The organism is Halorussus salinisoli, assembly GCA_005239435.1.
GTDB classification, from domain to species: Archaea; Halobacteriota; Halobacteria; order Halobacteriales; family Haladaptataceae; genus Halorussus; species Halorussus salinisoli.
In genome coordinates, this window is the sequence record SZNP01000004.1 from 115,343 (window position 1) to 173,013 (window position 57,671).

The following is a 57,671-nucleotide window of genomic DNA, read 5'->3' on the forward strand; positions in this document are numbered from 1 at the left end:
GTCGGCGACCTGTCGCGATTCCGGCGTGACGACCTCGAACGTCTCCCCGGCGTCGACCGCGAACGCACTCCCGCTCTTCGGTGGGATTCGATGGGTCTCCACGAGTGGGCCGACGGTCGCCTGAGTGAAAAATCACCGCCCGACGGTCGCGGATGACACAGTCAGCATGTGGTTTCTGTTAGCTTCTGGATATTTCACCAGCACCGAGATTTCGGATTCTAAGCGGTGTAATGCTACTATCCAGGTCCGAAGGCCGCGATATCGGCTCCGACTGTCGCCAGCGCGTCGGCGGGGTTCGGGTCGCTGTCGGCCAGATGCGTGTACTGGTGTTCCGGGATGCTCGCCAGTGCCGCCGTGACGGCCTCGCTATATGTCTCGACGCCCGGTTCCGTCGGGTCATCGCCACCCCAGACGTCTCGGATGACCGTCATCGAATCGATGCGCACTTCCAGCCTGCGTGGCTCGTAGCGAGCCAACAGTTCGGAGAGCCTCTCCCAGAGACCGGGCGGTAGGATGGACGCCGGAAGCCAGTCGAATCGTTAGCCTGATTCGCGGATGAACGCAAGGACCTCCTCGCTAACCTGGTCAGGGGCGGTAGATATCCCAGCGTGTCCTTGTCCCTCGAGCGTAGTGATTCGGCTGTCCGGAAGCGCAACATCGATTGCTCCAACCGTCACATGGAAGCGTGCGGGGCTCTCACTGCCGGACAACAACAACGTCGGGATGTCTACGTCCGCGAATCGTGCGGGATCGAACTCGTACTCGGTCTCTGCTCGGATCTCACGAAATACGGCATGGGCTGAATCCACTGTATCCTGCCAATCCGGTGCCGCCCGCATCTCCTCGATTGCCGCTGGCGGGAGTTCGGCAACTTCTCGGAGAAAGAACACGATCATCTGCTCGCACTCACCAGCGTCATGCAGGGCCTTCATTTCGGGGAGCTTCGCTTCGTGGATGGATTCGCGGTCTCTGTACGAAAAGATGGGGGGTCCGTACAGAATGAGTTGGCGGAGGTTGTCAGTCCAGAGGGCCGCCTCAAGCGAAATGAACGCCCCGAAGGAATGCCCGAACAGCACCACTGGCTCGTCGATCGACTCGACGACTGCCGCCACGTCCTCGAACTCCCGTTCCAGCGCGTACTCGTCGGCGTCGCCGCTTGCACCATAGCCACGGCGATCCATGGCGTAGACCGTGTGGTGTTCTTCAAGGGCAGGGCGCACGAAGTCCCAGACGGTATGATCGCCTGCAGTTCCATGGACCAACACGAGCGGGGGTCCGGTGCCAGACCGGGCGAATGCAATCTCTGTGCCGTCAGCTGATGTGACGTCTCCATCTCCTTCCCTTCGTCCTCTTCATCCTCCTTTGTACTACAGTCAGGATCCTCTGGCGCCTCATCAGACTCCGTGAAGTGGTCTGCGCGTGCGGGTCCGCTGGCTAACGTTCCCCCAACGACGAACATGCCTGTTACGACGCCCCCGTGCTTCACCACGTCGCGGCGCTTAAGTCTAGTTTCGGTGCTGTTGACCCAGGACATGATACTTGCTAACACCTAGCAAAGCTTCGGTGGCGACTTGTATTATGTTTCGGTATGAACAGAGTTTCACCCCGTGAACATCCCAGCCCGCAGACAGCACCTGTATCGTGATATCCCGTAGTGATACATGTACAGATATACTAAGTAGGTGATCCGGTCGAAAACGTCTGAAATAATCGGCGGCTCCGTGCTGACTTCATCCTCTCTATTCAGCACACTGTTTCTAACAGCCCTTCGACAAGTTGAGTCGGGGATTTGCTGAATACAGAGGATGTATGCAGCAAGCCTGAGAATTGGACTCTTTACCTCATGCGAATGCCTGGTGGACTAGGACGACACCCCATGTGTTCCAGAAGACGTGGATAGCCATCGCTAGCACCGTGACCGCGAGCAGTTGTCCGAAGAATCGGTAACCCTCTAGACTGTCAGCTTCCCGGAAGATGAGTGCGGCGATGAGAACTGCGTTCAACGCATGCATCCACGGTGCCACGACGAACCCGGGAGAGATGGACGCGCCTTTTACGACGATATACAGGACGCGTTCGAACACACCGAGTGATAGGCCGCCGATGAAGGCGAACCAGTAGGGGCGTGACTGGAGGTAGTTGAGCGGGACATCGTATCGCTGATGGATGTAGACGACCGCAATCGCCGGGACCAGTTTCGTCGTGACCGGTTCGGTAAACCCTGCGATGACCTGGTGTGGAACCTCCACTTGCAGGATAGAGACGTAGAATCGAATCCCGTAATCACCGAGCGCCAGAGAGGCGGCGAAGAAGATACCGACGGACAGGTAGGTATCTAACTTATTAGATGACTCATTTTTAGTCCCCATTTGCGGGGGTTTTATTTTCTTCCTATATCAGTTTCCCGGACATTCTCCTATCTTTTGCAGAGCCAGAGATCGCCGTACAAGGGTCAGGGTAGCAGTTCTTCCAGCGAGAAGCAGTCGCGGAAGGTCCGCAACATGACTTGGTCTGACTCGATACCCTCATCGACGATGCAGTCTCAAAACCAGTCCCGTACCGACTTGCTTCGGCACACTGTGATCACCGCATCGAACTCTCTGCGTCACTCTGAATGTTCCGTAGGATGCATTGCTTAGCCCTTGCTCGCGTATCCACATCCCAGACAGAAGATCGCGTGTCAGATTCGCGCCCGGTATTCAGCACGGAGTTTATACCCGCCACCAGATAGGTCAAGACCTACCGTAATCAATTCACGCTCTATATTGCGTATCCTCAAGAGACCTTTCTCAGCCACGCGTGTTTGGGGAGATATTATCTGGCGACGTCGTCAGAAGGGGTAACAGTCTGATCCGAACCAATCTCAGAGAAATAGACCGCCAGTAGACCGCCAGTAGCAAGTTTACCCATAGCTAATCGACCAATGCTTACAAACCAATCCTGTGGTGAATCTTACCTTACCGTGGATGCCGGTCGGCTAGAGCTGCCCCCTTGGTCACCTCCCTCCGCTGACGACACCGTCAGCTAAGGAGTGATTCTGCGCGACCGCTTCGTTCCGTGCGTCTCTCCGTTGCTCCTCCCAGTCTCCAGGACGCCATAGCCGACGTTCTCCGTTTTTGTAACGAATCTCGGCAACACCGTAAGTCCAGTAGGAGAGTCGTTCGAAGACACGCTCGACGGTCTTGCTCTCGACACGTGTCTCCTCCTGGTCCCAGGTGTTCAGAGTCCGTTTGACGTCAGCACTCTTGATGTGTGACCTGCTGGAGTTCAAGGATGAATTACAGAGGTACGTTGACCAGATGCCGTTCCAGAGCATCTCGTGTTACGAAATGGTGCTTGCGTTCACGTTCGAGATTCGGATGGCGGACGTGATTTTCCATTTCACAAGGTATTCAGTAATTTGATATGGTGGTTAGCGCAAATCTGACTATGACTGCTGCCAGCGACTCTATTGAAGATGTACTTAGCTCGTTTGTCCACCCACGGCTCATCGCTGAGAACACGGACTGGAAACGCGCTACAGTTCGTAAGCATGTTCTCGCACTCTCTTCGAACGTGGGTTCCTCGAGTATTACGACGAGTCCGGGTCTATCTACCAACTCTCAGAAAAAGGACGAGCCTTCCTTGCTGGCGACCTCAACACGAACGAGTTAGAGGGCGACGAGTTGGGCAAGGGCTATTAATCGATCTAAGATGTGATTTGAGACTATTGCAGACCATCCTCTCTTTAGTAGCTTTCCGCTTCTAGTACCGAAGAAATTATATAAATACATCGCAATTTTGTCTCTTAATGAGTAGCATTACTCAAGTCCGCATAGAAAATTTCAAATCAATTATTGATACTGGTTGGGTAGATATTCATCCTCAGGCAACGGTCCTTGTAGGAGCTAATGAAGCGGGTAAGTCTAATTTTTTGGAGGCATTGAACCGATTTACTCTCGGGGAGCAAATTGGAGATGGTGACCTAAGCGAGTACTTGCTACAGCGTGATAGCGATGAACAAATACCAGATGGACGTATTTCGATTCGATTCGAAAACGCTCAGATCCGCGTTCAGACGAATATTGATCATCGCTTTTCTGGAAACGTTGCCAGTGAGGTTAGTGGTACTATTTACAAACTGAAAGACGGGAGATATGAATTCCAGCCAGAAAATAATACTACACCTCTTTCTGAATATCAATCTAACCGGAGGAAAATCGTTGATAGAATGGCTGCAAAGTGGGGGCGAGAAAAAGGGGAACAGTGGCGAGCTCATACCCATCATCATCCAATGGAATTTCGCGAAGCTGTTGAGAATGAGAAGATTGAAACAGCACGTGCCGTATTAATTAGCGGCTTAGAAGATGCTCGAGAGTCAATTCGAGAATCAGAAGAAGTGAAAGAAGGTGATGAGGAGCAACTATATCAGGAGATAAATAATGACCTTAGACGACTCCAAAGAGCCAAACCGATTGGAGAACTAATAGCAGATGAAGTGTTTAATCCTGTTTTTTACAAAGACTTTGAGGATATTCCAGACAGAGTACCCTACGAACAACTAGAGGAACCTGATGATGACGGGAAGTATGAAAAACTAATGAAGAATATTGGACTAACATTGAATGAATTACGAGACCGCCCCTCTCCAAAACGGCGTGAAACCATAAATTCAGGAACAGAAAGCTTCGCCGAAAAATTCAACAGATTTTGGCCAGGTGAGGATGTTTCGTTTGATTTGGATCTAGTTGGAGATGACATTGAGTTACTTGTCTCCGGGTCAAATGGTAGAGAGCAATTTGTATCCCAACGTAGTGAAGGATTCCAGCACTTCTTATCATTTATGATTGAGTATGTGCAGAATCGAGGAGGAAGCGGAAATATAATCCTCATTGACGATCCAGACCTTCACCTTCATCCTAAGGCTCAGAAAAAATTCCGTAAAGCACTCTTCAATATGGCAAATGGTAGAAATATAATATATTCGACTCATTCGCCATATATGATTGAGAAAACCAATTTGAATAGCGTCAGAGTTGTGGAAAATAAAAGAGGAGATGAAGAAGGGGAGGAAGTAGAAGGGACTACGATAACTAAAATAGGGGGTGCTGACTCGCCAGCAGATGATAGTCTTTCATCTGTTCGAACAGCACTAGGCGCAAGATTTTCAGATTCATTATTTGTGGGCAAAAAAACAATTCTTGTGGAAGGCTACGACGATAGACTTTATCTTAGAGGAATGTCCGATCTCTTAGGACAACACGACCGTGTGACGATTGATGGAGAAGCTACAATTGTGGATTGTGGCGGTGCATCGAAAGTGGATTACCTATCACGAATTGTGGATTCAGAAGAATATAACTATTCTGTCATATTAGACGGCGATGATGCCGGACAAGATGCAGCGGATGACCTCACCGATAGCGAGGTTAGTGATGATCACATTCATCTCGTGAGTGACGTGATGGACGATACGGAGGGAAGCAGTGTCACTATCGAGGATCTACTCTCGGTAGAATTATTCTGTGAGATAGCGGCTGAAATTCACGACGATGATGGAATTACTACGGAAGAGTTTGAGGACGCCTACGAACCTCCGAACGACGGCATCGTGAAAGAGCTCGATAACCGGATTAAAAAAGCACGAGGCTGGACACGAGAATCTGCCGACTCTGACGATGACAACGAGAAAGGTACTCCCGATTTACTACGGAAAACCGAAATCGCCAGTAACATTCAGCAGTTAGCGACAAGTGAGGAGGGTAAAGAGAAGTTCGATGAAGAGACGCTGAACCGGTTTGAGTCACTTATTGAGGCCATCAACACGTCGCTAGAGTCGTCAGACGATAGTGAAGAAACGAGCGACAGTGAAGAGGAGGCTGAGGCAGTTGCCGCTGACGACTAGGGAGGAAGCATCTCCCTAGCGAGACTGGTTCGTGTTGGACTGGACTAGTAATGGTTGATGTCCCAGACTATCGACTATCACAGTATTAGAAACACTTTTAGACTGATAATTACACTACCTGATTAATGCCGAACCGTACGACGGAGTATATTCAGACTCGCGTTGAAGGACTTACGGAGTATTCAGAAGAGATTCGGGATATAGAGCCAAGTGAAGTCAATAGCTTCGATAGTTGGTCTGCGCTGAAATTGATTCTTCATTCAGCAGCGGTGAACATGTATACGACGATCATTCCGGAGTATAAAGGTGATTTCTACTATATTGACGCTCTATCTGGATCAGGTGTTTCTGAATACGACAACGGACAATGCTTTGTCGGTTCACCTATCGTAGCGGCCAAAGTTGCTTCAGAACCGTTCTCAAAAATGTATTTCATCGATCAGGATGAGGATTATTGCCATGCACTTAAGAGTAGGGCTACCGACACAGTGACAGTCGAACCCACGACCGATCAGACAGTGGTGAACACCCTAGTTGACAGACTCAAACGAATCGCCGCTGATGGCACCATTACACGCTCGGAACTGGAAGGTTTAGTCAGCGATGTGTCGGACAGGCTTCTCGCTTTGCTGAAACCGATTAGCGCCGACGGCGATATCTCCAGCGCAGAAATCAAACAACTCGCCGAGGAGATCGCTGAAAATCGATCCTGAAAGTCTCTAATTTCTCATATCAGGCTAAGTATTTCCGTTCAGAATTCCGTACCTGCCTTCAGTACCGTTTCGAATACGTTCGGCTAATTGTTTGGTGGTATTTTGGAGGTGTGTCCTTAGACACACCCTCTAACGCAGAACCAGAAGCTTGTCTTCTGGGTTCTGCGGTATGATGGTAAACAGTCACTCGGATAGAAGTGCTTCATACACCATTCGGTTCAACGAGTAAGGTCAGAAAGGGCCGGTAAAAAGGAAAACGAGGGACAAACGTTGTCGTCGGACAGTGTTGCCACTCAACGGTCGTGCGCTATCTGGTAGCACGCTGTCTCTCCTGTTTAGCCCAGGCGTCCCAATCGACCGATTCAATCTTGACGTTCTCCCAGCGACGTGCTTCTTCTGCGACCGCCGTCGCCGACGTGCGGGCGTTGAGTTGAGCTGTTAGGTCACGAATCCGCTCGCGAGTCTCATCGGCGAATTCAACCATGGCGTGAATCCCTGCGACGGTCTCGCCAAAGACCTCGCGATAGGCATTGACGCCCGACTGTAGCACCTCGCGAAGTTCCTGCCTGTCGTCGGAGTTGTACCGGATTTTCAGAAGCTTGCGGCAGTCGTCGGCTTCGCGGAACGTGACATTGTAGTCGCGTTTCCATCGGCTCCACGGGCCACGGTCGCGTTCGTTCGCAAGATCGGCGATCTCCATAGCAGTATTGCCTATGGTGTCTTTGAACTCGTGTTCGGCGGCGTGAATCCGGCGCAACATCTTATCCCGCATGGCCTTGCTCGCAATCTCAATCTCGCCGTATGTGTGGCGAATGAAGCCCTCCAGCCGACTAATCGATTCGCGGATGGTTCGGTAGGTGTAGCCGGTCTCCTCGGCGGCCTCTGTGGGGCTGATGGTGCCGCCGTCAGTTATCAGTGCTTCCACCAGGGTTTCGTCGGCTTGGGTCATGTTGTACCACAGGCTGTTACCGCCACCGCAGTTGAGCGAATCGCCGAACAGACGACGAACATCCAAGTGGGACTTCATTGGCTGATCCGGGCAGCCGAAGTCCACGAGCTCGAAGCGGTCCTTACCGCAGCGACCATCCTCCCGCTTCGCCACGACGCCCTTCGGCGGTACTGGCGGTCTACGTTGGCGGAATTTTCGCGGCATCACCATATCGTGCTGAAAGCCATCGAGCAGGTGACCGCCGAAACGGCCCCGGCCAATACCGGCACGGTATACGACCGGTACGCCACGCTGTGTCGGTGCCGTGGTTGGCAGCCGCTGACCGTCCGGCGAATCAGCGATTTTCTAGACCACCTCGAATGCCTCGGCCTCATCCAGGTGGACTATTTTCGCGGTGGCGAGCAGGGCAAGACACGGTCGATTCGGCTGACCCCGTTAGAGGACCTCTGAGAGTATTCTAATCCGTTTCTTATTTGTCGGGACTTCAGCAAATGGTATGCCAAAATATACGTCCTCTATAATCTACTGTACGGGGTGCAAATCCAAGTAGCGGGAAAATGGATTATTTGGTGAATAATTCCTGTGAGAAGTCCGAGAATCGCTCGGCGCCGGTTTCTGTCACTCGGAATGTTTCACTGAGTTCAAATCCGAAGTCATCGAACCAGATGCCGGGGATCATGTGAAAGACCATATTGGGTTCAAGAGCTGTCGTATCACCTGGGCGGAGACTCACGGTATGTTCCCCCCAGTCTGGCGGGTAGCCAAGTCCCATCGAATACCCGATTCGGGACTCCTTCTCAAGATCGTACTTTGCAATGGTCGTGCGCCACGCCTCTTCTACCTCCTCTGCTGTTACGCCAGGCTCAGCGGCATCAAGTGCCGCATTGAGGCCTTCAATGACGATCTCCGCAGTTTCATGAACCTCTTGGGGCGGGTCGCCGACAAATGCCGTCCGTGCAAGCGGGGAATGATAGCGGTGACGACAGCCAGCCAATTCAAGGATAACGGGATCACCGTCTGCGAAAGGCCGGTCGGACCATGTCAGATGTGGCGTTCCAGTATGGTCACCTGACGGCATGAGCGGAACAATTGCGGGATAATCGCCTCCGTATGCCTCTGTTCCAGCGATGAGTGTCTCGTAAATGTCGGCCGCCACTTCCGATTCTGGGACGCCTTCCTCGATGGCGTCAAGTCCGGTTTGCATCGCTGCTTCGGAGATATTCGTCGCTTCACGAATAAGGTCGATCTCACGGTCCGTTTTGATCAAACGAACTTGATTTACAAGGAGATCGGCATCGACAAATTCTGCTTCCGGAAGGTGTTGTTGCAGTCGTTCATAGGCTTTTGCAGTGAAGAAGTACGCATCTTTCTCCACCCCTACACGTTGGTCACCATATCCGAGTTCCTTCACCACCTTCGCAACGAAATCCATCGGATGTTTATCGTACGGGGAGTGCACGTGGTCGTCGCTATAGGCCCGAATGTTTTCTTCGGACAGCCATGTAGTCGCGCGAGCACCGTTGGCGTCTTGTCCCCGGCCAATCCAGACGGGTTCGTCTCCATCGCGGGTGATGACGACCATCTGATGGACGTAGAACGACCAGCCATCATAGCCCGTCAGGTAGTTCATGTTCGCTGGATCTTCGATCAAGAGAGCGTCAATCTCTTCGTCTCGCATTCGGTCACGTGTTGCTTCGACACGTCGCTCGTATTCTTTCTGTTCGAAGGGTAACATCTGGTTGTCCATGCGTGACAATCACACTCTTCTTCTTCTCTTGGTTTATAATTTATGAACCCACCATATACAGTAACTGTATATAAGTTAGGACGAGATCTTGTTTACCACTTCGCGTTGGCTGAGAACCGCTCGCAAGAGAAAACCAGAGGGGAGAAAACTCTTGGTGAAGGTCTCCATTCATCCTTCTACGTTTATTCGGGTGAAAAGCCGCCAACCAACCCAAATCAACGGTAGAAGATAGCGGCAAAGATGGTAACAGAAATCGTTTATGACACACACAAAAAGCTTAATGGCTATAGTGCATTGCATACACATAGCATGGGTTCCCCAGAACAGCCCATAGAGAACCGCGGCCACACAGCAGAGGGATCAATGTCAAAAATCATACAACAATTAGAGGACTCACCAGCGGGCAAATACGGTCTGCTTGGACCGTCTTTGCTCATCATTGGTCTGTTCCTCGTTGTCCCATCCCTTCTCCTCTTACGACTTAGCGTCTCACCATTTGCTGGGGGAAGTATTGGGGCAGGGTTTACCCTGGAACATTATGTCCGGACCCTCACGGAGTACCAATCAACGATTTTCCGGACAGTAAAGATTGCGCTGATAGTGACGGTAATCGACTTCCTCATCGGTTATCCACTTGCGTACGCTGCCGTAAGAGGTGGAAAGTGGCAAGGACGGCTAATCGTTGTTGCAACACTTGCTCCATTGAGTGTTGATGTCGTAGTACGAACATTCGGATGGTTTCTCTTACTCCAAGATGGTGGGCTTGTTCCGCTGATCCTTTCATTTGTGTTCCCGGAGGATGCGATTCCCTCACTGATGTATAATGAATTAGGAATCATTATCGGACTTACTCATGTCCTCCTCCCATTCATGGTGTTCCCACTGATCAATATCCTCCATACAATCCCGCCTTCCCTCGAGGAAGCGGGGAGGGACTTAGGTGCCAGCCAGGTCGGAGTTTTCCGGAAGGTGTTACTCCCACTTTCCTTGCCCGGAATTGCTGCTGGAACGCTGATGGTGTTCTCGATCGCCATGGCTTCGTACGTCACCCCTTCCTTGCTTGGAGGGACCAATCGGGTAATGGCGACGACGATCACCAATACGTTCCTAAACTCGGCCAATTGGCCCTTTGGTTCGGCGATGGCTGTCTTCCTGTTGCTGGTTGGATTGTTGGTTATCTTCGGCTACCAGTGGTCGTTGAACAAGATCGATTCTTCGTCGGGAGGGCTCTGACATGCTGAGCCAGATATCTGAGTACCGGTCAAAGCAGTCAAATATCCATCTTTTATCGAACGTTACCAGTTTGGCGTATCAAGCGTTGGTCTACACGTTTATTATCTTCCTCTTGCTTCCACTGGCGATTATCCCCCTCATTTCAATCGGGCAGAATCGATATGCAGTCCACCTCCCCCAGGAATTCACGCTTCGATGGTATCAGCAACTGCCTCGGGTGTTTGCTAACTTCTCGTTTTGGGAAGCAGTCACAACGAGCCTTACTATCGCAGTCTTGACTGCGACCATCTCGACGATTATTGGCGGACTTGCTGCCTTTGGCATCGTTCGGCATGAGTTCAAATATTCGACTACACTTCAGACGATATTGATCTCGCCGTTGGTCTTCCCCTGGCTATTGATTGGGTTAGGAATTCTCCTGCTCGTCTCGCGGATTCCGTTCATAGAAACCTCTTTTTGGGTGCTTCTTATTGGGCACATCACGTTCTCGATTCCCTATGGAATTCGGACTATCGGGTCTAGTCTCGAAAACTATGATAAATCGATAGATGAGGCTGCACGCGACCTTGGCGCGACGAAGTTGGAAACAATCCGGAAAGTCACGCTACCGCTCATTAAGCCCGGCATCGTCAGTAGCATGGTGATAATATTCATCCTGTCTTTCAATATGTTCATCATCACCCTGTTCCTGAAGGGAGCCGGCACAAAGACCGTTCCAATATTGATTTTCAATCTGCTTCGCATTGTCTCGCCCGCTGTAATCGCAGCCATCGCTACTGTCCTCATGGTGGGGCAACTTGGCTTGGTTCTTTTTACGGAGGTCTTCGTAGGCATTAGTGATTACCTTTAGAGGCGCGAAACCCTGTTTATTTTCCTTCTGAAGCTCAGCGATTTATAGCCTGCTGTAAACAAAGTCTGTTCTTATTATAGTCAAAAGCTGGTTAGAATTTCTTCGTGTTAACAGATTTTGTGTACACAGGGTACGAAATCCAGCGAAAACTTTAAGTCCTGACACGGGGTTGTTAGATATGCGCTACCATGTCAGAGAACGACACGCAGACGATGGCAGACCGCCGGAAGGTCCTCACCGGAGTTGGCGTGACCGCTCTTGGAGGACTAGCAGGGTGCACCGGCGGTAACAGTAGTACCAATAATCAGGATACGACGACAGAAGAGCCGCTAAACCTCGATTTTGGCGGGATGTCGTTGAATGTTACAATCAACACTGGAAAATTCGCCCAGTCTTTCCAGCGATGGGTCATCCCGCGTGTGGAAGAAAAATATAACCTCAACATTAACGCGGAGACGATGTGGACGTCACAGCAGACGTCCAAGGTCCTTGCAAATCGGAAAAACCCTCCCGCCGCAGTGATGATGGGCCGTGAGGGTATTCATCGACTTGCGAAAGAGGACATGTTGGTACCACTAAGTGACCATACTGACGTGGTCACTAATTATAGTGAAGTCCATGACCAGTTCAAGTGGGACGATGGCCACGGTGTTGCTTATGAAATAGGCGAAGTTGATCCACTTGTTGTATTAGGTGACGGCCCGTTCGATTCCGCGCCGAAAAGTTGGGACGCGATGTTCAAGCAAAGCAACAAGATCGCGCTTACCCCCTTCGCCTGGTCTTCCGGACCGCAGGTCCTCATGATGGCCGCTGCAATCGCCTCGGATGCAGAATTCGGTTCAATTTCGAAGAAATCGCAGATAGATGCCGGTTTCCAATACCTCGAGGAAAACGTTGCACCGAAAACTACGGCGATATGGAAGAATGCCCAGCAACTCAAGCAGCTTGTCGCAAGCAAATCGGCAGACGCATTCGTGCCATGGTTCGACTATATCAATGCCCACTGGCTGAGGAAGAAAGAATATGAAATGATGCGGCGTCCGAAGCCCGCTGGCATTCCGTATGCTCAGTCGGTGGCAGTTACGAAAAACAATTCAAAGAAAAAGCAGAAAGCAGCGCTAGCGTACATCAACGAAGCGTTAGCAGCTGACTTCCAAACGAAGGCATCGCGATTCTTGGTCCAAGGCGTCACCAACAAAAACGCTGAACTGGCCCCGATTGCGAAGAAGATCGACGTTCCGACGGCGGAAACATTCAGCGGCCTCACTTATCAGAACTTCGAGTTCATGTGGGCCAACCGGAGCAAGTGGGAAAAGCGGTGGGCATCGATTTTCAAGTAACCAATCATCACCTCCCATCAGACAATGACTTCAATAATAGAATTAAAGGACGTTACGAAACGATTCGGTGATGTCCGTGCCGTTGACGACGTCTCATTGGACGTGACCGAAGGCGAGTTCCTTGCTGTCCTTGGGCCTTCTGGAGCAGGGAAAACGACAATTCTGCGGATGATCGCCGGGTTCGAAACTCCTACCGATGGGCGAATACTCCTCGATGGCCAAGATATCACTAACTCACCACCTCATAACCGAGAGACCGCGACGGTCTTCCAGAACTACGCGCTCTTTCCGCATTTGACCGTCCGAGAAAATATCGAGTTTGGGTTAAAGCGAAATGGGTTTTCAGGCGACGAAATAGGCCCGAAAATTAAAGAAGTGCTTGAAAAGGTTGACCTCCCGGGATATGAGGAACGCAAACCGGCAAATCTCTCTGGAGGCCAGCAGCAGCGTGTCGCGACGGCACGGGCTCTGGCAATCGAGCCAAAAGTGTTGCTCATGGACGAACCGCTGGGGGCACTAGACAAGAAGCTTCGGGACCAACTTGAAGTTGAAATTATTGAACTTCAAGAGGAGTTGGGTATCACGACGCTCTACGTCACGCATAATCAAGAAGAAGCGCTGACGATGGCTGATCGGGTTGCCGTGATGAATGACGGTGCAATCGAGCAGATCTCCAGTCCGACAGAGATCTACAATAAACCGGAAACAGACTTCGTCGCGAACTTCATCGGCGATGCCAATGCACTCACGGACAATGCTGAGATAGAGGACGAACTCCGTCTCGAGCAAAATCCAGAGACTGCAGCAGAGGGTACCCCACAGGATGTCAATCCCTATGTTCGCCCGGAAAAGATGCGTCTTGAGGGTCCAGAATACACTGGCCCAGAAGTGACTATTCCTGGGACTGTAAACCAAACTATCTTCACTGGGTCGACGACCACCTATTACGTTTCGGCGATGGGGGACGAGCTCATGGTGGAGCAGCAAAACGAAAGTGCTGGATCCGAAGTTGAATTTGAGCCCGGCGATACAGTCACGCTGGTGTGGGATCAACAAGACATGACGCTGGTCAAGGCTAAAGAGGGAGGCCATTAAATTATGACCGTCGATTGGGTCGATACTGATTTATCGGTCGAAACAGTCGACGTTCACAGTGCCGGACAACCGGTGCGAATCGTCACCAGTGGCCTTGACCACGTCGTGCTTGACGGAGACACTGTCCAAGCTAAACGAGATGAATTTGCAGATTCGTACGATCAAATCCGTCAATTCCTGAATACTGAACCACGTGGGCATGATAATCTGGTAACGGTGATTCCGGTTGAACCGGAACACGATGATGCGGATGCTGGGGCATTCTTCGCGGATAATACGAGCTATCTTGAGATGTGCGGAGATGGGACCATCGGACTCATCACCGGGTTTATTGAATCTGGGCGTCTCCCTGCGAAAGAAGCGTTTAAGCTAGAAACGCCGATTGGACTTGCCGAGATTGAAGTGGAATATACCGAGAACTCGAATGTCAAACGGGTGGATATCCAGGGGATTCCAGCGTACCACCATTCAACGGAGACTGTTGAACTTACCGAAGAATCAGAAACGAATCCTATCTCTGTATCTATTGCCTATGCTGGTCATTTCTACGCATTGGTTAACATCGATGATACCAATCTCGAGTTTCATGGCCGTGAGACCGATTTTGAACGAATTGCTGACTATGGAATGGAACTCCGGCAAACTATCGGTACAGTCCAAGAGAAATTAGCCGGAGAGGAGAAGGAAATCGCCGTGACCATGTTCTATCAGGAACATGAGGACCGGGCCGATCAGAACGTCATTGTCTATGGTGACCGAGCGATCGGGCGAGCACCGTGTGGAACAGGCACGAGTGCAAAGATGGCGATGATGTATGAGGACGGCAACCTTTCTCTTGACGAGCCCTATCCACACGAAAGCATACTTGGCACGCAATACAGAGGCCGACTCCTTGACGTATCCCATGATTCGGGATTTCCCGTTTTATCAACTGAGGTTGGAGGGACAGCACATATCACAGGACAACACACCTTCCTTCGTGATGCTGCTGATGACCTCCTTGGTTATCGCATTTAACACGCCATGTTGGCGGTCTCTAGTACGTGACCAGAAGTAACTCAGTTCAGAACTCGTTGTGAGGCTGGAAGATAGCGAATTAGTAATTCACCTGGTCTCAATCATTGAGACTTTCAAGGGCCTGCTCACGCTGGTCGGCGGCGGCGTTCACCTGCTTAATGAACTTATTCATTTGTTCTTTCATTTCTGAACGGAGTGAGGTGGCGGAAAAGTCGTCGGACTCTGCAAGAAGGCGGACGAACGCCCGGAGCTCCTCGTCGGTAATTTCCTCGAAGTCTCCGAGTACAAGCTTGTCGATGACTTCGTCCACGTCAATCCGGCCGACCGGGTCGACATTGAAGTCGACGGTCACCATCCGGTAGTCCGACCCGGCCAACTGTTGTTCTGATTTGTTGACTCCCTGGGCGAGCATATCCTTGAACGGGGTGTAATAGCCCATCGTCCCGAGGTGGAAGAATGCCAGCATGTCGGTGATGCCCTGCGTGTAAGCGTCGCGGGCGTCATCGTCGGGGTTGAACACGGTTTCGCGGTCCCGATCTTCGAGGTGTTCAAACAAAATAGTGAAATCGAGGATGGCGTTCCGGATACGGCGTCGAATTCGCGTTCGTTTTTGCTTCTTGGAGTGTTTGGTGTAGTCGGTCTTACGTTCGAGCAGGAAATTTCTGTCGCTCGGAGTGAGGATACCTCGGCCTCGGTCGGACGAATAGGCGAGTGGTGTCCTCGTTCCGTCTTCATTTGGCGTGCCCGTCATACACAATTCTTGTGTACTAATCGTGTTAAAAGTTACCACAGTACACAGAGGCTGTTTGTAAAAACTATAGGATTCTCAAAGTAACTGACCTCAAAGCGGCGTTCGCTCCATCTGCAATACCCACCCAGGGGTCCAAAGATTACTGGAAACAAGATGGATTCTCAAATCGGACTGTGCCGATGCCATATTGACGGACTTTCTAACAACAACGGAGTGTGCTGAAAGCTCTCGAGTAAAGAATCACCAAAATGGCCCGGACCATACGGGTACGGTGTTAGGCTGGAATACCTCACTTTGGCATTACTGTGATTAACAGCCTCTAACCGCCCAGAGTATCTTCGGTTCCATCGATCTGCCTGAACTGTTCAATCTGATGCAGGACACACAATCCCTGCAGTTCCCAAAGGAAGTCACAGGATTTGACCCATACCGTTACAGAATCTCAGAGAGGTTTTCATCGCGGATTGCAGCCCGTTCCTGGAGCAATTTACGTCGTTCACGGACGAGACGTTGGCGGTCCCGCCAGTGGGCCCGGCGTTCATCCCGGCGGGCTTGCCGGCACTCTTGCAGCCGGGCATAGACGTGGTCACACTCGGCAGTCCGTGACAACCCCGGTTTCGCCAGGCGGTCGCGTTCTTGTTCGTACTTCTTGAGCTGCCAGTCCAACTCCGCTATGATATCGTCGTGGAGCGTCTCACGGGCGGCCAACTGGGCATCAATCTGGGCGAGGGCAGTATCGATGCGATCGAGGTCGGCCTGCTGGGACTGTTCGAGATACGCCCCGATCGCCGGGTCTGCCCATTCGTCCAGGGACGACGCGGTGGTACTGGTCGCTGGTTGGTAATCGCGGTCGACTTGCATGCGGAAACCCCTCGGGGAAACGAATCATCCATTGTGGTCACTCTGTCTCGATGGCTGCCCGTTGCCGGTACTCCTGGGCTTTTTCCCGATAGAATCGGGGCAGGGCAGCGACCTCTTCGTCGGGCCAGGCACTGACAGCGGCGAGGAGGTCGGCGGCTTCGGCCACCTCTTTTGAGCGGATGGGTCCCATATGGACCTGTTGCGAGGACAAGACCTATCAGGGGTATGCCGCACCGGCCTTCGGGTGCCCGGCGCCAGACGGTTTCGACCGAGGTCAAGGACCGTAATTTTCGGCCCGGGACGAATATATCGTCTCCCAATTAGAGGGTGGCTGCGGTGCTGGTCTCCTCGCCGGGATATACGATCGTGTCCGAGATCGCCCAGAGATGGAGTGGGAGACGATTCAGGAGGAACTCGACGCCGGTAACGTATCGATTGCGGCCCATCAAACACGCAGGATGGCTGAGTGGTTTTTACGTGAGGCTTCTGACTGTCTGAACGCCAAAGTTCCATTCAAAGCGAACAGTCGGTGGATCTTAGGTGATTTCTATCAAGGTGTCGTCTCACGCTATAAATCTCTAGTTAAAGATGCAAAGGACGCAGCAAATTCTTGGGGAATAGAAGACAAGTTCGAACATTTCGTAGAACTTGACGGTCGAATGACTGACATCAATGATCGGGTTTCGAAAGATGGGGCCGCATTAAATCCCAACGTTCATTGGAATGAAACCGAATCAGAATTTGCCCACTGTACACCAGCGGAATTGAAACCTGCTGTCAAGGCATACAAAGACCTTTATAACGCCCTTTGGTGTGATGAGTGCGGATCATGTCTCAATATCGTACAAGAGGGTCAGACTGATGTAAGTATGCGGTGTAATTGCTCTACAATTAATTGGAATCTAAGAAAGGACAACTGAGTATAGGTGGGTCGAGTTTTGGGAAAATTTCTTACTCATCAAGTCACCCCTTTTCCACCATGCAGTAAATATACTTTGTCAATTTGTTGAAGCAGTAGACGGTTAGCCGCTAATTAGCAACCGAACGGAATCAGGATATCATTCCGCGAGGTGGGGAGTAGTCGACTTGTCTGTTTCAGCTTCTCGAACAACAGTCGTGAGTTGTTCCATCGAGATCGCCTCGATCGTTTGTCGTACCCCTAGATCTGTGTAGAAGATGCTTGTTGTGACCGTCCGATCAGGGTACTGTGCCGATGCGACGTGATAGTAGACACTGAGCTGTTTGCGGTACTCACTCTCAGCGTGGCGGCCACGGTCGGTCTTGTAGTCCACGATCTCAACTCGGTCAAAAGTGACATGGACGAGGTCAACGATACCCGAAATCGTGATACGGCTCCCGTCGACCGTCACCGGCAGATAAGCGTCTTCTTCCACCAGTAACTCTCCATCGAGACTATCGATGAAACGCTGAATATGCCGTTCATCGTCGTTCTCCGGCGTAACGTCATCACCGAGCGCGTACGCTTCAGCGAAGTCATGCACTTTCGTCCCATAGTCGCTCCCCATCCCCTCTTCGACGTCCTCGAACACGTCATCCTGCATCAGCGTATGTGGCGTGTGTCCCGTCGGTCCCTCAGGGGTCGGGATGTCGACCTGAAGCTGAGCCTGTTCAGTTTCGTCCACAGTAACTTCGTCGGGGTCTGGAATCACCGACTCAACGTCGACGGGTAACTCGTCGATGAACGTGTTCGGGTCCTCCCCCGCTGTGAAGATAACATGGCTCTCGGCTCGCGTGATGGCGACGTACAGGAGCCGGCGTTCCTCGTCGTAGTCTCGCGGGAGGCATTTCCGAATCACGTCCGTTCGCCAGTTGTCGTAGACGTGAGACATGCCGTGGGCATCCTCGGCGTATTCTTTCCGCTGGCGAAGGCCGACTGGCTCATTGTAGGTGATGACGCCACCACTGCCGCCGGACGGGGGGAACCCACCACGGTTCATGTTCGCGAGCACGACGATGGGGTACTCCAGCCCCTTTGCGGAATGAATCGTCTGTACTGTCACCGAGTTTGCCCCCGCACTTGCGCTAACTTCGTGGGTACTCCCGGCTTCGATTCCACGCTCGATGAATCGGACGAGGTCTCCCCGCGTCATGGTCGTTGCGTCATGCACCGACTGAATCGTGTGTAGGACCACGTCGGCCGTTGCGCCGTTGTATCCGTATCGTTCGAACACGCGCCGTGCAATTCCGCCGTGTGTTTCCATCGTGGCCAGTTCGTCACGGAACTCGACCATATTTTCAGGATAGCTTTCCCGGTCGAGGATGTGATCTACTTCGTCGAGGGTGTACCCCGCTTCTTCGAGAACGACCGCCCAGCCCCGGTCCAGATCGTCTTCGAGGATTCTGAGCCACGCGAGCAGCAGCTTCGCCTGGTCGGTCCGGAACAACTCGATACCGCCCTCGTAGGCCATCGGAAGCCCGTACTCCTCGGCGATCTGGAGCAACTCGCGGCCGAAATCTCTCGTCCGCGTCAACACCGCGACGTCGCGATACTCCGCCGGGCGAAGGGTACCGTCTTCGTCCTCGACTTGGTAGTCGGTGCTTCCGACGATCTCCTGCACCTTCTCCACGATTGACTCGTGCTCCGCTTCGCTCTGGATGGCTTCAATCGTTGTGTTCTCGTGGTCAGTGTTTGACCGGAGTGGCGTGATTCGACGTCGGGTCTCTTCGAGGTTGACGTTATCATTGTTAGCGGCCGGGACCAGCAGGCCGTGTTCGGAGAAGTCCAGTATCTCCTGGGTCGACCGATAGTTCTCGACGAACTCGATGGTGTTCACCTCGTTGGTCTCGAAGGAGACGCGTTCTGCGTCCTCGTTCAATTGGGACGTGAACTCGTCTATTCGGTTCTCAAACTCAATGATGTTGTCGACGTCGGCGTACTGGAACCCGTAGATGCTCTGTTTCCAGTCGCCAACCACACAGAGGTTGTCCGTGTCGGCGAGGAGTAATGCAAGTTTGAACTGGATCTCGCTGGAGTCCTGGAACTCGTCGACCATCACATACTCGAACGCTACCTCGTCGCGCAGTTCGTGGTTTTCACAGAGCAGGACGAACGCGAACAGTTGCAGGAATCCGAAGTTCAAATAGTTCCGTCGAAGCGCGAACGCGAGATACTCGTGGTAGACGTCGTGAACGAACTGCTTCAGTTCCGTTCGGTCCTCCTCGAATACGTCAGTGGCAAGCGTTCGGGGAACCTGCTTTCCGCTTCCACGAATGTCGGCTCTGTCGGGCGCGTCTGGGAGGTAACACTTGTTCTTTCCGTAGCGACTGAGCTTCGACCGTAGTCGGGACTGCTTGCTCCCGCCGTTCCGTGCTTCGTTCACCTCGTTGAACAACTGCTCGAACGCGTCGACGTCTCCATCGAGATGTTCTTTCCCGTCTCGGTACCAGCCGTCTGCGGTCGGGAATACACCCTTCGCAGTCAATTGTTCGACGAGATCAAGGAGCTCTCCGGGGTCGGAGATCGCCCGAAAGAGGTCGTCGTACTCGGGGTGGCCGTCGCTGAATCCGTCGATAAATTCCCTAAACAGTGCGCTTTCGACCAGTTCATCTTCGATGATTCGGGTCGAGCCGGTGATAGCATCGTCAATACCGAGGTATGTCGGTGCAGCGTGGCCGTGTTCTTGCAGGATATCGTTGCACAGCGAGTGGAACGTTTGAATCGGCGCGTCGGCGAGCTCTCGCATGCCGTAGTGGCTTCGTCCAACGATGCGTTCTTTCATCTCGGTCGCCGCGTTGTTGGTGAACGTGACGAGCAGGACGTCGTCCGGTTCGATCCCGGGTTGCTCGACGATGTTGGCGTAGCGGCGGGTAATCGCGAACGTCTTGCCGGTCCCTGCGCCGGCGTCGACGAGATAGATGCCTTCGGTGCTGTCGATCAGTTCCCGTTGTTGGTCGTTAGGTTCAGTCATTAGTTTCGAGAATCAGGTCGCGGTTGTCCACGTAGCGATAGTTCGGTTCGCAGCCGATCCCGTCGACGGGGAATCGTTCGTCCCCCCGTCGCCGCCGGTTCAGTTCTTCCAGACGGTCGTCGATGAACTGCTCGAATGCGTCGAGGTCTTCCCGGAAGTAGTTGCGACTTCGATCCCGCATCAACTGGCGCATTAGTTGCTTGCATCCCGACGTGACGTACTTGTAGTCGCCCACGCACTCTTTCATTCGAGTCGTCAACTGCTGGCCGAATGGCGACTCGATGAGTTCGTCGCTGTCGCCCGTGTCCGGCATCGATACCGCTTCGAAGACCGCTCGGTAGTCGTCGTACTCGACCTTTCCAAGCGTCTTCCGGCAGTTCCCGGACCCGTCTTCCCGGAGTTCCTCGAACAGTTCCTGCGACCGGGCGTGACGTTCGAACGATGTTGGGTGGTAGGTAACCGTCGTGAGTGTGTCGTCGAGATTGGCGTCGCCAGTGACAACGTCGTCGAGCGTCTCGAGGAAGTGGAAGAACGTGAACTCCAGTTTTTCACTCGGTCGTTGGGTCCGCCAGTGAGTGAGGTATAAGAGCGCTTGGAAGTTCGGCGAGTCGCTCGGCGGGTCGACGGCCGAGTTCTTTACCACCTGCGACGCTCGCTTTCGGCTGCCGCTCTTGTGGTCGATAAGCCGAGTCGGCTCGTGAATCAGGTCGATCTTCCCCTTGAGTCCCAAGTCGTCGTTCTCGAACCAACGCTCGGTAATCGGAGACTCGATCGGCCGGTCGAAGTGGTCGGCGAACGTATTTCGTCCCCAGCCGCTGTCCGCAGTGAGGAACTCCCCGTTTTCGGGTGTGTTCTCGGCGAGGAACGCCATGATGTTCTGCAGTCCAACCCTGTACTTTGTCCGGCGCGTTTTCTGATCGACCGACCGAACGAAGGGTCTAGTCTCGTCGAGGATGAGGTCGATGACCTCGTCGATCACGTCCTCGTCCACGGCATCAGGATGAGCGACGTAGAATTCGGCAAAGTCGTGGAACAGATTCCCCTCTTTAAAGTAGTCCTTGTCGGGGCTATCGACGAGACGACCAAAGAAGTGGTCGCGCGGGCAGTTGACGTACGTACTGAGGCTGGATTGACTGACTGTTTCGACCTCGGTGGGGGAGACGTCGACGGGCTCTTTCTCGAAGCCATCGCCTCGCGCTCGGGTTGTTTTCGAGTGAGTGACTGACTCGAGCTCGCTGAACCTCTCAAATTCCTCGTCGAGTAGCTCCTCGAAGTACAGACATGGGGTGACTGGGGAGCCGCCGCTGGTGTCCTGCACGAGGTAGTACTGTTCAACGCCGCTCTGAAGGAGGAGCTGGAACTGCTGGACGTTCCTGACGTACTGGTCGTCTCGGTCGACCCACGGGCGACGCGGGGCGGAGTGTGTCCATCCCTCGTCGAGACCGACACAGAACACGACTGGTCGGTCGACGTACGCGGCCGATTTTGCGTCGGCGAGGAGGACGCCCTCGTTCTCACGGTCGACTGGAACCTCGTACGACTGGAGGTAGAACTCGAGTTGATTCACTGCTGCCTCTGTGACCGAGGTGTCATCGATTCCGAGCGCAATTAACTCGGCACGGAAGTCGTCCATGGACCGACCTATGCGTCGCTCGAACGCTGCGAGCGACTCCTCGAAGGTCCTTGCTTCGACGGAGTCACAAAACTCGCGGAGCCATTCGACTGCTTGTATGTCCAGGTCGTGCAGGCGCTTTTCGTCGTGTTCGACGTCGACCGTAACGCCGAGTTTATTCAGAATTGGTTTGACGTCTCGCACGCGGGTATCGGTTCCTCGGTGTGCCACGCGAAGCAACTGGCTGAACGCTCGATGGTCTGAATCGTCGATGAATCCTGGACCACCATAGAAGGGTATCCCGGTGGACTCGAATGCCGATTCCACTAGCGTGGAATACTCGCTTGTGCTATCGAGAACGACGGCGACATCACCTGCATTCTCTTCTGAGAGCACATCTACGAGCGTGTCGACGATAGCGAACGTCGAGTCGAAGATGTGGAACGGTGGGCACTCGAACTCGTCGTCGCTGAACGGACTGAACGTGTCGTAGTCGTCCGGAAGTACCGACCGTTCGAGCGTCGTTAGCTGATCTTCGCCAACGACGGCAACGTCTTGAGCTTCCGGAACACGGTATTCAGTAAGCTGACTAGACGTCGTTTCGAGGTCGTCCATATACTCGACTGCTGCTTCGGTCACGTCGTCGGCGTATGCACCGTACTCGAGGATGGAGTCGATGCGGCCCTGATGTTCCCAACACTGGAGGATATTACCGATCGCGTAGGCGCTGCGCTTCCAATCGAGATCGGTACGGTCGACGAGTTCGAGGAACGCAGTCCGATCCTCGGCTTCCTCGCGTCGGCCGGCAGCGAGACGCCGTGGGGTGATTGCGAATGTCCCGAGGTGCGGTCTGTCGAGCCGGCGGTTGAGTGCGCTGGCAAGCGGTGCGTCGGGAACGAGGACAAGGTCGTATTCAGCGACCTGCTCGTATAGATTATCGAGAGGCGTTGCCCGGGGGATTGACACTTCTCGAATTGCCGATGCTGGATAGAAAAATCTACCGTAACGTTAAGAGTATTTTCAGAGATCATAGTGTGATAAGAAATTCGATATTTGATAGAAACCAATACAACTTATTGTGATGTCGGTGGTTTCATCCGTTATTGTCAATATGGATTTCATTGTCATCGAGGGCGATATTGCAAGTCAACGGGCTGATGCGCTCGTAGCTGCATCGGATACGAGTCTCGCAATGAACGGCGGTACAGCGCGAGCACTCCGCGACGGCGGGGGCGAGGGCATCCACGAAGCGGCGGTCGAACGAGCACCGGTCGATCCCGGCGACGTTATCATTACAGACAGCTTCAATCTCCCAGCGGAGTACGTCGTCCATGCAGCAGCGAAACCAGCCACTGGTCATGCGACAGAAGAAACAGTTCGCGCTGCGACCAGAAACGCTCTTCAAACAGCCGAAGATCACAATTGCAGATCAATCGTCCTGCCGCTCCTCGGCTCTGGTGTCGGCGGTCTTGATACTGAGACGGTTGCAGATACTATGCTTAACGAAATCAACCGGTTTGCTTCGCCGACGTTGACAGACATCCGAATAATCGCGTACTCAGCTGACGATCGATTTCGGGTTCAGGAGCGCGCGGACCAACCAATGAATAGCTGATTATCATCTTCCAATGCATGTCCTGTTCACCGATTCACTGACCGCGTTAGCGTGAACACGAACAATGCGACAAAGAACGCTCCCACAAATCCTTCGACGACAGTGAGTATCCGGAGACCGAGCGGAGACGATGCGGGCGCTGTTCCGAGAAGGAACGTAATGAACGTCTGGGCGCTGAAGATGAGGTAGTCGGTGATTCCCACTTCTCCCTCGAATGCAGCGGCGTACGTAGCTCGGTACACCACTGCGAATACAACGATGATGAAGGTTGATGAGTACACGACGCGTCGAGACAGTTCACCGTGCCCGGTCATCGCCCCGAGCAGCCAGTTGTAGACACCACGAGCGAGTCCTTGGAGGCGGCGCTTCACCGAATGGCCCGACCGCACTTGTGACAAGTGTCGTTTCCGTCTCCATCGCATCTCATGGCGGAAGAACCGCGACGCTGCCTCGTTGTCCCCCCTATTCGCGGCCTCAGTTCGCGCTTTCAAATAGGTCGTTTCCAAAACTTCCGGACGATCGACAGGAGAATCGGAAACGGCAGTGATAGATCGGCGGACCTGTTCCATCGAAGGATTGAGATCATGGAGTCGCCAGTCAGCTTCGTCAAGTTCGCGTCGGTAGTCCCCGAAATCAAACCCATCGAACGTTGTTCGTCGAAGATTATACCACGACAAGAGGCTTCCCCGGGACGTCCCCTCGAACGACACATCACCGACCTCCGCGCCAGCCAGATCATACACGACCGACCCTTTTTTGGGCTGGGTCAACGCCCCTTCATGCAACTTTGACTCTCTGAGATCAAGCCACCTGACATCGGTGTTACCGTGGTTTGATTCTGGAGCAATACGGACTTCATCGCCGATTGTCACGCTTCGGAAGGTAACATAGCGTGGGGTTCGATTCGGTACAAATACTAGTGTCTCGAACGTTGTTGCCTCGAATTCCGCAGTCTCGTGAAAGGACGTACCCCGGAACTCGGCACGATCAAACGTAGTTCCGTCAAATCCGGCGGTCTCTTGGAACGTGGTCGAACTCACCAATAGCGTCTCTACAGTCGCGTCACGCAGGAACGTTCGGTCACCGAAGGTCGCAGCGTTCACCCTCGATTGGCCTTCAAGAGTCGCATCGTCCAAGTGAACCGGCCCGCCGATATGGGTGTCACCGATTGCGACTCCCTTTGACACGGTCAGGTCAACGGCCCACAACCCGTTCGACAGGATCGCCCGGTTCGCGGCCACTTGGCCTCCGATGTCCGCATTGTCAAGTCGAAGACGGGCACTGGTCTCAAGTTCGGTGAGATTGACGTCGCCGTCTGCATCAACGCGTTCGAGATCGAACCGATCAATCGTCGCCCCCCGGCAGGTGAGCGTCTGGTCGACATTGGCTTCTCGAAACCGGGCACTTCCCTCAATCACTGCGTCGGACAGGTCAAGCGCGTACAACTCCGCCTCGTCAAATAGAAGCGATGCCGCAAAGCGAGTGTCTTTCACATTAACCGCCCCATAGATCGTCGCTTCGGCGAAGGAGACGGTCGAATGAAACTCGCTCCCGGACAACCAGAGGGCGTGATCGATCGTGGTGTTCGACGCGTCAATCCGTCCCTCAAAGACGCTCTCACGGAGATCAATTGGAGCTCGGTGATCACCGTCAACTACGGTAAATCGGAGGGAAAGGGATGGGAATCTCGCACCGATAATCCTTGTTCTTTCAGGCTTCTCGGAATATTCGTCGGTTCCCGCCGCGCTGACTACTGTCATGAATGTCGTCTCGTAATCAATCTCAGATCGTGCTCCGTGGTCAGCGGGAAGATGAAACGGGCAATAATTCGTTTTCGGATGAGCGTCGTGGGGGCATCGCCATATGTCGGTCGACAAATCGTCAAACCGCTCTGTGGAGACTTCGTGCGTATACGTACATCGCTTCACCTCCTCAGTCATGCGCAATCCATGTAATTCAAATGGGATACGTATGTCGATTACAGCAGACGCTATCAACAGGCGTTAAACACATAGCCGGTTGCTGTGGGAATCCCAGTATAGATTCTAAAAAGTAGAGAAACATTATTTATACGTTATATATTAAGGTCCGGACGAACGGCCACAAACGGTCGTGATTAAACTGTACAACCCTCATCCATGCGCGAACACTTCCCTATTGACCGTATCGTTAACGCCGCACAACCTTCAGACGACATCGACTTTGGCGGTCCGGGTGTCGACGAATTAGCATCAACGCTCCGATGTTCCATCTGCGGAACGCCGAAAGCAGAAGCCGTCGATCTACCGGTTCGATATGCGAATCCGGTCTGTAGTGCGTGTGATGAGCTCGCCGTCAACGAGGATGGGAATGAACCATGGGAAGGATGGCCACCAGACGAGCGGCCGGATTCAGAACCCGGCGTCATCCAATTGGAGCCTGATTACGGGGAGAACCCTGTCTATATTGCTGGCGTGAAGTGCTGGCGGCGGTATCGTTTTGGCGGTTGGATCACCCGCCGTGACGCCTTCGATTGTGGCTCACTCGAAGAGTTTCGCGACCTGCACCGGCATAATGGCGTTGTAATATACGCGTTCAACACGTCACAACCCGCCGGTGTTGACGTTTCTCACTACCGCTGTAAACGAGCACTTCGCCGCCAAGACGCGATTAAGTCGCTGCTCAAGGACGCCCGTCACGTCGTCAAGACGGGGTCAACCGAACTTTCCACTGAGGATCTCAGGCAACGTGTCTCAGAACTCGACGTTACGGTACCTGACTGGGCAAAAGATTTGCACTGTACAGATTTGGAGGAGTACGCCAAAGGAGTGATGGTAGCCGCAGAGAGGTGCCTCGACGGACCTCCTGGTTTCGCTGAACTCTGCGAACGGTATTACAGCCGCTGCTGAGGCCCTTGCAACAATAGACGATACAGACGTTATTGATCTCTTGGGTACGCAAAGTCCCCATCCGTGATCAGGGCAGGGACACGCAATGTGGACATCTACAGATTCGTACTCGTTGATCCAGTCGTGCGATTTCAGGCAAACCTTCAGATTTTCTGGACTGTGAATTCGGGCCCCGCAAGCATCACAGTAGCAAGCCATCGTTATCTATATTAAATTTAATTAGGGTTTCAGAGAACGCCAGACGACGTGAGTAAAACTGTCGCGACTATAATCATTGAGACCACCATTCCGATTGCCAGGGGCTGGTTTTCCATCGCTTTCTGATGAATCGGCATCGCCTCGTACTCCTCATAGAAGGTATTGAGGTTCTCTTCGTCGTAGAAATACTTCGTCTTCAGTGCAAAACGCTCGGTCACGGCACAGCCAGTACAGACCGGTGTCTCTTCCACTCATTCCGTTTTGATGTGGCTTTCGCAGTTGATACTCCCACAGTTCGTACAGTAGGTGAACGTGGACGCGTCTTCGTCGCCGCACTGGACACAGAGGTAAATGCCATCTTCCGTCACCACCCGAGATGGTCCTGCGGCGTAGTATTCGTACGGGTACGAATACTGTTGCAACCGTGTCGACTGCCGTATCTCGGGAAGATAGACCGGCGTGATAGATCGTACTGAGACGTCTGACTGATTCGGTTCGCAGGACTTGTTGTACGTGACGTTGTTGCGACTGTCCGTCGGACCACGAGCAATGGTTCGAGCAGCGAGTGCCCTTTGACAGCGAGGTGAGCGCGGTCTGTCACCTCCGAGCGAAGGGCGACGAGACGATCCGGTGCCAGCAGACCGAGTTCGGGCCGTGATTCGTCGGCGGCGGTTTCGAGACGCTCGTCTACCCGATGGAGAACGGTATGGTCCAGACGACGCTCATGTTCTGGAAGGACGAATGGCAACCGTACCGGCGAGCCCTGCGTTATGATTCTCAGCAACGGTTCGACCGACTCTATGATGGAGCACAGCAGTACTCGATGGCTGGCGGAGCCTTGAATCCGGACAACGTTGAGCGGACTGTGATGGTGGGGATGTTGCTGCATTTGGCGAAAGAAGTCAACGAGCTCTGCGACGAACTCGATACGCTGTATGAAAACGGGTGAGAATCCCTCTAAGACTGAAACATTTCCGCGATAATTCCCCGTAATTGGATTCAAAAAGTCAGACAAACAACTATTCACATGTTTCACGACTTATGGAGTCATGCAAAGAGGGTCGCCATCCAGACGACAAACCAGGCGGTGGTTCGGCCAAGCGATAGCTATGTTGGCCGTGCTTTTACTCATATCAACTCCGATTGCCGCCACACAGTTTCATGAAGAACCATCACAAGCAGCATCGAACCAGCTGTATTCAGAGGCAGCAGAATTTCTTTACAACTATGTTCAGCAAGAAGGACTGGCAGTAGACTCTGTCTGTGCCGAAGAACATCCTAGTGGCGTTGTTCTCCACGTAGAGATGACGGATTCAGAACAAACGACCCGGTTCTCGGATGCGTCAGTCATCACTGAGGGCTTTTACAGCATGTTGAACTACGATGAATCAGTATTTCAGTCGGTGAATCGGGTGTCCGTTAAGTGGCCGCGAGACGGTGAGTTCCAAAATCGCTCAATGTATATTCCAAGAGAGTGGGTGCGGGAATATGCTAACCAAGAACTGTCGTGGGAGGGTCTTACGGCGACTGTATTCGCAACCGAGACCTCTTACGAATTCGGTTATTACCCAGGTAGTGAAGCGGTTTGTTATCCATCCAGCCCGACTCCGGCAGAAACCGAACAAGAGTCATCGAATCCGAACCGGAAAACCCAGAACCAGACTAACAGGGCATCAGATAACCCCTCCGTCGAGTTCCTTAACTGTAGCACGGTGCGTATCCATGGTGACTATCAAAACACAATGGTGTTTTGGTCAACGTACATACCCGGGATCCTCAATAATCAAGACACACTGGGACAGGTCTCGGGCACAACAACCATCAGCATCACAGATATTATGGGCGAGGATTATGAAGACATAGACAGGTCTGTGATCGATGCCGTGGAACTGTACAAAGATTCGGAAGCATTCATGTCAGAGCCGGAAGTTCGGAAAGAGAATCCGAAACTGGAAAAATGCCACAAGCAGGCGAACCCCGATAGCTGATTCTTAAGAACCCTATTTCTTGAAGAAAATATATCAACCAGCACTTTGGTTGCCAATGTAGAGTAATCTCGCTCAGTATGATAGAGTTCGGCGTCAGGAAACTCATTCTCTAATTCCCGGACTGTCTCGCTGTAGAACTGCCAGAATCCGTCTGTGTCGTTGTACAGGTTGAGCGAAGCATCGAACCGAGTCGTGGTTTATTACTCGACATATTCTATCAGGGACTTGTGGAGCGACCCGCTGAGACCGTTTCGCCGGCGTAGATCTCCATGGGTCTTGAAGATGTTCGCGGAAAGCACCACATGAGTTGGAGTCCACAATACCAACGCCATGGCCGAACAGCAACTCGATCTCCGCGAGATTCCTCCGCCTCAACGACACCCAAAAATATTCGAAGCGTTCGAAGAGTTAGAGAGCGGTGAAGCACTTATGCTCGTCAACGACCACGAGCCAACGCCGCTGTACCACCAGATGGTCGCCGAAGTCGAGTCGTTCGACGCCGACGACTACGTCGTCGACTGCATCGGTCCGAATGAGTTTATCGCGACCCTTCCAAAGAAGTAGGCTGTTGACTACACTGACGGTAACAGTCTGCTGAATCTCAGACCGTCGTTCCACGCAATCATCTTCTTGGACGAACTCGTTGAATTGTTCTTCTGCTGCTCCTCGTCGAAGTCCACCTGGTACTCCTTAGGTATCCCTTCCTCGGCGAGATTGATGTGGCGGTCCGGCGTGACGTCGTAGTGCTCGAGATTCTCCCGTACACACTCGAGCGAACAACCGTCTCCGTTACCTGCTTCGATTCCCCCAATTCCGTATATTGGTGATTACCAGACTGATCTCAAGAGACGAACTTGACGAGATGACCGGACCAGAAACCTGCTTACTGCTCACCGACAGACCACGAGGTCTCAGCCTCGACTGGGAGCTCGTCGGTGTCCAGAGTCTCGACAATCTCCTCGGCCGCGACGCTTTCCTGTCGCTCGGCCCGTGCCATCAGCTCGACGAACGTACCCTTCGGGACGGCCATATGCATAATCGAGTGCTGGCCGTAATGGTTCAATATCCTGGTCAGGGATTCCGATTGAATCGTCGGTGGAGGAAATTGTCAGATATTTAGATGAGAGAGTAGCCGCCGTTTGTAATCTTCGGAGTCTGTTTTTATTGACGTGTGACTCTTGGCCTCTGAAGAAAACTTCTTTAGTACTTCTGGAGAGAGGAATATCTAATGCCTGCACAAGCAGTAAAAGACTGGATCTCTCACTTCCAAAAAATAGCAAAGAAAGTTAACATCGATGTTCAAATTACTCCGAATGAAATCTTCCATATTCATGCAGACGGTGACTCACCTGCTGTCGGGAAGGTTCGGTATTCGGAATATGTAGGCAGAAAGGAGGACCATATCTGGCAACGATTTAACCGAGAACAAGAACGGATTGCTGAAAATCCGGATGAAAAAGTATTTGCTGTCCAGTTAGATGTGGAGTCAAGAGACAAGTTCAATCTCAACCACGACCATTTCATTCTCGTTACTGAAGAACTCCTTCGTACCGAGCTCTCATCTAATGGCGACGTTCAGATCGATACGGAGGATCCTGGCAGTTATGACGCGCCCTTTGACGGAACTGTTGATAATTGGAACGCACTCTTCGAATATATTGTAGGTGAGACGATCGAGGATGATGTTCGGGATATATTGAATAATACTCCGTCTTTGGAGTCAACGACAGAGACTGCTCCTTACTACTGGGTGAATCATAATTTAGAAGAGATTGAAGGGGGCTACCTCCGTGCACCGCATTCTGATTTTCCAAATTACGACCTCCAGAAGTTGGAGAACGGTGATATCGTATTTAACTATACGGACGGGAAGGTCCTTGGCTTTTCAGAGGTGACCAAACCGGCATACATCACAGACGTGGATGGTGAAAAGAAGCGGAAAGTCGATATCGATGTCCACCGATTCCCAGAACCGCTCCGGTTCGTCGATATCTATCCGTATCTATGGCAGGAGGATGTCCGTCTTGAGAAGTACTATCCAGTCAACCAAGCGGGAGTCAATCAGCAATATCTCTTTAATCTGAGTGAGGAAGCAGGCGAGTATCTCCTTGAGAAAGGACAAATGAAAGGATCGAATACAGAGCGTCTCCAGGACCGTCTTGAACTTCCGCATATCTCTATTTCGTTACCAGAGGGCCTCTATTTCCATGACGGCGAGGAAGCGCGACTCCGGCAACAAATCAATGCTGCGTTAAATGCAGAAAAACACATAATTTTTACCGGCCCGCCAGGGACTGGAAAGAGTCGCATTGCAAAGGAAATAGCAGAGCAAGTAATAGAGGTAGAGTCTGTTGACGACTACACGTTCACAACAGCGACAGCCGAGTGGAGTTCGTTCGATACGATTGGTGGATATGTCCCGTCACAGGCAGATAGCGAGCTCAAATTCGATCCCCGACTCTTCCTCCGTTGTTTCCGTGACGAGGACAATACAGTTCAGAATCGGTGGCTCATCATCGACGAACTCAACCGCGCAAACATCGATAAAGCGTTGGGCCCACTTTTCTCCGTTCTCGCGCAGGATTCCGTGGAACTACCATACGAACGAGAGGGCCGTGTGAGTGTTGATTGGGTCCAAGATGACGATGATAAACTTGCGGAAATTGCACGTAATCCCGACCGCTTCCCAGTGACCCCTGCGTGGCGACTCATCGGAACGATGAATACCTTTGATAAGACATCGCTGTATGACCTTTCATTCGCGTTCATGCGCCGGTTTAGCTTTATCCATGTAGGGGTCCCAGAACTTACTAACGCAGACGGTATTGTTTCCCGGGAACTTCTCGACCCCGAAACAGGTCCTAATTACGCCACGGTCTGGCAACGTCAGCGTTCACACTTAAAAGAGACAATCAACGACTACCACGCCGAATTAGCGGTCATCTGGTCGATCATCAATGACTACCGGTCGATCGGACCCGCAATTATTCTCGATATCTTCGAGCAAATAGCGGCGTTCGAGGGTGGAGATCGCGACGCACCACTTACGTTGGCCGTCATCAATTTTGTCTTCCCGCAACTCGAAGGGTTACGACAAGGAGACCAGGAAGATCTCCTCGAAGATCTTGCTAAAGGCGGTCGGATCAAGACTCCGTCCGGTACTAAACAGGTTGAACTACGACTTGATGTGCCGTATCTCCGGCAGAAGGCTCGAGACATGTACGATCTCGATATCGACGTCCACAGTAGTACCTGAGCGAGTATGGCAAAGACATCTACCTCAAGACTGAGTTCGTACGTAACCGAGGAGCTGATTACGTACCTCGGTGAAGGAGCGCTGAACAGTGCCCAATATGCAAAGACGATAGATTACTCCGGTCTGGAGATTGAGGACTTCGACCGGCTCAAGAAACTTCACTTCGTCCTCTACGAAGACGTCGTTGACTACATCGAGATGCTCCCCGAACGACTCCGCCGTATTAAGACTGTCACAAACCACGATGATGCGGTTGTTCGTGGCGAAGTTCGGGGGGCAGTCGATTGGCGACAGACAGTCCAGAAACGAGCGAATGTTGGCTATGACGATCCGACGTTATTCGTCGTCAATAACTCGGAAGTGGAGTATGATATTCCAGAGAATCGGGTGGTGAAGAAGCTGCTTGCCGCAATTGCCGAGCCTTTAACGGAAGACATCGAAGCAATTGAACAGGAATGGCGAGATATGTGGGATGACCGGGATATCGTCAACTTACAACAAACTTTGGCACATAACATCTATCTCGATGCACTTCCTTCGTCCGACGAAATCTCACTTTCAAGCCGAGATTTGACGACAGCTCGACGTTCTCGGCATCGACTCTATACGGAGGGCTATCGTCTGTATCGACTCTATGACGACTTGATGAACTCCCGTTTTGACAGGCAGGAAGTCCGAGATCTACTTACGGAAACACTCGTCACACCGACAAAGGACTACAAGCTCTTCGAACTCTTCTGCGTATTCGGGGTCATTCGCCAACTCCAGCAACAGTATTCCGAATTGGAACTCCGGCCAATTAAACCGGAGATGGAAGCTCTTGCTTGGCTGGATAGTCCGAATCGCCGAGTCGAAATCTATTACGATCAGAATGGTCCTCTCTCGTTCTTCGAAGCGTACCCCGATTCCGACGAATTAGCGAAACTCGGTGTTCCCGAGATGGTTCAGCGTCAAGCGGAAGCTTTTGAAGCTCAAGAACGAGCCGTCGAAGACTTCCTCTCACGAGGAAGTCAGCATACCTTCTACAGCGGTAGGCCGGACTTCCTTGTTTTAGTATACCGGAAAGAGGATGCCTCTGGACCGACCGATGAAGACGAAGGTGAACTGACGGACGTACTCCTCGGCGAAGTGAAGTACACGCGATCCAAAGCAACCTTCTCTCGTGGCCTCCGGGAACTCTTCGAGTACCTGTACTTTGTCCGTGAGAACGACCAGTACCTATTCGGCGAGAAGGCAGTAGACGGTGAGGTCGTCGGGATTCTTTGTACGGATGGCGTCAATACAGACACGGATACTAGTGAAGGAGTCACTCACATAACAACGGACAATATTGTCAACGTGCTATGACCATGAACATCGTATGTTGGATTCTAAAGCGAGACGAGAAGGTGGTCCACAGCGACCGCCGCGCGACCTCGACAACCGCCTCGACACTACCGAAGACCAGTGCTCGAACACGTCCAGCGATGGCCAGCAGACCCCCGACGAGGAGTGGACGCCTATCGAGCGATTGTCGGTGATTGGCGAGGCTGCGTTGGACGATCATGTGTCGGCGAGCGACCGCCGCGCAGTCGTCATCTTCGAACACTGGGAGGAATGGTCGACCACGACGCCGAAAGGACAGTTGTTGAAAACGTCGGACTCGCTGAAGTCGCTGTTGTCGACGGCATGCGACGAACAGCTCGCATGGAAGCAAGTCTACAGGGCGTGCCAGCGCCTCGAACAACTCTCGGAGGGCAGGTTGACGTTCTTCGACCACGACCGCCATGGACGCATGCTCAAACAACACACGGCGTTCCCATCCCAGCACGGGTCGACAACTCGAGTGACAGCGTCGTCAGCACAGAGCTAACCATGCCCGTCAGCACCCACGCTCGAGAGAGCCACGACCTCTAACACACCACACACAACCCACGTGCAAACAACTGTGTTCTAGTGGCAAGACTGGACAGCCCCGTTACGCGATTAAAGGAGTAATAGTGGAAGCGGGGGACAGTCGGAGCAGATTTGGTGCTGACGACGGTGTCAGTGTAGTCCGGGGCATCGTCGAAACGATGCGTTGGACTGCATTGTGAATGGTGCCCGACGTAGAATGACTCTGTTTATCCATACGAGCCAGAATCGAGGGTCGACTAAAATACTTGGACGGGTTCGGCCACGAGACCCGACAACGACAGAGAATTGGGCATGGTATTGGACGTTCTTATAGGATTGAAGTATGGTCGTTGGGTGTGCACGCAGTCAATGCTACTCGGGGTCATCCGGAACCCCTCTCTGACCATATTCACATGGACTTCTACCCTACTCGGGTTCGTCTGGAACCAAAAGGGAGTGTGTCACTCCGTCGTACCGACAGTGCTGTCTCCTTGAGCAGTTCAACTGGCGCGGACATATTGTTGTTACTATAACGAGGAGTGTATAGTTCCTCGGGACCGAGAACAAACAAATTCACGCTCGAAAATATTTTTCAATAACAGAAGACGAGACAAGCGAAAGCTGCACTGTGTTTTCGGCGAATTCGCTGGATGTAGCGGTGATGGGGCCCAGTGGTTAGAATTCTATCTACAATGGTGTTCGTTCTGATGGGTTCGGTGGTGAGGTCTCCGGCTCAGGCCGCAAGTAGTGACGGTGGGGTTCAGACTTCTCTTGGAGGTGTACGCCCTGTCGTGGCCCCCGACGCTACGACTGGTGAGTTATTCGTGTCCCGCAAGATTCTACCTAACCACCATATTTATTATATACCCCTGCGAGTGTTTCTCACATAGAGACTGCTGGCACAGCAGTATCTGTCATCCGGGCTAGTATCCCGACACCACTACTTTTGAATTGACTCTCTTTAGTCCCCACCGTTCTCCACGACGGAGTGCCATCTCAAACAGCGAGGATGACTACCACTAGACACACGATCGGCCAAGACACCCGTCAACGCACTAGTTTGGTCACTACGATCGCGAGGTTCCCCCGCTTGTCGGAGCCGCCACCAGTAGACGAACCGCCCGACACAGTCAAGGTGCCCCCCGTAAGTAACACCACCGCTTCCGGAGCTATCGATGACCTAGCACTCGAAGCCTCCATCAAATAGGTTAGCACAGTTACTAACCGTATCCGTCCAACATTCGGTGCTTCGTCCGCCAAGATCTCTGTCCCGGTCCAGAGGATGTTCCAGCCACTCCTCGGCTGTCGAGAGAGCGGGCAGACTCACGCACTCATGAGAGGTGACGAGCGATGGACCGCGACGACGCCGACGCGCTACTTGACGACCGCCATACCACCCTCAACCTGCTCGAAGAGGCAGGCGATGCGGCACTCACAGGTGCCATTCCACACTATTGCGAACTTAAGAGCTAGATTGAGCGGTCAAAACACGAAGTCACTTCAGTCGAACTACCGACCTTCATTCCAATGGAGCGAACTACGGGCCGTGGGCTTGCTCGACGAGGAGTGGAACGTGATCGACGGTCAGCAGTTGAAAGTGAGCATAGTCGCGGAAGGGAGGTGGGGATTGAGAAGGCGGAAGCGGAGCGATTTCCGGCGTAGCTAGTGTGCTTTCTGTCCTTCTACTGGGTCGATTTCCTGGTCGTCCAACGCTTCTAGGTACTCTATCTTGTCAGATAATTCGTTCAGCAGGTCGAACGCTTCCTTCAGTTGCCGAAGCGCCTGCTCTCGGCCCACTTGCTCGTATTCTGAGTGAGCAACGTCGTTCCGATATTTGATGAGGATAGCGATTTGGTGGTACTCACGTTCTGTAAGGACCTTACCGTGTCTTTCGGGCATATTGACCTCACGTAGGGCCTTGTTCCGATGGTAGAATTTCGCGTCCTCCCATTCTATTATATCGTGTGTTCGGATGGTCCTAACATCACGGACTTGTCCCAACTCCAGGAGGGCTTTTTCAACGGCTCTCCCCAATACCATGAGTGCTGTCGAATAGTATCCGAGACAGTAGAGATCTTGGGCTTCGTAGACGTCAATCTGATAGTCTTCTGGCACATCGTTTGGGTTTAGCTCGTAACCGTACTGGTCTAGAAACAACCTTAGCTGATGTAGGACGCTATTATTAGTGGCTGTAGAGTTCTCGAGAATACTAGCGACTTCCCTGAGGAGCGTACCAAGGGTCTCCTCATCGGAAGCGGCTCCTTTGAACCGACCCTTTTCTATCCGCCAGTAGGCGTGTGCTATGTCTTCTGTAAAGCCGCCCCACCACGATTTCCTCGCTAATTCTGGGAAGTTATAAGAAAACACTTCTGCGGATTCCATCATATCGGTGATGTGACGGCTAATGTCAAGTGAACTCGCTATGGCGTCCGTCCCCTGCTTCTGACATTCCTCGTACAGAGTCTCAAGTTCGTCAAACGAATTGTTGAGTTGCGTTTGATGATGACGTAATTGGAAAAGACGCTCAATGACGTTACTATTCGCAAAAAACCACGGCGGATCTAAGGCGAAGTAGTCGTCCTCCTTTTCGGAGAACGACGGGGATTCATGCTCGCCGACTCTCAGTCCGGCCCTGTAAACCTTCTCTACTTCCACTGCATGTGGCGCACCTCTCTACAAAGATGAATGAGACAGTTAAAATACTCACTTCATATCATTTTCTTTCTCTCGAAGTACGCGCCAAGACAGTAATTGGCTAGCAATTCGTTACTCGAAATGTCCTTCCCGTTCTACAACTTCACTGAATGCGACGTTGTCTTGCACGTTAGTAATCTCGATTGTGACCCGTTCGCCTTCCTCAACATCGGGTACAATAATCACATAGCCGCGCTCAACGCGGGCAATGCCATCCCCTTCATCCCCGAGACTATCAATGTCAACCTCACGGATATCGCCTTCCTGCACCGGTGGCCCAGAACCGCCTCGGTCCTGCCTTGGTCTAGTTTCTGTGTCGGTCTTTGGTTGTTCCTCCAGAGCGTTGTCGTAGGCCTTGTCCGCAGACGTTGTGGAGAGTAATGCCGTTCGATAGACCTCATCGGGTGTAAGAGTCCCGTTCGTTATTTCGTGCTTCGGGATTTCGATGACGTAGGAGTCCTGATACTCGTCCACTTCGGCGCTGAATAGACAGTGTAAATTCTCGGAAATGTCCATTTGTGTATCGCTATGTGAAAGGAGCCAACCAGTATGACTTGAGTTTACCGGATACCTATATATAATTTGGTTGTCAACTGCGTAGAAGGTGGCCTAAGACCTTTTTCGCTTAGTCACACTGCAACCGCTCCCCGGTTGAGCGCAATCCACTATTTCATCGAAGAGAGCGCCAAGCCTATTGAGATGGTTCATATTGCGCCCTCTATTCAGCATGACGGTTTTGACAGCTACCGGGAAGGACACAGAATAAATGTACGGCGTCTTTTGCTAATTCCTCTACCGGGGAGCCGGACCCTCGCCCGGCCAAAGTGCGGCCTTTGACGCTTCCGCCGGAACTGCTGGCTGATAACGAGTCTCTACCGTGAAATCGCTGCCTGAAGTGTGGTGGTAACCGAAGGCAGGCGTAGCCACAGCTACACGCCACTTGCGGCCACAGTCGTCGTATCAATGGCACGGTCGATTTCATTCTACAGTAGTTCGAAGGGTTGCGCCTTCGGTCGGTTCTCGCACCATAACATAGGGGGGTGTTGTGTGTTGGGGGAAAGGGAAAGTGGGGACAAGGGAATCCCCGGGAGTCACGTCCTCCTTCATTCAGTATTAGGTCGGCGTAGAGGTCAGAGGTAACTCCAATCTGGTATTCAAGTGCACCTCGAAGCCGCCTTCGACCGCTCGTTCCAATGGGGTGAAGTCTACCGCGCCATGGAGAAACTCGATGAGTTAGCTGAGGGCAGACAACTCTCGCTCAGACAAGGGAACAACGACGAGGGCAAGTACGTCCTCGAATTGAAATTCAGCGATAGTCGCGGTCCATCCTTTGCCAGGAGTGACTCACAATGACGAGTCGACCGACACGTGGTGTAAGCCCGACACAGCACAACCAGTGTAACCAACACGGAAATCCGAACAACTGCCAACCACGTTAGGAGAGAAACCACTCTGTCCACTGAAACCGCGGTCTTGCTAGCAAGGGTTGATTAGTTGTATGTGTATTTCTCTATCGGCAGTCTACGGCAGTACCGCTGGCAGTCACAGCAGAGTACCTCCTTACACCACCTGTAAGCACCAAAGTGGTCGTGAATCGTCCCTTGGAACCAGGTATTTCGACTCATATATACGACGTAGCGATATTCCGCTATAGAACGCAGTCAAATCACCAGTCGAATTCCGCTGCAGAATTTCAGCAGCGGAATTTCAGTAGTCGAATTTGCAGTCGAAATTCTGCTGATGGTGGGAAACGACTGAACTGAATCAACAAGATTCAGATATGTTTGAGAGTAAGATCGACTGCCGTTTTGGTGACTCGTGGCTTTGCTATCCTTCGGCGTAAAACTGCTTTGGAGAGTGTGTTAATTTGGCGGAGATATTATCGTCTGTAGAAACTCGGAGAATCGCCTACAGAATTCTGTGGAGATATTCTGCTATAGAATGTTTCCGGTATATTTCTGTAGACGTTTTGGCTGGTGGAGGAGTAGCTGCATCGTCACTAGTCTGCCCCTTGGCTTCCCGTCAATTTGAACCGACGAACAATCAAGGTTATAGAAATGATCAATCCAGGAAGCCTTTTTATAAAATGCTGACCGAGTGTGAGATCGGATGACGAATGACTTAACAGCAGACCATCGCCTCACTGCTTCGGACGACAATGTACACACAACTTGGGACAACGCCCATGACCCAGTCCTTTCGGTTAGTTCGGGCAACATTATTGAGTTCGAGTGTCGCGATGCGACGAACGGTTTACTCGACGAAGACTCCACCGTCGACGATATTCGGACTCTTGCAGAGACTAACACAGGGCACCCACTCACTGGTCCGGTCGAAATTAACGATGCACAGCCGGGTGACACACTCGCAGTCGACTTACTCGATTTCAACCACGAGGGTATCGGATTTTCCTATTTTTATCCGGGCGAAGAGGAATGGGGCCTGCTCCCTGAGGAGTTCCCCGAACCAGGCCTCCATATCTGGGATCTCGAAGGAGATATTGGCCACTTCGTAGAGGGAATTGAAATACCACTTCACCCGTTCTCCGGTAATCTAGGGGTAGCACCGGCTGAGGATGGAGCTCACAGCACTACACCGCCGCGGCGCGTCGGCGGGAATCTTGACGTGAAACACCTCACTGCAGGTGCTACTCTCTATCTGCCAATCGAGGTCGAAGGTGGCTTGTTCAGCATCGGTGATTGTCATGCGGCACAGGGTGACGGTGAGGTCTGCGTAACTGGCGTTGAGGCCCCGATGACGGTGACTGCAAGGCTTCGACTCGAACCAGACCGTGACGTAGATCAACCGGAGTTCGAGACGACAGGACCGTTTTCGGCGTTCGGCCCAAACAACCCAGCTTACGGCACAACCGGCATCAGCGATGACTTGATGGATGCCACGAAGAAAGCAACCCGCCACATGATCGACCATCTCCACGAGCAACACGGCCTGACGCGCACTGATGCATATCTGTTGTGTTCCGCCATTGTAGATTTGAAGATAAACGAAGTTGTCGACCGACCAAACTGGGTAGTCTCAGCGTACCTTCCAGAACAGATATTCCCGGACTGACATCCTCCCACGACCAAAGCCGTTGGCTTTCTCATCGAATTGCTGTTTCTGATTGACGACAGGCGGTCTCTATCGGAACTGGTATTGCAGCGACGGATGTGCCCATCGACCACCAACCCCCTTGATACCATGCGTAGGGGAAGATAAAGAAATAGTGCTACCAACTACTGTTAACGAACGGGGTCAATCCGCAGGCTGGATAGCTGTCGATTCCGACTGTTCTTGGCTAGTCGCTCGAATCGCCATGGCCACAAACGCCACCGCAGCAGCGCCAGCACAGCTCGCAGCCACCCAAAATGCAACCAGCGCTGAAGTCGCATCCCAGATCGCCCCGACTCCTACTGGCCCAATCAGTTGTCCGATCTTCCACGATATTGACCGGAGCGAGAAACTGCCGGCAACTGCGTCAAGTCGTTCTCCCTCTTCGACGAACAGCGTCATGCTGGCGGGTAGCCGGATGCTGTCACCGATTCCAAGGATGCTATAGGCAGTGAACAGCCCGAAGAACGCAGGTGGGAGCACCATTGATTTCCCGACTGCCGAAACGGAGACAGCGGGAAGGATTTGCGACGCAGACCCGGCTAACGGGATGAAGACGATTCCGACCGCGTAGATCGCCGCACCTGCAAACACGAACTTGTACCGGTGCTCAGCTTGATCAACGAGGGTTCCCATGCGGCCTTGGAGAACGGATTTCGTGAGTTTCCCGCCGGCGAGAATTCCACCGATAGCGAGTGGATTGATGCCAAATTGCGTTGTCGCATAGATTGGCAGGAAAATGATGACGGCCATCTTAGCGATGCTAAACCCGAACCGGAACGACACAAGCCCACGAATGGCGGGGCGTTTCAGAAGTACTTTGAGCGTATCTAGACCGGATGAGTCTGTGGTTTCGGTTTGCTGACCGGGGTTGTCTCGGAGATACCGATAGACGGAAACCGTAGCGAGAGTGGTGACGGCGATGAGGACGGTGTAGGTGGTTTGAAAGCCGTAGGTGTAGAGGAGGAGCCCACCGAAGACAGTGCCAGCGAGGCTGCTAAAGGCAGCCACCTGGTTGTAGCTGCCAAGCCAAAGACCACGTTTTCCGTCGGGGCTGATTTCGCCGACGACGGTACTGCCGGTGATCCAGAGAAGGCTGGCGCCGATGCCTTGGAGGGCGCGGAGGATGATAACGTGTTCGACGGCGGTGACGAAGATGAAGCCGGTGAAAATGACGATATTGAGGAGGAGGCCGGCGAGGAGGTAGCGTTTGGAGTTGCCGGTATCGATGAATCGTCCGAGCGGGAGGACGATGAGGAATTGTGTGAGTGCGAAGACAGTGCCGAAGAGGCCCTCGACGGTGCCGGTGGTTTGGAAGAGGTCGGCGTACATGGCGAGGGCGATGATGATGGTGGAGTAGGCTTGGCTGCGGGCGAAGGCGGTGCTTGCGAGTGCGATGAACTCTTTGTTCTTGAAGAGGTGGAAGAGAGAGGTAGCGTTGTCTGCGTTGGTCACGAGGGCTTACCCTAATGGATGCCTTGTTTTAACTCTGATTACAGAAAGAATCTCATGCGTGAGGGAATATCACTCCAAGCAAGTGATAAACACACGCTCTATATTGCGCACAGCCGATTCAATTCTATCAGCAGGTGAGAGTCTCAACAAGCTCACCTCACTGTGTTTTATGGCGGTAAAACAGCCTCAAAGGCATAGCCGGTTACTCACGGGAATATTCTTTCTTGCCATGACGCTTCCCAAGGTAGAACGTAACCAGACTAGCAGTAATAAAGAAATATCAAAGAAAATCAGACGCAGGCTGAGGGTTCCGGTCAGGCCGACGTAGCCGAGAAGCAGTAGGCTCACCGCTACGAGAAGGCCGCCCAGTTGTCGCCCGCTGATACCGTTTTCCATTGGTTCGGACTACGGTATTCTCCGGTATATGGTCTTGTTGAAACCCTCAGACGATGATAGGTTTCAGAAGTTATGCTGAATACACGGCGCGTATCCCCTAGGCTATCTTTCCGATTGCTTACTTCTGAACTCTTTCTTCAGATGCATCAGTGCGAGTGCAGGCGCATACTTGATGAAATCCCAAACGGCCCTTGGGCCTGCATCGGTTAGCACTCGAATGACCCCTTTCTTCTGTGTGAAGAATACCGGGCGGCCTCGGTAGATATCGCGTTCGTAAATCCTGTTCTCGTCCCTGTTTTCGAGTACCTTCGTCACTGTCCGTACGTTGTTCCAGTCGCCTCGCATCATGACCACGCCGTCGGGATTCACGATGTGTACCGAGTTCGGCATCCCCCCGTATTTTCCGTGGGCGGTTCCTTCGACGTCGTCCACTAAGACAGTGCGCTCAACGTCATACTCGGCTGCAAACGTCCGTGCTCGTTCGAGTTTGTCTTCGAACGAGTCGTGGGCCTCGTAGTGTTCTCCCGGATGAGCCTCCCGAGTATATAGCAGGATGAACACCACGTCTTCGAACTGCTTCTGGAGTTCGTCCATCAAGTGGACTTTCGAATCCGTGATGGGACACGTGATGCTGCCGGTCTCAAGGACAACCCAACTTCCCCTGAAATCCGAAAACTCGACTGTCTGCCCCTCCAGCGTAACTGCTTCGAAATCGGGTGCGTTGTCGCCAGGCTCCGGCCCATCGAAGGTTCTGAAGTCGTAGTATTCCGGGCCGAAATGCCTGTAGTTATACGTTTGATTCGTCGTTTCGTCTCCCGTCGAGTCTGTTCGTAACACAGCCATGGTTCTACCAGTGAATATGGTGACGGGGCAGGTCTGGAGACTGCCTAGTATTATCGGTGGTATATAAGTCGAAGCCGAGCGAACTAAGGGTAATGAATCCAGAAAGCAGCGAAATGGAGGCCGTCTAGCGCATGCGGGCAGTCACTTTCACGCTCGACCAACCGGACGGTTCACACATCGCATACAGAATGTTCGGTGCGGACTCGGAATTCGAACGAGAGCAAATCTATCATCTCAACGTCCTCGCGGATGAAACTGTCATCCTACTTGGTCGGCTCCGAGGTGACCTCGACGAAGCGAGACGATGGCTGGGTGACCACACGGACGTACTCGGGTACAGCATCTCCAGCGAGGAGCCACAGGACGGGCTCGTGTATGTACACGCTCGGCCACCGCCTGTCATGAAGCAGTTCTTAGAGCTCCCCCGAATCCACGAGGTGTTCTTCAATTTCCCGATCGGGAGTACCAGCGACGGAAGGCTCAGCGTGGAGATGCTCGGCGAGACGAACGATGTGTTACGAGAGGCGCTTGCTGACGTGCCGCCGGAACTCGACGTGACTATCGAGCGCATTGGCCCGTATCCGGAGGCTGGAGGGCACATCTTGGCCCTGTTGACCGACCGCCAACGAGAAGTGCTGGATATCGCTCTGTCCCTCGGATACTACGACGTTCCACGGCAGGCGACCCATAGTGATATCGCGGAACGACTGGACTGTTCTGTTGCCACCGTGGGCGAGCATCCCCAGAAAATCGAATCTCGCGTGTTCAAGCATATTCATCCCTAATCCGATTCGATGGATACACCCTCTATATCCAGCACGATGCTTCTGCCAGCACCGAGATAGTTCGTTTATTTGGTGCTGCATATAGGGCGTGTATTCATCGCCGTAATTGCTCTTCGATTGCAACATCCAGCTTTATTGTCCCATGCCACCTTTTACCATGACATGGGAACAGACCAAGTCTCACCAACAGAATCCGGTGGGACGGAACCGATGACGCTCTCAACGGGGGAGACGATTACCCTCCCGTTGTCGACCGAGGCAACGATGCTGGGGGCCGTGTTCGCGGTACCGAAACAGCAAGTCACAGCCTTGTTGCCCAACGAGCTACAACCGATGCGGGTGACGGCAGGTGGGAAAGCGGCGGTGACGTTTCTAAGCGTCGAGTATCATCGCATCGGTAACGGCGAGATCAACCCATACAACGAGTTTGCCGTCGTTCTGCCAGCCGTCCACGAGCCGACGACGACGATTCCGTATCTGTCGGCTCTGACTCGCGGAGCGAGTGGCTATATGTGGTTTCTTCCGGTGACGACGGAATCTGCCAAAGCCCTCGGGGTCGACATCTGGGGATTCCCGAAGGTCGTAGCCGACATTACCCACAAGGACGTTGGCACCCGCCGACGAACGACCGTCACCGTCGACGGCGACCGGTTCATCACCTTCGAAACCACTCATCCGCCATCGATGGAGACGCAGGACGAGGGCTACACGTATACTGTCAAGGACGACGAGTTGCTGCGCGTCCCGAACAAGGTAAACGGTGAGATAGGTGCGTGGCCGTTCACTGACGAGGTTACGGTGGCACTCGGGGAATCCCACCGCGCGGAACCGCTTCGCGAACTCGATGTCAGTGACCGGGCGCTCGCCCGCGTCTCCGTCAAGGGCGAGGCACGCTTCTATCCAGGCGAACCGCTGTTCGCGGAGTAAGATAAGATCAGTGCCGCGACCACACAACTCCTCTTGCAATCGGAATATAGGTAGGGGTGCTGAACGCACACTCTGTATTCAGCGCGCAATTCCTATCATCTGCGGAGGGTTTCAACAGAGCTAGGTCTGTCTTTCAGGAGTGGTCACCTCTACCCCAATCCCTTCCTCACGAAGGAGAATGGATTTCCTCTACTATTGCCCGTTTTGAATCCGCTTTCAACGTACACATTTGGCGAAACTGTCTTGATTACTCCATTCGGTCAAGGGCACGGTGCCGATCCTCAACGGGAGTCTGATCGTATTTCATCGTCGTCTCAGCACTCTTGTGCCGCAGTTGGCCTGTGTGGCCGCAAGATCCTCTTGGCGGGTCATGTATGTCCCTGTCGAGTGGCGAATGGCGTACCAACTCATCTGGCGGTTCTCGGTGGAAATTCCCGCACTCTTGCAGAGTTGGTGGAGCAGATAGCGCAGGCTTGATGACCCATATCGATTCTCCTCGCGTGTAAGCCAGAACTCGTCTGTATCGGTGTACTTGTTGTAGGCGTCACGTTCCTCCAACCACCGTTCAAGAACGTCAGCGGTTCGCCCTTGCAGCCCAACAACCCAATTGTCGTAGTTCTTCGAGCTGTCACTCTTCGGAATCCGCAACACGCCGTTCTCCGTATCCACCCACGAGGTGACGACGCGTTCAACTTCGATTGGTCGCAACCCGGCATCCAAACTCGTCCACACGAGACTTGGGATCTTCCAACCGTTTGCCCGCTTCCAATCTTCTTGTTGGACGTCTTCCTTCGGTTTCTCGAACCGCTGCGCTAAGTGCGCACGCCATCGCTTCCGCTGTTCGGGCGTGAGATTATTGTAGCTCGGGATACTCCCGTACTCTAAGGCGACTTCTCGGATTTTCCGTCGTTCATCACGGGTCAAGTAATCGCGTGGATTCGACGCGCTATCGTCGAGGCTGAAGGCAATCGCGGGCTCTCATTCCGGGACATTGTGTTCGTGGTGGCGCCATTTGAACAGCATCTTGAGCGCCTTGCGGCAGTTCGATTTGTGGACGTTGCTCGAAGCCGCTGGAATAGCCTACATCCCGGGAACTATTGTGGTCACTCTCGTTGGTGCGTTTTACGTGATACTGGTGGGGGTTGCGTTTTGGCCGCGAGAACGCCACGCCAAAGGTGAATTCCGTGAAGGCGACCACGACAAGTGGAAAGAAACGAACCGATAAATTCACGGTCCCGAGTGGTCGATAGACCGCAGGGACTTGCTGGCCCTTTTTGAAGATGGATTGACAAGCGGTCATAGACCGCTGGACACTGACCTCTTCAACCACGACTTCGTCAGTGTACAAATTCGCTGATTCTAAACGGTATATGTATGGGACACTACCCGAAAGTGTAATTTATAACAGTAGTTGGTAGCACGGTTTTTTATCCAGTTTGTAGTCCGTAATTGACTCGGTGGTTTTGGTCAATACGTGGTACTTATCAAGCACGCTACTAGCCCCGGCATACTAATACGAATGCTTCGTCTGGAAGGCTTTTGCTCCTTCCTGTCAGAGACTGGCCGATACCCTTACCCAGACATTCGTTGGCTATGCGACTGCATGGCGGGGAAACACACACTACCGCTGCTGAGCGTCCTGCTCGCAGCGATGCTAGTGCTTGCTGGGTGCGGTGGCCCAGCGGGTGGCCAGTCGACAACCGAATCGACAACGACCGATGGTGGAGTCCCGGCAGCCCAACAGACCGGTGCCGATACCTGTAACTATACGGCGTTATACAATCAGACGATTGATTCGGTTGTCCAAATCCAGACCGCACAGGGGAGTGGGTCGGGATTCGTCTTCGACGTGGCCGAGGCGAACGCAACCAGCTTCATCGTGACCAATCAACACGTGGTCAATCAATCGACCCGCGTCGGCGTGAAGTTCGCTCGGGGAGAGACCCGTTCCGGCACCGTGATTGGGGCAACCCAGCCTGCCGACCTCGCGGTCGTCCGGGTAACCGACACGCCGAGCTACGTTGAGGCACTCCCCGTGGCGAACGAGACGCCGCGTCCGGGTGACCGAGTGGCGGCCATCGGTAGTCCGTTCGGATTAGAGACGACCATCACCTCGGGCATCGTCAGTGGCGTCAACCGCACGTCACCGGTTGGTTTCCCACTGCCAAACACCATCCAGACCGATGCGCCAATCAATCCCGGCAATAGCGGTGGGCCACTCATCGCGTGTGACACGGGGGCCGTGGTCGGGGTGAACCAAGCGGGCGGGGCTGAAAACATCGGGTTCGCAATTGGCGCATCGATTGTGAATCGGATTGTACCCGCCCTCATCCAGCAGGGTGAGTTCGAGTATTCGTTCCTTGGCATCCAAAGTGCAACGCTCACTCAACCGCTGGCGGAGGCGAACGAGTTGAATGTGACCAATGGCGTCTATGTGGTTGACATGCTGGAGGGAACACCTGCTGCCGAAGCCCTACAGGGAGCGACCAACGTTACTGTCGTTGATGGCCAGCGGATGCCTGTTGGTGGTGACGTGATTGTCGCTATTGACAACCAGACGGTCGAGTCGCGGGAAGACCTCCTGTCGTACTTGTTCACGCAGACCCGACCCGGTGAGACGGTACAGTTGACGATTGTGCGTGATGGGGAACGACAGACGGTCAACGTCACGCTCACTGAGCGGCCTGAACAGGGCCAATAGTCGGACGCCAGTCCCCCTGTTTTGTTCGGCTGTGAGGGACAGCAGTTGGGATGCGTCCTAGGATGAGGCTGGTAACAGCAGCAATACTTGACGAGTCGGTGAGTACTGGTCTCTCCCCAGACAGTATGCACGGATACCTCTGCTGCGCTCAATCCACGCTCAGCATTACTCAGTACGTAGTGCGTATTGTGCAAAACAGACTGCGAAAACAGTTGGCCAAGACCAATTGACCTGTGCATGCTAATGGGATGACAGTTTCGCCTCGATTTCGTCGCCTCTGAAACCGTTGAACTCTGTTTCCCTCGGCGTCAGTTCCTCAATCGCTCGTATACGATTGCCGGAGGACGAACGGGCCGACCGCAAGCGTGTGTTTGGCCACGAATACGATGCGGAGAATGTACGAGAGGAACGTCAGGAAGGGGACGAGCGTGATGGTAAAGGCCGCTCCAACCACCCACGTAATATTCGGGACACCGAGCGTCACGCCCGGAACCGTTTCGCCACTGACGAACGCGACCATCGACCCGGCCACGACCAGCGCCGGGACCGCCGCATACAGGATGTACCGCGAGAGGTCGATCAACTCCCACTGGAAGTATAACGTCTTGATATATTCGCGGGCAGGCCCGAACATGGTCAGCGCCGTCTCCAAGTCATGGAACGCCTCGTGGTCGTCCTCGCCGAGGCTGTCGGCGAACTCGTCGGTGAGGCGTTCAATCTGGTAGATCTTCCAGTCGTAGTTGAAGTCGAGTGCCGCATCGACCACGTCGAACGTGCCGAACTGCGCCTCGTCGAGTTCGACCACGACTGTCTCCACGTTGGTCCGGAGACTGTCGAGGAGCGCCGCGACCTGCTGGTGGAGGTCCTCGTCGTCGGTGGCGGCGAGTTGGGCGTCGAGGGCGTCGGCCCGACGCTCGGTCGCTTCGAGGAGTTGGCCGAGGAACTGCGCCGGGTCGGCTTCGGGCGGGTCCTCGAAGAGGTCGGTGGCGTAGGTCCGGAAGTCCATCGCGTCGCTCATCCGCTGGCGCTGATCGCCCAACGGACCGATTTCTTGCGAGATAACGAGCTGGCTGATGGTGACCACGAGGGTCGTCCCAGTGACGATGGTGCCGATCGTGGCTGAGAACATGGTCTCAATGGTGTCTGCCGACCGAAGCAGGACCGGCAATGAGGGGAAGGTGACGATACTAATGAGGATGAAGGCGACGAAGACGCTGACTGCCACGAGGCTGGCGACGACGAGCCGATTGCCGCCGAACAGGAACCAGCTGTACGGCTGATTCAACTCGATGCGTTCCCGAAGCGTGTTCGCGGTCCGAACCTCGTCCGACCCGCCGGAGTCACTCATGGTCGCCCTCCGTGTCAGCCTCGGCAGTGGGTCGCCTGAAGACGAGGAACTTGGTCCCACCGCCGACGTAGTCGATGGTCTCGTCGAGTTCCCAGCCGTCGTCAGCAATCTCGTTGAGCAGGACTGTCGGGTCACGCGCTTCTTTTTGCGAGGGTTCGCGTGGCGGTTCGACGACGCGATACTCCCAGCCGGGCGGTCCGTTTGAAGCCATACCCAACAGGATACCAGTCTCGACTAGCTAAATGTGGTGGCAAGGTGCCACCGCACGCCCATAGCAGTGACTTCCGATCAATCTACGTCCTGTACTTATCATCTGGCACTTCGGAGCAATAAGTGATGGGTGCGGAGTGCAAATTGCTCACAACTGGGTTTGTTCCTCGTTACGTGTCGTAGTAGAGTATTCTCGTCCCGCTATCTTGCCGTGCTGTGTCAGAGGCGGTGGCCTTCATGAGCAGCTGGCGGGCGAATGAAATGTGATAATCCGTCTCGTCAATCAATTCAGCCGCTAACGCTATCATAAGGTGTCGCCTCACTCACTTCCGTCTATCGACGTGCTCTTGGAGGTCGGTCTCGCGTACTTCTCTCAGTTCCTGTTGGTCGTGAGAGTCGGTCATCGGGAACCGCGTCCTCCTATTCGATGAGGTCCTCAATGACCGGGGCTACCTCGTCGAAGTTTGGTCCACGTCGAATGGTCTGGGTCTCTGGGTCCCATTCGATGTAGCCGTTCTCGGCTAATGCTAGCAGATGAACGTGGCGAATGCCCTTCGTTGATGATGGCCGGTTCGATAAGAAATCAAGACTCGGTTAGTGCCGAGAATGCCTCGGAGACGTCGTCTCGGCGGATATAGAGCACGGCAATCCCAAGGACGAGCAGGCCGACTCCCCACCAGATCGAATCGCCAGGAATGAGCCAGAGAATGATGCTCACGACGCCTGAGGATACGAGAGACCAGCCGATTGTGGTCTGATACGCCATAGCTTTAGTTTGCGTCTGTGACGGTTATGCATGACGCCTCCTCTCTAGCAGTGTTACCATTTTCGTTCGGCGAATTTGTAGGGTCGCCGCAGGAACTTCGATCACCCCAAATTAGCGATACCGCCACCGCTTCCACATCATCGGCAAACCGGCGACTACGAACACCAAGCCGTCGAGGGCTAATTCCCGGAAAATACCGCGTGCGGCGTGGCTTGCTACTCTTCTTCGAAGGTATGTGATTGTATCTACGCTACGGGATGAGGGACCCAAGGTATTTTCGGAGGTCTTTTACTTTAAGTGTGACCCGTCGCCGGCGACGCGAGTTGGCATCAACCTCTATGCCGTGACTCTCGAGCCACCGCCGTATTTTACTACTACCGGTGTTCCGCTCGATGTCAACCTGCCGGAAGTGTTTGATCGGGTGTCGCAGCCAATTGTACTCCTCGTGGGCGAAAACGTCGATATACTCCGGCGAGTGGGCGATGAGGATGACGTGAATCTGTCTGTCGGCCAGCAAGGACCGTCGATACGTCCAGCTACCGTTTGGCTCCGCCCCAACCGGCGGCTGGTGATACCACGCCAGCGGGTCCCACTCGAACCCGTGTTCCTCGAGTGTCTCTGTGAACTCGTCCAGCGGTTGCTGGACGGTGCCGACGTATCCAGTATCACGAAGGCGGTACTCGGGCTGCCCGAGCGTTCGCGCAAGTCGGGTGATACAGGGACCGAGCCGCTGTCTCACGCGGTAGGGGACTTCTGGTTGGAGTGTCTCGACGATGGTCCGCATTTGGTGGCCATTGGGTTTCCAGTGCCTCAAATGTACTGCAGACCCGGCGAACCACAAGCGAAGTGAGCGACGCCACGCCAGGGTGATCCGAGCGGAAGCACTCCGTGCTGAGTATATGCTACCTTGAGTATCGTTCATTACTACTAGATTCCGCTATCATCGACTACTGCAAACTCCAGAGAAAGACATTGAGTGCATGCTCAGCACTAGTCGAGGGAATCCTGGTACCCAGTGGACGTCCACCCACAACCTACCGCCACGATTGTTGTAGGTCAACCTCATACTGTGACACTCTGAATTGGATACCAATCTCCGGTGCAGGCACTGGTTGGACACGCAATTTTGAGGGCATCGAGAGCAGTCATCCTGCTACCTCTTCGAAGGAGGTTTTCGCACTCTCCGATGAGATAGTCGAGAAAGCCCGCGCCATAACTGTGGCAGTTGGTGATCGTTCATCTCCCTCTCTCGCGTCCGAACACCACCGAACAGTTGTGTTCACTCGTCGTTCGCAGTGCTTGTGAGGATTAGTTCGGTCGCTTCGTCGGGAGCGTCCCAGTGAGGATAATGCCCGCTATCCTCGAACCAGTACAAGTGAGCGCTGGGGAACCGGTCCAGCGCGCGTTTCGCCTGCCGGGGCAGGGTAACTCGATCCTTGCGACCCCATCCGATTACGACCGAGCCCGGTGTGGAGTCCGTCCCCGGTTGGCTGGGGCCGAAGGCTAACCGACGCAGTAGTTCATCGAACGACGGCGAGTCGGCGAAGGTCCGCATCTCCTCCCGTGCGACGTCGGCGGACAGATTCCAGGGTCGTGCCAAGAGTTGCGATAGAAGTAGCGTCCGACCGACGGCGCTACCCGTAAGCTGGCCCATCACGGGTTGGAGGAGGCGAACGAGACGGATCGAAGGAGCGAGCGTCGCGTAGAAGAAGTACCGCTCCCAGCCCTTCCAGAATCCACCGGGGTCAAGCGCGACAGTGGCGCCGACCGTCCCCCGGCGTGCAAGCTCGAGTACGAGTCGTCCCCCCATCGAGTTACCGACCACATCAACGCCGGTGAGGTCGTTCGCGTCGAGAAACGACGTAACGGCATCGGCGAGGGTGTCGATGGACACTTCCCCGGATAGCGCCGGCGTCTCACCGTGACCGGGGAGATCCACCGCAATCACCTCCCGCTCGGCGGTCAGTTTGTCGAGGACGGGGGTCCACGTACGCCAACTCCCGCCCAATCCATGAACGAGGACTAACGGCATCCCCGTCCCTCGACGTATATGGTTCATTTTCATACGCTACAATGGTACTCCAGCGCTGTAGGAGTTCTGTCAGCTGACGCTGTATTTTGACCGCTCTCGATCCACCCTCGCCGTCGGCGTCTCGCTCGTCTACGGGCCGCCCGTGAGTTATTACGGCATATATGGACACCCTGGTATACGTTGGTGGAAGTGATGAAGGGCGAGAGTATACGACCACTGTGCAAACGCTGTTCAGTGCATCGGGACCGATGTACTGGAGGGAGACACGAGTCGAAACGAATCGTTCTACCCGGAAAAGTGGTCACTGTCCCGTGTAGCGGCGCAACAGCGGTTCCTAACCGCCGTTGGTCGTCGTGGTGTTTGTGGCTGTCTGATTGCCACCGCCAGTCTGCCACCAATCTTCGTTTTCGAGGATCTCATCTTCCTGCTCTTCGGCGACCGGGCTAGCCTCAACCTCGACGAGACGGGGATTGTCGCCGAACGGCGTCCACTCCTTCTCCATCTCGAACAACTGGGGCTGATTGGCGTCGTCGTCGGCGTCAGGGATAAATCCGAGCTCTTGGTCGTACTCTCTTCCGATGTTGGCGTCCTCGGCGACGAACAGCGGGACGACCTCGTCGGTGTTCAGCCATCGGATCTGGTAGGTATTGAAGTCGGAGAACCAACTGTCGCGGACATCGCCGTAGTTAGGCGTCCATTCGACCACCCCGGACACGAACGTAAACCGGGCCTCTGGATGGAAGCTGTCCGCGAAAATGAGTGCTTTCCAATTGTCGTCGAGGTCGAAATCCTGAGCACCGCCGACCCCTGATCCGAGGACACCGGCCCCAAAAGCGACCGATGCCACTGTACTCTTTTTCATGAACGAACGCCGCGATTCCTCACCCAAAATACGCTCCCCAATGGTTTTGTCGTTGGACATACAATTCTCAACTCCAGTTCAAACGTAGAGACCAAGCAGAATAAGCCGACTGGCCGTTCCAGCCGTAGTATTCATTACTCCCTGCGTGAGACAAAGTCCACGTATACTCGAAAGTAATCAGTAAGTGTACGCTCTGCATGTATAGTTTCACGCGCCTGAGAGTTAGATTGCGATAAGTCAGTGGTGTAAATCGTTCATAGTAATCTACCCTCTTTCCTGTCACGTCCGTTCTTCCCCTATAACAATCAGATGGCCCTAACGCGGACCTACAGACCTGCGCGTACTGCGGAACACCGATAACAGTCGGCAATAAGCATCCCTGTACACGGACGGATCGGATGGTGGCGATGTCACACTACACGTTCCGCGATGCAAGGTACACGGATAGAATCTTCGTAACACACTTTTGGAAAACGGAAGAGGTGGGGATCGAACTATGAGAAGCCCCAAGGGCTGCCATCGTCGCATTGATTGCGGTCTACCTGTTTTGTGGGGTCTACTCCTCCTTGTGCTGTTGACTTCCGACGACGAACGGTCCGATGAACAACGTCGATTGGGAAAGGGTTGCCAGCCGCGACACGTACGAAATGAGCGTCATGAATGGCAGTAAGGTGACGGTCACTGCGGCGCTGACGAACCACAGTCGATTCTCAACACCGAACGTCGTGCCGGGAAACACGCCGGAGTCGTACGTCTGGGCGGCATAGAACGCCACCAAGAGCGACGGGAGGCCGATATAGAGGAGCGCCCGCGAAAAGTTGATGTTCACCGGTACTAATTGAAGTGGACGTCCGCTCCATGAACTGTGCTCTATTAGTGAAAACTTCCAACTATTCTGGTATATTTTATCGAAATTCGACCGACGATCCCGGCCTAGGCTTGAATCGTTTCCTTTACATTACGCTCTGCATTGCTCACCATCGAGCTACTCCTATCATCAGTAAAGGATTTCAACCAGACCAAATTAGTCGGCCGATTTGACGGGTACTTGCTCGGTGACGGTTGTCTTCACACCCGCGTGGAGGTACACCCCGATGGTGACCATCGCCAGACTCACCACCGCGACCAGCGGTTGTGACGCATAGATGCCGAGAACGAGTAGCACCGCAAAGGGGAACCCATGGAAGAGGAAGATGGAAGCAGTCACCAGCCGAGGGACGGGTGCAGGCTGGAACTCGGCAGTCCAGACGTACACCATGGACACGAGCAGGACGCCACTCAGAATGATGGCCTTCCGGAGCACAACACCGTCGGTGACACGCGTCCAGACCTCGAGGGTTGGTATGAGGAGAGCCACGGCCCCGGCGATCGTTCCCATTCCTATCGCAAGTGGGACATCGGTACGCGCCGACACCCATTGGTAGGTGAAGGTGAAGAACAGGGCCACGAGGTACCAGCCGAGGAAGTTCCCGAGAGGGACGCCGAACCACGCGCCCGGGGGCGTCCACTCCCAAAACGGCACGCGAATCGCAATCGCGTCCATCGCGAGGTCGAGGTGGACGGCGTACAGCCCGGCGAACACCGGCAGGTATCGACGACCGAGACCGAAGGCTCGCGCGGTCGTGTAACCACCGTAGATGACGGCACTCCAGCCGAAGCCGATGGCGATCGGAATACCGGCGAAATCGAGCATCTTGGCGGCCGGATAGGTATAGTTCTGGAAGTACAGGATGACCAGCTTCTCCAACAGCAGGCCGTACACGATGGCCGATCCATAGAAGACCAGCCGGTCGCGATCACCCCACGCGTGCAATCCACAGAGGAACGACGTGAGGAACATCACGACCGTGAACACGGGATAGAGTAGGTTCATGCGTGGCCCTCCAGTTAGAGTCGCTTCACGTCGGTCGTGGCTGATTCCCTGTCGGTCTGCTGTCCAACGTGCGCTTGCCGGTAGAGGAGTCCGACGACGAACACGCCGGCCAGTACGAGTCCACCAACAGATTGCGCCCACGTATGGGCATCGGCGAGTGGTCGGCTGACCACCATCCCCGCGGGAACGATGAGGAACGGCGCGAACCGTCGTTCGACGAGCGCCAGATAGCCGGCGGGCGCCACCGCGTAGATGACGTGACTCGAGATGTCCCAGAACGGCGTGATGACGAGGTGGGGGACGGTGACGGCCACGAGTAACAGCGAGAGTTTGGGGACGAACTCGCCCCATTTCCGCAGGTGCCAGACGAGCCAGATGACGAGTAATCCAACACCAAGGCCGAGACTACCCGTGAAGTCCGGCCCCCATGAGGGAACTGACTCAAACATCGCTGGGCCGATCTTGTAGATGAGGAGACCGACGCCCCACCCGAGCGCGAGAACGCCGAGTCGGGGGACGAGGTCAATGGTTCGCGAGTCCGTTGTTGAATACCATTCGTACAGAATCAGGGTAAGCGCACAGAGGAGGACGAAGTATTCGGGAGCGAATACCTCGGAGTACGTGTGCGCCACGTTTTCCAGCATGTGTCTGTAACAGTTCACGTACCCATTATGGTAATTACGGTATCACAAGATTTCACGGAGATAATTGCCTTGAGTATGTCCAGAACAACCCGGCGGATAGGGCTGTACACGACCGACAACTGCGTGACGGTGTCGTGTGTCGGAAGGGGAGGGAATCAGTCCTTCAGTTGGAAATCGACGATTTCGCCGTATTGATTCCACTCCCCGTCGGTATTGTTCCACCGATCGAGATGGGGTCGTTGCCAACCACGTGGTGTCCGAGGGTGGCACATTCGGCGTGGGTGGCGCGCCGCATCGACCGGACATAGCACAACACGTACGCCGGCCTGATCTCGCCGAACGGTCGCGCACGAACCGACGACGCGTGTCCCATCAGTGACGCGACACTGAACGACGTCACCGCATTGCGCATCGGCGACGGCGTCTCGGAACGTACTCATTTGCGTCAGTGGCTGTGGCCGTCGCCGCCGTACTCCGGATTCACCGGACTGAACACGCCGTCTGGGTTGTCGGCATGTACCCACGCGTGAAGTGTCCGGAGCTTGGGGTGGGTAGTGACGAGGTCGGCCACGCGCTCGGTGGTCTCGCCCTGCTTGCCCTTAGCGGAACCCCAGTTGAGTGCGACCGTATCACCAGCCGAGATGCTCTTGTCCGGCGGACTAAACTCGGCCCAGTTGTCCTTGGTCACCCACGTCTCAAACTCGACGTTCTTGGGGTTGTTCTGCGACCCGTCACCCGTGGCGAACACGTGCGTGGCGGCCTTGTGGGTGTGCCACTCCTCGGTGGCGTCGGCGTTCTCGTCGGCGAACAGGTCTGGGTTCTCATCAGTTGCCTTCGCAGGGGCCCCGTACTCGACGCTGCCGAGCTTCAATCCGGAGTCGGTTTTGACGTACGTGAGGATGTTAGGCTTCTCGATGTCGAAGCCGTTCTTGGCGGCTTCCTGCCCCCGTTTGGGATGGCTGAAGTGCCACCCCATTCCGGGCACGTATGGGCCCCCGGGCTTGAACCCATCTTTGAGTGCGGTCTTGGGGTCGGTGTACTTCTTGGTCGCCTCACGCACTTTATCGAGCTGTTTCTGCAGCTTCGACTTGCCACTGAGGAGGCCGCCAGCGCACCCCGCCGTCGAGGTAACGAGCGCTGTCGCCCCTCCCGCGAGGAGCGTCCGTCGATTACACTTTGGTGCTTTCATTGCGACCGAATTTCCACCACTCCCGAGAAATAATAATGTCGATGTTTTCTAGCTGAATAATAGTATAACCTTCCACCACCCTGAAAATAGATACTCCATTATAATTACCGAAAACAATTAGATCTGGGTAGTGACATTGGGGTCGTTCCAATTGCGGTGTAGTTCCACTATGCGCGGCGTGGTCTCCCTCACCATCGCCTCATTCGTTTTCTAGTATGTTCCGATCAACACGTTCGGCTCATACCGCGTCAAATGACGAAGACGGCGCCAATGATAGCTCCTACAAGAATGAGGAGTGGAGATGTCTGAGTTACCGCCTTCATTATTGAGGGTCGTGCTGAATACAGGGCGCAAATCTCTCAGGGGACAGCGATCGATTACCAATCACTACCTACCTACTGGAGGGTTACCGAGAAGCGATTATTGATGGAGGTGTACCCAACTTAGTCCGCCTCCCTGGCGGAGGCGATGATGCCTATGTCCGAGCACGACAATTATTCAGATGGGTGGCAATTAGAAAAGAGCGGTCCTGAGGCCTACGAACAGTACCTTGTCCCCGAAATGTTCGCTCCATGGGCCGACAAACTCCTCGCAGCTGGGAAGCTCCAGGAAGGTGACCGCGTATTGGACGTGGCTTGCGGAACAGGAATCGTGGCGCGACGGGCATCCTCGAAGGTGGGTGAACGTGGAAGCGTGGTCGGGATTGATCTGAACAAGACAATGCTCACCGTCGCGAGAGCGACTTCGTCTCAATTACAGCATCCGATCGAGTGGCGGCAAGGAGACGCAACGGATTTACCGTTCTCCGAGGAATCCTTCGATGTCGTCTTCTGCCAGCAGGCATTGCAGTTCATTCAGAAGCCGGGGAGTGCTCTTCGAGAGATGCGGCGTGTACTTGCGTCAGGCGGCCGAATGGCGATAAGTGTCTGGCGCCCCCTTCAGTTCAATCCGGCCTACGAGGTGATGGCTGACGCTCTCGAGACCCACGTTGATGAAGAGGCCGCGACGATGATGCGCTCTCCCTTCCCCGAGTGGGACATCTCCCACCTACGCACCCTCATTCGCGACGCGGACTTTCGCGATGTAAGCCTCACCATCGAGATTGGAACTATGCGCTACCCGTCGGTCGAAGAGTTTCTGCGACGGGAGGCCGCGAGTTCTCCACTGGCTGAACCACTTGAGGCGTTGAATCCAGACATTCGCGACGCGCTCATTGAGGATCTCGAGGAAGCCTTGGACGCGTACACGGATGATCACGGGATTGTCTTCCCGATGGAGGCTTTTGTAGCGGTCGCGCGTCGATAGGAGTATGTGGGCCTCATCATGCCCAATCTTTGAACAATCCGTGGCGCTATCCATGATGGATGCATACTCTGTATCCAGCACGCTGCTACTGATAGCGGCTAGGTAGATCGGTCCAAGTCATGCTGAATAGAAGGTGAGTATCTTGCAGTCGCTTTTGAATAGTACAGGTGAAGCACAAATCGGTCAGTACAGAACGTACATTCATCGGTAGACCCTGAACGAGACCGTATTCGTTCAGGAGTCAATTCATTGAAATTGCAACTTGCTTCGGCTTTTCGCTCAGGAGTTTGGAAAGACGAGAGAAGGACCTGCTACACTTTTATGAGCTTGTCCTTAGTTAGCAGGGCACTCTTCGGATTCGGGCACTACTATCTGCTTCGCAAGAAATTCCCCGCCAGGTCCGGTGGCGACACTCTTAACGACTGGCCCTTGGATTCCCCCTTCACCGCGTATTTCGACGCAGTCACTTGCTTGGTCACTTTGTGCTGCTGCACTACCAACGGCCAGCGTGAATGCAGCAAGGACTACAACTGCAACTAGAATCGGTTTTAGGTTCATGGTGGAACACCACACACCGTAATGATGTATGCGGGTATAGTTATTTACTCGTTGAAGTCAAAAAATATAAAATACTGCGCAGAAATCAGCTACCGTCATTTTGGCCACAAGGGAGTGAACAATAGTAATAGGGAGAGAACAACAGGGAGTATTCAAGAAGCCCTACGAATA

At 53.7% G+C, this 57,671-nt stretch carries 51 protein-coding genes and 4 pseudogenes (1 of these 55 cut by a window edge); 25 read left to right on the forward strand and 30 right to left on the reverse strand.

The features are described 5' to 3' along the window. The 4 genes and pseudogenes from E2484_RS11925 to E2484_RS11940 all read right to left on the reverse strand — a co-directional run. On the reverse strand, positions 1–102 hold the beginning of the coding sequence (locus E2484_RS11925) for a DUF1989 domain-containing protein (RefSeq protein WP_137285457.1). 534 nt of this gene lie to the left of the window's left edge; only the first 102 of its 636 coding nucleotides appear in the window; its start codon is at positions 100–102; its stop codon lies beyond the left edge, outside the window. A 134-nt stretch (positions 103–236) separates the two neighbouring features. Continuing rightward, positions 237–488, reverse strand: a pseudogene (locus E2484_RS11930) (ribonuclease H); the annotation flags it as partial. Positions 489–539: 51 nt separating this feature from the next. Next, positions 540–1,265 (reverse strand): alpha/beta fold hydrolase, encoded by a 726-nt coding sequence (locus E2484_RS11935; protein ID WP_321112537.1) that lies wholly within the window; start codon positions 1,263–1,265, stop codon positions 540–542. Between the two features lie 576 nt (positions 1,266–1,841). Further along, positions 1,842–2,369 (reverse strand): hypothetical protein, encoded by a 528-nt coding sequence (locus E2484_RS11940; RefSeq protein WP_137285459.1) that lies wholly within the window; start codon positions 2,367–2,369, stop codon positions 1,842–1,844. Between the two features lie 1,421 nt (positions 2,370–3,790). Between E2484_RS11940 and E2484_RS11945 the strand changes: the two genes are divergently transcribed. Further along, the gene (locus tag E2484_RS11945; RefSeq protein WP_137285460.1) at positions 3,791–5,884 is read left to right on the forward strand and encodes an AAA family ATPase; all 2,094 of its coding nucleotides are present in this window, start codon (positions 3,791–3,793) and stop codon (positions 5,882–5,884) included. A 125-nt stretch (positions 5,885–6,009) separates the two neighbouring features. Then, positions 6,010–6,597: a class I SAM-dependent methyltransferase gene (locus tag E2484_RS11950; RefSeq protein ID WP_137285461.1), complete on the forward strand. Its 588-nt coding sequence runs from the start codon at positions 6,010–6,012 to the stop codon at positions 6,595–6,597. A gap of 307 nt (positions 6,598–6,904) precedes the next feature. Here the strand turns inward: E2484_RS11950 and E2484_RS24965 are convergent, their stop codons facing one another. Beyond that, the gene (locus tag E2484_RS24965) at positions 6,905–7,699 is read right to left on the reverse strand and encodes a hypothetical protein (protein WP_170977322.1); all 795 of its coding nucleotides are present in this window, start codon (positions 7,697–7,699) and stop codon (positions 6,905–6,907) included. Between E2484_RS24965 and E2484_RS26020 the strand changes: the two genes are divergently transcribed. Beyond that, entirely contained in the window at positions 7,613–7,996 is a 384-nt protein-coding gene (locus E2484_RS26020) for a Cdc6/Cdc18 family protein (RefSeq protein ID WP_394347908.1), read from the forward strand. The genes E2484_RS24965 and E2484_RS26020 overlap by 87 nt on opposite strands. A 112-nt stretch (positions 7,997–8,108) precedes the next feature. Here E2484_RS26020 and E2484_RS11960 read toward each other — a convergent pair whose 3' ends face one another. Further along, on the reverse strand, positions 8,109–9,293 hold the full coding sequence (locus tag E2484_RS11960; protein WP_321112542.1) for a M24 family metallopeptidase: 1,185 nt from the start codon (positions 9,291–9,293) through the stop codon (positions 8,109–8,111). Between the two features lie 309 nt (positions 9,294–9,602). On the opposite strand from E2484_RS11960, the gene E2484_RS11965 reads away from it, so the two are divergent. The 5 genes from E2484_RS11965 to E2484_RS11985 all read left to right on the forward strand — a co-directional run bounded on the left by E2484_RS11965 (position 9,603) and on the right by E2484_RS11985 (position 14,828). Then, positions 9,603–10,526 (forward strand): ABC transporter permease, encoded by a 924-nt coding sequence (locus E2484_RS11965; RefSeq protein WP_170977324.1) that lies wholly within the window; start codon positions 9,603–9,605, stop codon positions 10,524–10,526. Position 10,527: 1 nt separating this feature from the next. Beyond that, on the forward strand, positions 10,528–11,376 hold the full coding sequence (locus E2484_RS11970) for an ABC transporter permease (protein ID WP_137285464.1): 849 nt from the start codon (positions 10,528–10,530) through the stop codon (positions 11,374–11,376). Between the two features lie 188 nt (positions 11,377–11,564). After that, a complete protein-coding gene (locus E2484_RS11975) occupies positions 11,565–12,716 on the forward strand; it encodes a hypothetical protein (protein WP_137285465.1) in 1,152 nt (383 codons plus the stop codon). Between the two features lie 24 nt (positions 12,717–12,740). Continuing rightward, positions 12,741–13,811: an ABC transporter ATP-binding protein gene (locus E2484_RS11980; protein WP_137285466.1), complete on the forward strand. Its 1,071-nt coding sequence runs from the start codon at positions 12,741–12,743 to the stop codon at positions 13,809–13,811. 3 nt (positions 13,812–13,814) lie between these two features. Further along, entirely contained in the window at positions 13,815–14,828 is a 1,014-nt protein-coding gene (locus E2484_RS11985) for a proline racemase family protein (protein ID WP_137285467.1), read from the forward strand. A gap of 97 nt (positions 14,829–14,925) precedes the next feature. Here E2484_RS11985 and E2484_RS11990 read toward each other — a convergent pair whose 3' ends face one another. From E2484_RS11990 to E2484_RS24975, 3 genes are all read right to left on the reverse strand, one after another. Next, on the reverse strand, positions 14,926–15,579 hold the full coding sequence (locus E2484_RS11990) for a hypothetical protein (RefSeq protein ID WP_137285468.1): 654 nt from the start codon (positions 15,577–15,579) through the stop codon (positions 14,926–14,928). A gap of 432 nt (positions 15,580–16,011) precedes the next feature. Continuing rightward, the gene (locus E2484_RS11995; protein WP_137285469.1) at positions 16,012–16,440 is read right to left on the reverse strand and encodes a hypothetical protein; all 429 of its coding nucleotides are present in this window, start codon (positions 16,438–16,440) and stop codon (positions 16,012–16,014) included. Positions 16,441–16,477: 37 nt separating this feature from the next. Next, a complete protein-coding gene (locus tag E2484_RS24975) occupies positions 16,478–16,630 on the reverse strand; it encodes a hypothetical protein (RefSeq protein ID WP_170977325.1) in 153 nt (50 codons plus the stop codon). 196 nt (positions 16,631–16,826) lie between these two features. Here E2484_RS24975 and E2484_RS12000 point away from each other — a divergent pair, with 196 nt between their 5' ends. Then, positions 16,827–17,360 (forward strand): hypothetical protein, encoded by a 534-nt coding sequence (locus E2484_RS12000; protein WP_137285470.1) that lies wholly within the window; start codon positions 16,827–16,829, stop codon positions 17,358–17,360. 138 nt (positions 17,361–17,498) lie between these two features. On the opposite strand, the gene E2484_RS12005 is transcribed toward E2484_RS12000, so the two are convergent. After that, positions 17,499–20,369: a UvrD-helicase domain-containing protein gene (locus E2484_RS12005; RefSeq protein WP_137285471.1), complete on the reverse strand. Its 2,871-nt coding sequence runs from the start codon at positions 20,367–20,369 to the stop codon at positions 17,499–17,501. Further along, the gene (locus tag E2484_RS12010) at positions 20,362–22,947 is read right to left on the reverse strand and encodes a PD-(D/E)XK nuclease family protein (RefSeq protein WP_137285472.1); all 2,586 of its coding nucleotides are present in this window, start codon (positions 22,945–22,947) and stop codon (positions 20,362–20,364) included. Before E2484_RS12010 ends, E2484_RS12005 begins: the two co-directional genes overlap by 8 nt. Before the next feature lie 115 nt (positions 22,948–23,062). Between E2484_RS12010 and E2484_RS12015 the strand changes: the two genes are divergently transcribed. Further along, positions 23,063–23,596, forward strand: coding sequence for a macro domain-containing protein (locus tag E2484_RS12015; RefSeq protein ID WP_321112546.1), 534 nt, complete (start codon positions 23,063–23,065; stop codon positions 23,594–23,596). Positions 23,597–23,622: 26 nt separating this feature from the next. Here the strand turns inward: E2484_RS12015 and E2484_RS12020 are convergent, their stop codons facing one another. Then, positions 23,623–25,536 (reverse strand): pentapeptide repeat-containing protein, encoded by a 1,914-nt coding sequence (locus tag E2484_RS12020; RefSeq protein ID WP_137285473.1) that lies wholly within the window; start codon positions 25,534–25,536, stop codon positions 23,623–23,625. A 198-nt stretch (positions 25,537–25,734) separates the two neighbouring features. Between E2484_RS12020 and E2484_RS12025 the strand changes: the two genes are divergently transcribed. Beyond that, positions 25,735–26,484 carry a hypothetical protein gene (locus tag E2484_RS12025; protein ID WP_137285474.1) on the forward strand — a complete coding sequence of 250 codons (750 nt, stop codon included), beginning with the start codon at positions 25,735–25,737 and terminating at the stop codon, positions 26,482–26,484. A 227-nt stretch (positions 26,485–26,711) separates the two neighbouring features. Here the strand turns inward: E2484_RS12025 and E2484_RS12030 are convergent. Next, positions 26,712–27,206, reverse strand: a pseudogene (locus E2484_RS12030) (restriction endonuclease); the annotation flags it as partial. Between the two features lie 182 nt (positions 27,207–27,388). On the opposite strand from E2484_RS12030, the gene E2484_RS12035 reads away from it, so the two are divergent. The 3 genes from E2484_RS12035 (at position 27,389) to E2484_RS12045 (ending at position 29,234) form a co-directional block, all read left to right on the forward strand. Continuing rightward, on the forward strand, positions 27,389–27,631 hold the full coding sequence (locus E2484_RS12035) for a hypothetical protein (RefSeq protein WP_137285475.1): 243 nt from the start codon (positions 27,389–27,391) through the stop codon (positions 27,629–27,631). 160 nt (positions 27,632–27,791) lie between these two features. Further along, positions 27,792–28,670 carry a hypothetical protein gene (locus E2484_RS12040; RefSeq protein WP_137285476.1) on the forward strand — a complete coding sequence of 293 codons (879 nt, stop codon included), beginning with the start codon at positions 27,792–27,794 and terminating at the stop codon, positions 28,668–28,670. A 330-nt stretch (positions 28,671–29,000) separates the two neighbouring features. Beyond that, positions 29,001–29,234 carry a DUF2249 domain-containing protein gene (locus tag E2484_RS12045; protein WP_137285477.1) on the forward strand — a complete coding sequence of 78 codons (234 nt, stop codon included), beginning with the start codon at positions 29,001–29,003 and terminating at the stop codon, positions 29,232–29,234. Between the two features lie 8 nt (positions 29,235–29,242). Here E2484_RS12045 and E2484_RS26025 read toward each other — a convergent pair whose 3' ends face one another. Further along, a complete protein-coding gene (locus E2484_RS26025) occupies positions 29,243–29,491 on the reverse strand; it encodes a putative zinc-binding protein (RefSeq protein WP_137285930.1) in 249 nt (82 codons plus the stop codon). Between the two features lie 62 nt (positions 29,492–29,553). Beyond that, positions 29,554–29,700 carry a hypothetical protein gene (locus tag E2484_RS24980; protein ID WP_170977326.1) on the reverse strand — a complete coding sequence of 49 codons (147 nt, stop codon included), beginning with the start codon at positions 29,698–29,700 and terminating at the stop codon, positions 29,554–29,556. A 198-nt stretch (positions 29,701–29,898) separates the two neighbouring features. Here E2484_RS24980 and E2484_RS12055 point away from each other — a divergent pair, with 198 nt between their 5' ends. From E2484_RS12055 to E2484_RS25550, 4 genes are all read left to right on the forward strand, one after another. Beyond that, a complete protein-coding gene (locus tag E2484_RS12055) occupies positions 29,899–31,926 on the forward strand; it encodes an AAA family ATPase (RefSeq protein ID WP_137285478.1) in 2,028 nt (675 codons plus the stop codon). A gap of 6 nt (positions 31,927–31,932) precedes the next feature. Further along, entirely contained in the window at positions 31,933–33,273 is a 1,341-nt protein-coding gene (locus E2484_RS12060; RefSeq protein ID WP_137285479.1) for a hypothetical protein, read from the forward strand. A gap of 13 nt (positions 33,274–33,286) precedes the next feature. Beyond that, complete coding sequence (locus E2484_RS25545; protein ID WP_321112551.1) at positions 33,287–33,778, forward strand: hypothetical protein; 492 nt, start codon at positions 33,287–33,289, stop codon at positions 33,776–33,778. A gap of 1,373 nt (positions 33,779–35,151) precedes the next feature. After that, positions 35,152–35,274, forward strand: coding sequence for a hypothetical protein (locus tag E2484_RS25550; protein ID WP_321112553.1), 123 nt, complete (start codon positions 35,152–35,154; stop codon positions 35,272–35,274). Between the two features lie 189 nt (positions 35,275–35,463). Here the strand turns inward: E2484_RS25550 and E2484_RS12070 are convergent, their stop codons facing one another. Both E2484_RS12070 and E2484_RS12075 read right to left on the reverse strand, forming a co-directional pair. Beyond that, on the reverse strand, positions 35,464–36,456 hold the full coding sequence (locus tag E2484_RS12070; RefSeq protein ID WP_137285480.1) for a hypothetical protein: 993 nt from the start codon (positions 36,454–36,456) through the stop codon (positions 35,464–35,466). A gap of 111 nt (positions 36,457–36,567) precedes the next feature. Next, entirely contained in the window at positions 36,568–37,011 is a 444-nt protein-coding gene (locus E2484_RS12075; protein ID WP_137285481.1) for a TRAM domain-containing protein, read from the reverse strand. A gap of 642 nt (positions 37,012–37,653) precedes the next feature. Here E2484_RS12075 and E2484_RS12080 point away from each other — a divergent pair. After that, positions 37,654–37,848 carry a hypothetical protein gene (locus E2484_RS12080; RefSeq protein WP_137285482.1) on the forward strand — a complete coding sequence of 65 codons (195 nt, stop codon included), beginning with the start codon at positions 37,654–37,656 and terminating at the stop codon, positions 37,846–37,848. A gap of 756 nt (positions 37,849–38,604) precedes the next feature. Further along, the gene (locus E2484_RS12085; RefSeq protein WP_137285483.1) at positions 38,605–39,567 is read left to right on the forward strand and encodes an acetamidase/formamidase family protein; all 963 of its coding nucleotides are present in this window, start codon (positions 38,605–38,607) and stop codon (positions 39,565–39,567) included. 183 nt (positions 39,568–39,750) lie between these two features. Here the strand turns inward: E2484_RS12085 and E2484_RS12090 are convergent, their stop codons facing one another. The 3 genes from E2484_RS12090 to E2484_RS12100 all read right to left on the reverse strand — a co-directional run bounded on the left by E2484_RS12090 (position 39,751) and on the right by E2484_RS12100 (position 42,300). Continuing rightward, positions 39,751–41,061, reverse strand: a complete 1,311-nt coding sequence (locus E2484_RS12090; protein ID WP_137285484.1) for an MFS transporter — start codon at positions 41,059–41,061, stop codon at positions 39,751–39,753. A gap of 186 nt (positions 41,062–41,247) precedes the next feature. Further along, positions 41,248–41,457: a hypothetical protein gene (locus E2484_RS12095; protein ID WP_137285485.1), complete on the reverse strand. Its 210-nt coding sequence runs from the start codon at positions 41,455–41,457 to the stop codon at positions 41,248–41,250. A gap of 102 nt (positions 41,458–41,559) precedes the next feature. Then, entirely contained in the window at positions 41,560–42,300 is a 741-nt protein-coding gene (locus E2484_RS12100) for a TlpA family protein disulfide reductase (RefSeq protein WP_137285486.1), read from the reverse strand. Positions 42,301–42,431: 131 nt separating this feature from the next. Here E2484_RS12100 and E2484_RS12105 point away from each other — a divergent pair, with 131 nt between their 5' ends. Together E2484_RS12105 and E2484_RS12110 are read left to right on the forward strand one after the other, a co-directional pair. After that, entirely contained in the window at positions 42,432–43,085 is a 654-nt protein-coding gene (locus E2484_RS12105) for a helix-turn-helix domain-containing protein (RefSeq protein ID WP_137285487.1), read from the forward strand. 210 nt (positions 43,086–43,295) lie between these two features. Next, positions 43,296–44,012, forward strand: coding sequence for an acetoacetate decarboxylase family protein (locus E2484_RS12110; RefSeq protein ID WP_170977327.1), 717 nt, complete (start codon positions 43,296–43,298; stop codon positions 44,010–44,012). A gap of 247 nt (positions 44,013–44,259) precedes the next feature. Here the strand turns inward: E2484_RS12110 and E2484_RS12115 are convergent. Next, positions 44,260–45,074 (reverse strand): annotated as a pseudogene (locus E2484_RS12115) (tyrosine-type recombinase/integrase); the annotation flags it as partial. On the opposite strand from E2484_RS12115, the pseudogene E2484_RS26285 reads away from it, so the two are divergent. Further along, positions 45,073–45,237 (forward strand): annotated as a pseudogene (locus E2484_RS26285) (DUF2270 domain-containing protein); the annotation flags it as partial. The pseudogenes E2484_RS12115 and E2484_RS26285 overlap by 2 nt on opposite strands. A gap of 378 nt (positions 45,238–45,615) precedes the next feature. Further along, a complete protein-coding gene (locus tag E2484_RS12125; protein ID WP_137285491.1) occupies positions 45,616–46,713 on the forward strand; it encodes a S1C family serine protease in 1,098 nt (365 codons plus the stop codon). 316 nt (positions 46,714–47,029) lie between these two features. Here the strand turns inward: E2484_RS12125 and E2484_RS12130 are convergent, their stop codons facing one another. From E2484_RS12130 to E2484_RS12175, 9 genes are all read right to left on the reverse strand, one after another. After that, positions 47,030–48,061 carry a hypothetical protein gene (locus tag E2484_RS12130; protein ID WP_137285492.1) on the reverse strand — a complete coding sequence of 344 codons (1,032 nt, stop codon included), beginning with the start codon at positions 48,059–48,061 and terminating at the stop codon, positions 47,030–47,032. Next, positions 48,054–48,272: a DUF4177 domain-containing protein gene (locus E2484_RS12135; RefSeq protein WP_137285493.1), complete on the reverse strand. Its 219-nt coding sequence runs from the start codon at positions 48,270–48,272 to the stop codon at positions 48,054–48,056. The genes E2484_RS12130 and E2484_RS12135 overlap by 8 nt, the downstream gene beginning before the upstream one ends. A 1,015-nt stretch (positions 48,273–49,287) precedes the next feature. Next, complete coding sequence (locus tag E2484_RS12145) at positions 49,288–49,821, reverse strand: hypothetical protein (RefSeq protein ID WP_137285495.1); 534 nt, start codon at positions 49,819–49,821, stop codon at positions 49,288–49,290. Positions 49,822–50,316: 495 nt separating this feature from the next. Then, positions 50,317–51,102, reverse strand: a complete 786-nt coding sequence (locus tag E2484_RS12150; RefSeq protein ID WP_137285496.1) for an alpha/beta fold hydrolase — start codon at positions 51,100–51,102, stop codon at positions 50,317–50,319. A gap of 301 nt (positions 51,103–51,403) precedes the next feature. Continuing rightward, entirely contained in the window at positions 51,404–51,991 is a 588-nt protein-coding gene (locus E2484_RS12155) for a twin-arginine translocation signal domain-containing protein (RefSeq protein ID WP_137285497.1), read from the reverse strand. 496 nt (positions 51,992–52,487) lie between these two features. Beyond that, a complete protein-coding gene (locus E2484_RS12160; protein WP_137285498.1) occupies positions 52,488–52,760 on the reverse strand; it encodes a hypothetical protein in 273 nt (90 codons plus the stop codon). Positions 52,761–52,955: 195 nt separating this feature from the next. Further along, on the reverse strand, positions 52,956–53,804 hold the full coding sequence (locus E2484_RS12165) for a carotenoid biosynthesis protein (protein WP_137285499.1): 849 nt from the start codon (positions 53,802–53,804) through the stop codon (positions 52,956–52,958). 14 nt (positions 53,805–53,818) lie between these two features. Next, positions 53,819–54,466, reverse strand: coding sequence for a hypothetical protein (locus tag E2484_RS12170; protein ID WP_321112563.1), 648 nt, complete (start codon positions 54,464–54,466; stop codon positions 53,819–53,821). 427 nt (positions 54,467–54,893) lie between these two features. Beyond that, positions 54,894–55,637: a hypothetical protein gene (locus E2484_RS12175; protein WP_137285500.1), complete on the reverse strand. Its 744-nt coding sequence runs from the start codon at positions 55,635–55,637 to the stop codon at positions 54,894–54,896. A 477-nt stretch (positions 55,638–56,114) separates the two neighbouring features. Here E2484_RS12175 and E2484_RS12180 point away from each other — a divergent pair, with 477 nt between their 5' ends. Continuing rightward, a complete protein-coding gene (locus tag E2484_RS12180) occupies positions 56,115–56,942 on the forward strand; it encodes a class I SAM-dependent methyltransferase (protein ID WP_137285501.1) in 828 nt (275 codons plus the stop codon). The last annotated feature ends 729 nt before the right edge of the window (positions 56,943–57,671 follow it).

Bases quoted from the DNA above. Each gene is read 5' to 3' on its own strand.
- E2484_RS11940 (WP_137285459.1), bottom strand. From the start codon at position 2,369: ATGGGGACTAAAAATGAGTCATCTAATAAGTTAGATACCTACCTGTCC.
- E2484_RS11945 (WP_137285460.1), top strand. From the start codon at position 3,791: ATGAGTAGCATTACTCAAGTCCGCATAGAAAATTTCAAATCAATTATT.
- E2484_RS11950 (WP_137285461.1), top strand. From the start codon at position 6,010: ATGCCGAACCGTACGACGGAGTATATTCAGACTCGCGTTGAAGGACTT.
- E2484_RS11960 (WP_321112542.1), bottom strand. From the start codon at position 9,293: ATGGACAACCAGATGTTACCCTTCGAACAGAAAGAATACGAGCGACGT.
- E2484_RS11965 (WP_170977324.1), top strand. From the start codon at position 9,603: ATGGGTTCCCCAGAACAGCCCATAGAGAACCGCGGCCACACAGCAGAG.
- E2484_RS11970 (WP_137285464.1), top strand. From the start codon at position 10,528: ATGCTGAGCCAGATATCTGAGTACCGGTCAAAGCAGTCAAATATCCAT.
- E2484_RS11975 (WP_137285465.1), top strand. From the start codon at position 11,565: ATGTCAGAGAACGACACGCAGACGATGGCAGACCGCCGGAAGGTCCTC.
- E2484_RS11980 (WP_137285466.1), top strand. From the start codon at position 12,741: ATGACTTCAATAATAGAATTAAAGGACGTTACGAAACGATTCGGTGAT.
- E2484_RS11985 (WP_137285467.1), top strand. From the start codon at position 13,815: ATGACCGTCGATTGGGTCGATACTGATTTATCGGTCGAAACAGTCGAC.
- E2484_RS11990 (WP_137285468.1), bottom strand. From the start codon at position 15,579: ATGACGGGCACGCCAAATGAAGACGGAACGAGGACACCACTCGCCTAT.
- E2484_RS11995 (WP_137285469.1), bottom strand. From the start codon at position 16,440: ATGCAAGTCGACCGCGATTACCAACCAGCGACCAGTACCACCGCGTCG.
- E2484_RS24975 (WP_170977325.1), bottom strand. From the start codon at position 16,630: ATGGGACCCATCCGCTCAAAAGAGGTGGCCGAAGCCGCCGACCTCCTC.
- E2484_RS12000 (WP_137285470.1), top strand. From the start codon at position 16,827: ATGGAGTGGGAGACGATTCAGGAGGAACTCGACGCCGGTAACGTATCG.
- E2484_RS12005 (WP_137285471.1), bottom strand. From the start codon at position 20,369: ATGACTGAACCTAACGACCAACAACGGGAACTGATCGACAGCACCGAA.
- E2484_RS12015 (WP_321112546.1), top strand. From the start codon at position 23,063: ATGTCGGTGGTTTCATCCGTTATTGTCAATATGGATTTCATTGTCATC.
- E2484_RS12020 (WP_137285473.1), bottom strand. From the start codon at position 25,536: ATGACTGAGGAGGTGAAGCGATGTACGTATACGCACGAAGTCTCCACA.
- E2484_RS12025 (WP_137285474.1), top strand. From the start codon at position 25,735: ATGCGCGAACACTTCCCTATTGACCGTATCGTTAACGCCGCACAACCT.
- E2484_RS12035 (WP_137285475.1), top strand. From the start codon at position 27,389: ATGGTCCAGACGACGCTCATGTTCTGGAAGGACGAATGGCAACCGTAC.
- E2484_RS12040 (WP_137285476.1), top strand. From the start codon at position 27,792: ATGTTGGCCGTGCTTTTACTCATATCAACTCCGATTGCCGCCACACAG.
- E2484_RS12045 (WP_137285477.1), top strand. From the start codon at position 29,001: ATGGCCGAACAGCAACTCGATCTCCGCGAGATTCCTCCGCCTCAACGA.
- E2484_RS24980 (WP_170977326.1), bottom strand. From the start codon at position 29,700: ATGGCCGTCCCGAAGGGTACGTTCGTCGAGCTGATGGCACGGGCCGAG.
- E2484_RS12055 (WP_137285478.1), top strand. From the start codon at position 29,899: ATGCCTGCACAAGCAGTAAAAGACTGGATCTCTCACTTCCAAAAAATA.
- E2484_RS12060 (WP_137285479.1), top strand. From the start codon at position 31,933: ATGGCAAAGACATCTACCTCAAGACTGAGTTCGTACGTAACCGAGGAG.
- E2484_RS25545 (WP_321112551.1), top strand. From the start codon at position 33,287: ATGTTGGATTCTAAAGCGAGACGAGAAGGTGGTCCACAGCGACCGCCG.
- E2484_RS25550 (WP_321112553.1), top strand. From the start codon at position 35,152: ATGGACCGCGACGACGCCGACGCGCTACTTGACGACCGCCATACCACC.
- E2484_RS12075 (WP_137285481.1), bottom strand. From the start codon at position 37,011: ATGGACATTTCCGAGAATTTACACTGTCTATTCAGCGCCGAAGTGGAC.
- E2484_RS12085 (WP_137285483.1), top strand. From the start codon at position 38,605: ATGACGAATGACTTAACAGCAGACCATCGCCTCACTGCTTCGGACGAC.
- E2484_RS12095 (WP_137285485.1), bottom strand. From the start codon at position 41,457: ATGGAAAACGGTATCAGCGGGCGACAACTGGGCGGCCTTCTCGTAGCG.
- E2484_RS12100 (WP_137285486.1), bottom strand. From the start codon at position 42,300: ATGGCTGTGTTACGAACAGACTCGACGGGAGACGAAACGACGAATCAA.
- E2484_RS12105 (WP_137285487.1), top strand. From the start codon at position 42,432: ATGCGGGCAGTCACTTTCACGCTCGACCAACCGGACGGTTCACACATC.
- E2484_RS12110 (WP_170977327.1), top strand. From the start codon at position 43,296: ATGACGCTCTCAACGGGGGAGACGATTACCCTCCCGTTGTCGACCGAG.
- E2484_RS12125 (WP_137285491.1), top strand. From the start codon at position 45,616: ATGGCGGGGAAACACACACTACCGCTGCTGAGCGTCCTGCTCGCAGCG.
- E2484_RS12130 (WP_137285492.1), bottom strand. From the start codon at position 48,061: ATGAGTGACTCCGGCGGGTCGGACGAGGTTCGGACCGCGAACACGCTT.
- E2484_RS12135 (WP_137285493.1), bottom strand. From the start codon at position 48,272: ATGGCTTCAAACGGACCGCCCGGCTGGGAGTATCGCGTCGTCGAACCG.
- E2484_RS12145 (WP_137285495.1), bottom strand. From the start codon at position 49,821: ATGCGGACCATCGTCGAGACACTCCAACCAGAAGTCCCCTACCGCGTG.
- E2484_RS12150 (WP_137285496.1), bottom strand. From the start codon at position 51,102: ATGAAAATGAACCATATACGTCGAGGGACGGGGATGCCGTTAGTCCTC.
- E2484_RS12155 (WP_137285497.1), bottom strand. From the start codon at position 51,991: ATGTCCAACGACAAAACCATTGGGGAGCGTATTTTGGGTGAGGAATCG.
- E2484_RS12165 (WP_137285499.1), bottom strand. From the start codon at position 53,804: ATGAACCTACTCTATCCCGTGTTCACGGTCGTGATGTTCCTCACGTCG.
- E2484_RS12175 (WP_137285500.1), bottom strand. From the start codon at position 55,637: ATGAAAGCACCAAAGTGTAATCGACGGACGCTCCTCGCGGGAGGGGCG.
- E2484_RS12180 (WP_137285501.1), top strand. From the start codon at position 56,115: ATGTCCGAGCACGACAATTATTCAGATGGGTGGCAATTAGAAAAGAGC.